Source organism: Helicobacter sp. 11S02596-1, from assembly GCF_002272825.1.
In the GTDB taxonomy this organism is placed as follows: Bacteria; Campylobacterota; Campylobacteria; order Campylobacterales; family Helicobacteraceae; genus Helicobacter_J.
This window is the reverse complement of sequence record NZ_MLAM01000004.1, coordinates 57,672-115,342: the sequence shown is the minus strand read 5'-3', so window position 1 is coordinate 115,342 and position 57,671 is coordinate 57,672. Positions and strand designations below refer to the sequence as shown.

Below are 57,671 nucleotides of genomic sequence, written 5' to 3'. Positions count from 1 at the left end.
TGCGTATGGCGATGGCAAAGCCTGCGATTTTGGGAATAATCGAGATATAGCCTGCAAGCACTGGATTGCTACCCTCATAAACATCGGGCATCCACGTATGGAATGGGACGAGCGAGATTTTAAAACCAATCGCCCCAATCATAAACACAAGCCCTGTAATGAGTAACAATGTGGGTTCAAAATCATTTTGATAAATGCTTGTGGCAATTTGGTGGATCTCCACGCTACCGGTAGCTAGATAAAATATCATCGCCCCCATCGCATAAAATGCACTGGCTAAAACACTCATAACAAAGTATTTGATAGCGGCTTCAATGCCGGTATTTTCGTCGTTGAATGCGATGAGCACACACAAAGAAAGCGAGGCAATCTCAAGTCCTAGCAAGATCAAAATCAGATTATCACTAGAAACCATAAACTGAAAGCCCGCTGTCATCAATAGGTAGAGCGGGTAAAATTCGGGCGTTTGAAATTCGGCGTAACGTTCTTTTGAGATGGCTAAAAAGATAAAAAATAAACTCCCAACAAGGATGATGATTTGGGTGAGGATTGAGATCCCATCAAGGTAAATTGTCCCAAAAAATCCCACATCAAACCCCCGCAAACCCAGCACAAAAGCCAAGTCAATCACGATAAAAAGCATACAGAGGGCGACATTGAGGCTACGGGAAAATTTGAGTGTGAATGCGTTGGCACTGAGGATACAAATAGCCCCAAATATCACGATAAACATAGGCAAAATCGTGTGGAGTTTTAAATCATCTAAAGGAATATAAAAATTTTCTAGCATATCACACCTCATTACTTGGTTTGTTATTTGCGATTGGCACTTCTATAGACTGGTTTTTGCGTATGGTGTTTTGCAACTGATTTTGTAGATGATTTTTTGTATCCTCTCTGACTGCGCGATCATTCATTATCTCGATGAGTGCTTGGGTGCTGTTTTGGATGGGTATCAAAAGGGGCTTAGGATAGATACCTAAAAAGATAATAACGACAACGAGTGGGATCATCACGCTCATTTCACGCGGGCAAAGGTCTTTTAAGGCAAGATTTTTTGGGTTTTGAATCGAGCCAAAAAATACTTTTTTGTAGAGATGGAGCATATAGATCGCCGATATGATGATACTTGTGCCTGCGAGTAGGGTGATGATAGGGTGGGTTTTGAAAAATCCCAAGAGACTGAAAAATTCCCCCACAAATCCGACGGTGAGGGGTAACCCAACATTTGCCATCATCACGATACCAAATAATGTAGCAAAATTTGGCATTACGCCAGCAAGCCCGCCAAATTCTGCAATTTGCCTTGTTTTTCTGCGGTGATAGAGCATCCCTACAAGCATAAACAACGCCCCACTGACAATGCCGTGCCCTACCATCGCAAATACCGACCCGCCAATCCCAAGAACATTGAGCGCAAAAATACCGATGACAGCCACGCCCATATGGGATATGGAGCTGTAGGCAATCACTTGTTTCATATCGGTTTGAGCAAAGGCAAGCAACCCGCCATAAATTACCATAAAAAGTGCCAAAATTGCCACAGGGATTACCAGTGCAAAGCTCGCATCAGGGAAAAGCGGGAGAGAAAAACGCACCAAAGCGTAAGTTCCCATTTTGAGTAGCACCGCAGCTAGGACCACAGAACCTAGTGTTGGGGCGTCCCCATAAGCGTGGGGTAACCACGTATGAAAAGGAAAGATAGGGATTTTGACAGCCACACTGATGAAAAATGCCAAAAATAGCCATATTTGGATATCAAAAGGCAAAGCGAGGCGATACCAATCTAAGATATCAAAACTCCATTCTCCTGAAGCGATAAAATACAGATACCCAAAATAAAGTATTCCAACAAACATAATCAATGAAGCAAAAAATGTGTATAAAAAGAATTTTAACGCCGCATAGATTTTTTCTCCAGTTCCCCAAGCCCCGATCATATAGAGAATAGGTATGAGTGATATTTCCCAAAAGATATAAAACAAAACCACATTCAAAGATGAAAACACGCCCATTAAAATACTCTCTAATAACAGCAAGCAGACGACGAGGTGGTTTTTGTCATTGGGCTGGTTGAGATAAATCGTCGCCAAAAAAATGATAAAAGCGTTCAAAACGAGCAAAAAAAGTGAAATCCCATCAATACCGACGTGATAGTTGATACCATAAGTGGGGATAAGTGCAAACGCATTTTGAAACTGCATACCCTCATTGGTATAATCAAATCCCATCCAAAGGGCGACAACCAAAATCAATTCGATCAATCCGATGGTGATACCATAGGGCTTGGCGACATTGTTGTCCATAATAAAAACAAACACAGAGGCAAGCGCAGGGAAAAAAATAACGATACTGAGTAGATAGTCCATAAGTTACCTCCAAAATCCAATGATGGCAAAAACAAGCATAACTAAAATCCCCAAAGTCATCAGGCGGAGCGAACGTGTGAGATTGCCATTTTGGATAAATTGGAGGATTTTGCTTAGAGATACCAAGACCTTACCAATGCTATCGACACTCGCATCAATGATTTTGATTTCGATTTTTTTCCATAAGAAAGTGGCGATTTTTCCATACGGGGCGATAAAGATTTTTTGATAAATCTGGGGGATATAGTATTGATTGGCTAAAAGCTTGTAGAAAAAGCCGTTTTCTATTTTTTTGTTTTGAGATGCCTCATAGCCATTTTTGTATCGATAGATAGCATAAAGGATCGAGATAATCACAACCGCGCTCGTGATGGCGATAAGCAGTGTAACGGGGGCGTGAAAAACTTGCCTTAACGGAATGGTCTGGAAAATAAAATGAGAAAAATTTTCTTCAAAAAAACCTGAAATAATAGCCAAAACGCCCAGCGGGGACATTATATACAACATATAGGGTTTGGCTTCGTGGGGGTGAGGGATGGAATGTTTTTTGGGACCAAAAAACACGAGCATAATAAGCCTAAAGCTATAAAATGCTGTCATCATCGCGCCTATTAAAAGTAATAACCACAAAAAATAATGCCCGCTCCCAAAACTGACTTCTAAAATCTTGTCTTTTGAGAAAAATCCTGCAAAAGGATAGACCCCAGAAAGCGCACACGAAGCGATAATCATCAAAATACACGTGGCTTTTAAGGGCGCAAAAAGTTTTCCCATTTTGCTAATGTCGAGTTTATCTTCCATTGCGTGCATAACATTGCCCGCACCCAAAAACAAAAGGGATTTGAAAAAAGCGTGTGTCATTAGATGGAACAATGCGATCCAATAAGCCCCAATACCCGCTGCTACAAACATATAACCAAGCTGGGAGAGTGTCGAATAAGCAATGATTCTTTTGAGGTCTTTATTTACCACTGCCATACTCGCCCCAAATACCGCTACAAATGCCCCCAGACAGGCGATAAAATAACCTATATGGGGGATGGCTTCATAGAGCGGGTATGCACGGATCACCAGATACACCCCTGCGGTTACCATTGTGGCTGCGTGGATGAGTGCAGAAACAGGTGTCGGGCCTTCCATCGCATTGGCAAGCCAGGTATGTAGCGGGAATTGGGCGGATTTTCCCATCGCCCCGATAAATAGCAAAATGCCGATGATACTCAAATCAAAACTCGAAACCTCAGGGTTTGAGATAAGCGCAAATACTTCTGTGTATTTGAGCGACCCAAACACCCAATAAATCATCAATATCCCTAAAAGCATCCCTAGATCAGCAATGCGATTCATCACAAATGCTTCTATAGAAGCAGTGTTGGCACTTGTTTTTTGATACCAAAAGCCAATCAAGAGATACGAGCAAACGCCCACGCCCTCCCAGCCGATAAATAAGCCCAAGAAATTATCACTTAGCACCAAAACCATCATCGAAAATACAAAGCCTGAAAGGTAGCTAAAATAACGATTGAATCCCAAATCTTTTTCCATATAGCCGATCGAATAGATATGCACCACGAGTGAAACCAAACTCACGATAAAAATCATTGCCGCACTCACAGAATCAACAACAAAAGAAAACCCCGTTTGAAAGTCCCCTAATGCCATCCAGTCCATCAAAGTAAAATCAAAGCGCACGCCATTGGTTGTGGCGATAAACAAAAAGACTGCAGCGATGAATGCAATAAAAATCAATAAGGAATTAAAAACTCCAATATGCAAAAATTTTTGTTTGCTTCCAAAAAACCCCGCATATATCGCCCCAACAAGCGGTGCAAATAGAACTAAACACAAAAGAAAAATATAATGGTTATCTGATAAAAAATTCATTTTTCAACCTTTCATTGTGTTGAGATTGTCAATATCAAGGGTTTTGTGTTTTTTAAACCACATAATCACAAGCCCTAGCCCCACAGCAACCTCGCTCGCTGCGATAGCGATGATAAAAAGTGCAAACATTTGCCCAGTCATATCGCCGATAAAATGCCCGATGGCGACAAATCCGATATTGATAGCATTAAGCATTATCTCGGTGGAAAAAAACAACATCAAGATATTTTTTCGCCTCAAAACACCTGCTAATCCGACACAAAATAGCAATCCTGAAAGGATTAAATAATGCCCGAGTGTTATCATAATTTTTCCTTTGTAGGCGTAGGTATTCTCTCGCTTAGTTCTTGTTTTGTTGGGGTCTGATTGGTTGGGGTTTGATTTATAGGTATCTCTTCGGTTGGGAAACAAACCTTGCGCATACCGGTAGCAATCCCGGCAATCATTGCTGTCAAAAGCATAATCGCAGCGACTTCAAAAGGGATGAGATATTTGGTAAAAAGCACATAACCGACTTGCTCAATATTGCTCATTTGCTTTGTGATAGCTAGGTTTGTATCCGTTTGGATATTGGAGAGATTAGCAGAAATAATCGGCGCTCCAAAGATAAGTGTCAAGATAAGTGCGATCCCAAAGACAAGCACACAGAGGGTTTTGGGGGAGAGTGAGGCTTCGATAACATCGCTTGAGCTATCAAAAAACATCATCCCAAACGCATACATCACGATGACAGCCCCAGCATAAACAGCGATTTGCACCACGCCCATAAACTCGGCATCAAGCAAAAAGAAAAACACCGATATGAAAATCATCCCGCTTGCAAGGGCAGTCATCGCATATAAGATGTTTTTAGTCGTTACAACAACAAGAAACATCGCCAAGCTCAAAGAGGCAAAAAGATAAAAAGCAATCACTGCAAACATTCGTATCTCCTAATAATCCAAAGGGGTTTTTTTGATTTTTGTATCCGCATCATAGCTTGGAGCGCCAAAACCTTGAAATTCTTGTTGGGAGTGGTTTTTTGCCTCAATGGGGTTTTTTAAGAAATCTTCTTTGATACCAAAATGCGCCCGTTGTTCGCTGGCATTTTCAAATCGCGCCCCCATCACAATCGCAAGCTCTGGGCAAACCTCTGCACACAACCCACAATAAATACAGCGCCCCAAATTGATCGTGTAGCTGTCGATTTTTTTCCTCCCATCATCGCCTTTGTGCGTGATGATACGGATACAATTGCTCGTGCAGATTTTTTCACACAAACCACAGCCAATGCACCTTTCTTCACCAGATTCAAGCAGTCTTTGGAGATTATGCACGGCTCGGTATCTTGGGCTTAAAGGGAGGGTTTCTAAAGGGTATTGCACGGTTACATTTTTGCTAAAAAATTCCTTGAGCGTGAGGGCAAGCCCTTTGAAAAGATCCATTCCAAGGGTGGTTTTAAGTGTCCCAAAGAATTTTTGAGGCGGGGTGGTTGGTGATTTTTGTAGCTGTATCCATCTGTAATGTTGTTTTGCCATTTGATTCTCCTAAAGCAAGATCGCAATGCTTGTAAGCAAAATATTGAGTAATGCCAGGGGCATCATAATCTTCCAGCACATCTGCATTAGTTGATCGGGGCGGATATGCGGGAATGTCGCCCTTGCCCACATCGCCAAAAACACAAAAAAGCAGACTTTTAAGATAATAGCTAAGCCCCCAGGGATGAACCACAAAGGATTGTAGCCACCAAAAAAGATAATCGAAATCACAAAGCAGAATGCAAACATATGGGCGTATTCTGCTAAGAAAAACATCCCCCATTTTAGCCCGCTGTATTCAGTAGCATAGCCAGCGATGATTTCGGCTTCGTGTTCGAGGAGGTCAAAAGGTGTGCGATTGAGCTCAGCATAGCTAGCAACCAAAAACAGCACAAATGCTAAGGGTTGCTTGAATACGAGCCAATTGAGCACGCTACCGGATTGATAATCATTGATAGCAACCAAAGAAAGCGAACCCACAATCATTAGCGGGGCCAAGATGGTTAGCGTGCTGACTACTTCAAAGCTCAAAAGCTGGATGGCTGCCCTTGCAGCCCCGATGAGGGAGTATTTGCTCCCAGAAGAAAGCCCAGCTAATATCGGGGCATAAATCCCTACAGAACCGACTGCCAAGAAAAATAAAAGCCCGACATTAATATCTGAAATGATAGGTTTGATGGGGTAGCCAAACAACGTAAAATCGCCAAAAAATGGGATCGGTGCCATCGATATAAACGCACTCATCATCGCTATGATAGGCGCGAGGGTGAAAATCAATTTGTTGGCATTCATCGGCAAGATGTCTTCTTTGCTAAAGAGCTTGATACCATCAGCAAGCACTTGAAAAAGTCCCCAAGGTCCGACATAGACAGGTCCTAATCGGCGTTGAAAAAATGCCAAAACTTTTCTTTCAAGATACGTCGCAAATGCCCCTAAAAACGAAAATACCAAAACGACCACCAAGATTTTGATCAAGGTTTCGATGATATAGGCACTCATAAGCATTCCTTTCGGGTGAGGTGTTGGAAAATATTATCTTTGAATATGTTTTGCTCATCCAGACAAGGCGAGATGACAAAAATATCTTGTTGCATATCCTCATCAATATAAATGGGGGATTTGATTTCACGATTGTCCTTTGTTAGACAAATAATGTCGCCTTGCTTGAGACCGAGGGTTTCGAGGTGATTTTTGGATGTGTAAATGCCGATTTTTGTTTGGAGATTTTGGCTTGTTATCGTGGTTTCAAATTGATTTTGGGGGTATTTCAGATAGGCATTGATAGCATTGGGCGTGTTAGATACAATCGGTGAAATGGGCGTTATGGGGCAAATCGCTCCCGCAATGTCTTCGAGGTCTTTGATATGTTGGGGGGGAATGTGATTGTCTTGATGGTTTTGTGTCCCCTCGGGAATGGTTTGTTCAAAAAAGCTTTGTTTGTGCGATAAAAGATAACCCCTTTTGTCTTCCCCACTGCGTGCGTAGAAGTTTTTGAGCGTATCAAAATGGGTAGGTTGGTAGCCTGCTTTTGTAGGCAATAAATGCGTGTAATCAATAAGGCTTTCCCCACTGAAGCCAAAACCTTGTGCAATATCGCTCAAATCGTATCCTTCAAAGGGGAGAGCGTTTTTGAGTGGCAAAAGCCGGTGCTCAAAATTGGTCAGAGTGCCTTCAATTTGATTGAGTGCTGGGAGGATAAAATCTACTTCTTTGGAGGGCTTACCTTTGGCATTACTTTGGTCTGAATCCATCGTGAAATCGCCTTTTGTGCGGATACCAACGATATATTCTTGGCTCTTTTCTTTATCGCAGGTAGTGTTTTGATTATCAAGCGCACAAATGAGCGAAATGCCTACAGAGTTGGTTTGTGGCGGGATGAGGATGATTTTAATAGGCGTGTTTTGTTGCAGATAAGCCAGCAGGGCGGCGATGTTTTTGGCTTTTGGGTGGGTATAAATATCTTGTCCGATGATTAAAACCGGTGCGTTAGGAGAGACGAGGGCAGAATTGAGAAGAGCGGAGAATTTTTCATAGGTTTCTTGGGGTAGCCCGATTTCTTCAAACATCGCATAATAAGGGATTTCTATAGTTTCATCGACTTTTTCGCTTATCTCTTTAGCCGGCTGGTCGCCCTCTGGTGGGAGGGTTTTTTTGATCGTTTTTGCGATGGTTTTGTGTAGGGTTTTTTGGGTCTGTAATAGAGGCTTTAGACAATCGTTTGGATTGAGATTTAGGCTCAAAAATATCGCTCCTAAGATAATCTCATCGGCTTGTGGGGCATAATAGATAGGCAAGACATTTCTACCAAGTCGTTCTATCAAGGCGTCTTTGATGGGGTGGGCGTAGATGAGGGAAGAAGATTTGTTGAGCTTGAGGGTGTTATTGATCGCATATCGGATACGGGGGTTTTCCGTCTTGATAGCTGAACCTAGCGTGATGATGAGATCGGTATTTTTGATGGCTGAAAGATTTTGGGGTGTGTCTTGTGAAAGGATATGGGAAAATTCTTGGAATTTTCTGCTTTCTTCACAATAGAGCTTAAAGCCGAGCTTTTGGCGCAAACCCTCGATGAGATAGGCTTCTTCGTTGGTGATATTCCCACCGATACGAACAGCTGTGGCTTTTTGCAGGGCAATCCTGGCTTCAAGTAGGTTTTGGCTACCTTGCGTGCTTGAACTTGTATCAAATGCAAATCTCCCTGCCCCACAGATGGGATTGTGATTGAAATTATTGCTGACCCGAAAGATTTTGGGTTGTTCGCCTAATATGTCTTGGTGTCTGACTTCATAATTAATAAAACAGCCTGCAGCGCAATGTTGGCAAGTCGAGCTGATTTTTTGGAGTTCCCACGCATTGGCTGTGTAGCTAAAATCCTTATAGCCCAATGCCCCCACTGGGCATACAGAAATGCACTCACCGCAGTCAAAACACGGGGTCTCGCCGACAAAATCAATCAAAGCTTTTTGCTTGCGACTCCAGACGCTAAATGGGTCTTTTGGCATACTATCTTTGAAACTATCTGGAGAATGCAATTCGGTTTTGACGGCTTTGAGATTGCTTTCGCCGAGATTGTCTTTGCAGGTAGTAACGCAACGTTCGCACATAATGCAGAGATTGGGGTCATAGATGGTTTGCGCCCAGTGTTTGGACTCTTTTGGGTCATCTTGCACGCTAAAATGTTGGCTTTCTACACGCATCCTTAGGGTCAAGTCTTGGAGTTCACATTCCCCGCTTTTGTCGCATACCCCGCATTCTAGGGGGTGATTGACATCATAGGTTTGCATAATCGCTTTTTTTTCGGCGAGTAACTCGGGGGTTTGGGTGAAAATCTCTGCATTGTCTTTGACTTTTGCATTGCAGGTATAAACACGCTTCCCATCCATTTCTGCCATACACATTTTGCACGCCACCGTAGGCGAACAGCCTGTCAAATAACAAATCGCAGGGATATAAATATTATGGCTTCTGGCTGCTTCAAGGATGGTTTGCCCCTCAAGGCATTCGATGGGGTGATTATCTATGGTTATCTTTATCATCTTCATTCCATTGCTTGATGGTGATTTTTGCATACGGGTATTTTTGGCTTGAAATAGGGTATTTTGAGCTTTCAAAAATCGCAATCATCCCTTTGAGATAGTCTTTTTCGACAAATTCACATCGAAATTCTTTGCCGGCGATATTAAAAGAAACCTTTTGGTTTGAAGCGATTTTATTGGTGATACCAAATTGCTTGGAGCCTAAAATCTTCGGCGAAAGAAATCCCAAAAAATTCCCCGAATGTTGCGGGGTGTAGCAAATCGACCCGTTGGTTTCAGGCAAAAAATCAATCGGCTCTAAAGTGCTGGGTTTAAGCGTGTCAAATGGCTTTAAAACCAGCGGGTATCCCCGAATCTCCTCGCCATTTTTATCAATTTGATTTTGCAAATCATCATAAGCGATATTCTGGAAGCCCTTTTCTTTGGGGAGTTGGTGCGTGAGCTCTACCAGAAAGCTTTCTTTGAATCCAAAATGCTGGGCAATATCGCAAATATCATAGCCCTCATAAGGCAATGCGGGAGCAAGGGGGAATAAATGATAATCCGTGCTTACAAAGGTCGCTTCTAGCTGGGTGAGGGCAGGGATGGCACAATCGCTTTTGGGTGCAAAATCGGGATTTTCATCATAACTGATATTTTCAAGAACTGGATTGAGGCAAAATTCCCCATCACTGCGGTAGCCAATGACATTTTTATTTTCGCCATCATCGCTATCAAGTGAGCAGATCAGCGAAATCCCCACGACATTGCCCGCAGGGGAGAGGACGATGATTTTTAAACGGGTGTGTTTCTCGATAAGCCCGAGCATATAGGCGATCTCAGTAGCACGTGGGTGGTAGAAAAGTTCGTGCCCGATAAACAAAACAGGATTTTGCGATGTTTCTAGCAATGTAGCGAGGTTTTCGATTTCTTCTTCACCCACGTTGGATTCAGAACTCAGATAGCCAATATCGAGGTTTGCGATAAAATCAGCCACTTCGTTTTCAGGTGTGCTATTTTTGAGAAATTTTGCCAACATCAAAGCGATGACACCGAGTTCTGTGCCGACTTCATATTGGATATATTGGTGTTTTTTGAGGCGCTCATCAGGGATGGGGTGCAAGCAGACATATGGGATTTTTTGCGTGGTGATAGCCCGTGCTATTTGGCTTTTTAGCACAGGCATTTCATCAAAAATAAAACTCGCCATACTCATACACAAATCCGCATTTTTCAGAACGTCTTTTATCGCATAGATGGGGGCGTTGGATGTGGATTTTAGCCTATGAATAAAATCTTTATAAACCCTTGCATCCTCACAATAAAGTTTCACGCCTAGTTTATCTTTTAGGCGAGTGAGGATCAAGGCCTCTTCGTTGGTGGTTTGATTACCCATACGAATCGCACTTGCATTTTCAAAGGCTGTTATGGCATTTTGGAGGGCGGAATCGTCTTTTTGCAAGATGGGAGCATTGATAAAATGATGCCTGCCGGAATGGCAGAGTTGGGCAAATTCCATTTGTGTGCTACTCCTATAGATTTTTTTGTTTTTTGATATATGGGTGGTTTGGTTGGTGTTTTTGACTTCATAAACGATATAACACCCCAGCGCACAATGGGTGCAAGAACTTGGCATTTTTTCTAACTCCCACGCATTGGAGTTGTATTGGAATCTTTGTGAGATCATCGCCCCGGTTGGGCATACGCTCACGCATTCATCGCAGTCTTCGCAATGATTTTGCTCATTTAAGCCGATTTTTGAGGCATATCCCCCCGTGATGACACGTAGATAATTGTTCCCCACGATTTGATTGCAAGCCCGCGCACAGCGTTCGCACATAATGCAGAGACTTTCATCATAGATTTTATTTTTGAATAATAAAAAATCATCTTGTTTTTGTTTGGCACTAAATGTTTGAAAAGGGATTTTGGTTTCAAGGACTTTGTTTTGGAGTTCGCATTCCCCGCTTTTATCGCATACGCCACATTCTAACGGGTGATTGATACATAGAAATTTCATAATCTCTTGGCGGTGGCGTTCGAGCCTCTTTGTATGCGTGTAAATCCTCGCACCCTCTATGGCAGGGCTTTTGCAAGAAGCGATGATATTGCCGTTTGCTTCCTCCACGATACACATCCGACAAGCCCCCACAGGAGCGAGTTTGGGGAGATGGCAGAGGGTAGGGATATAGATATCATTTCTTCTAGCGACATCCAAGATACTTTCATTTGGCTTGAAAGCGAATTTTTTATCATTGATAATAATTTCCATCACACCACCGCCATTGCGATGTAATAACATCGCATACATCGTTGGGCTTCTTCTAAGGCATCTTGTCTTAAAAGCCCTTGATTGACTTCTAGGAAGCTGTGTTTTCTTTGCTCAGCTGGGGTGATTTGACTATGTGCTCTTGGCACGCCTTTTATCCAGCCAGAAACGGATTCGTCCTTGTTGAATACCCCGATTTTATGGAGATAATCTTCCATTTTTTCTTCATCACTTAGGCTAACTTCCCTGTTTGCGATGTAGCGTTTCACGACACTCGCTACTCGTTTGCCTTGCCCTACAGCATTGACAATCGTAAGCGGTCCGCTCACGCAATCCCCGCAACCAAATACGCCTTTTTTGCTGGTTTGAAACGTGCCAAGGTCGGTTTGGAGCGTGCCCCATTTGGTGGTTTGGATTTCCCATTGTTCGGGGAGATAAGAAAAATCAGGGATTTGTGAAACTGCGGGGATAAGGATATCACAAGGGAGCGTGATAGGGGGTTGATCGATTTTGATGAGTTCGCCTTTGGGCGAATCAGGCGTTTTTTTGAGTTCAAATTTGGCGATTTTGACCGCAGTGATTTGGTTATCTTGGGATTCTATGGATTCGACTGCACAGAGAAATTCAAATCGGACACCCTCTTCTACGCTTTCGTGATATTCTTCTTTGGAGGTGTTTTTGATGATGATATTTTCATCACGTCGATACAGCATTGTTACGGACTTTGCCCCCAGTCTCACCGCACATCTCACGACATCCATCGAGGTAAATCCCCCGCCTACACACACGACATTTTTGCCCGTGATATTTGGGAGCGTGCCGATATGAAATTTTTGTGCGAGATTGACAGCGTCCATAAATTTTATCGCTGGGATATAACCACCAAGATGGGGGTTTTCGCTAGCAATGCCGAGCATTTTTGAGATCCTTGCTCCTGTGGCTAAAATGATGGCTTGATGGGAATGCTCGAGGGCTTCCATCGAGGCTGTATCCATCGGGCTAGAGGTATAAAATCGCACACCCATTTTTTTTAGCATATCAATATCGTGGTTGTAATGAGAAATAGGCATCCGATAATCAGGCACGCCCACAGCTACTTCCCCGCCTAGCACGGGCAGGGCTTCATATACATCCGCATAGATCCCTTCTAGTGCGAGGTAATACGCCGCACTTAGCCCTGCTGGACCTGCCCCAATGATAGCAACTTTTGCCTCCAAATCCGCTTTTTTAGGCGATGTTGGGTGTTGGTAAGGTAGGTGCATATCGTATTCATAGTCTGCACCGACACGCTTGAGCTCCATAATACTGATAGGCTCATCAAGCACCAAACGCCGACAAGCGCTCTCGCAAGGGTGGGGGCATACCCTGCCACAGACTTGGGCTAAGGGCATCGAACTTCTTGTCGCACTCAAGGAGTCTGCAAACAGCATATCCCGCACCCCCTCGATGTAAGCGGGGATATTCACGTGTGATGGGCAAGCATCGGTGCAAGGAGCGGTGATTTTGGCGATGTAGCGCTGGGGTTTTGCGGGGTTTTCTTGTTTATTCTGGAGGAAAATTTCTTTTTTGGTTTCTAACATCTGTAAAATCGGTTTTGGCGTTGTCTTGCCAATCTCGCATTTGCTCGTTGCTACCATCAGATGGCACGCTTCTTCTAAACGCAATATATCATCAGCTTCTGGCTGGATTTGGATCTTGCTAAGGAGTTCATAAAGCACCCTCCCGCCGTATTTGCCCGGCGTGCAACGCCCGCAGGCTTGGGCGTAGCATTGGTATTGAAAGGCGTAATTTTTGAGCATATCTAAAATATCGGTGTTTTCATCAAAAATCACCGCCCCATCCCAGCCGACAAATGCCTTGATATTATCGTTTTCAAGGCGATTTGGAAAATCTTTTTTTGGTATGGCATAGGGCGTGAAGCTTAGCATATTCAATTCCTTTTTTTCACCACAAGTGTCCAATCGACTTGATTGAAACGGATAGAATTTAACAGCTCATCCCCGCGTTCTTTGATAAATGTAGCACTTTTGGGGACATTGGAGAAATCGCCGACTTCAAAGATAAATATCCCCACCTCGCCATTTTGGAGTTCTGAATCGATAAGTTCTCCCAAACGGGTGATAAAATCGTTTTTGAGATGTCTGAGATCAAATCGTTTCATCTATCCACCTCCCCAAAAACGGCGTTAGAAGAGCCGATGATCGTAACGGCATCGGCAAGATAATGCCCGATAAGGAGGTCTTGGAGTGCGCCGATATGAAAAAAGCTTGGTGCTTTGATTTTGACACGATGGGGGTAGGGATTGCCCTCTGAATGGATAAAAAATCCTAATTCACCCTTGGGGGATTCTGTGGGGGCATAGACTTCGCCTTTGGGGGGTCTCATCCCTTGAGTAACCAAGACAAAATGTTGCATTAACGCATAGTTTTGCGTCATAATATCTTCTTTTGGCGAAGAAATATAGTCAGGGGCTTTTGCCATCAAGATGGTGTCAGTTTCTGGGTAGATTTTGATGAGTTGTTTTAAAATCTTGATGGATTCTCGGATTTCTTCCATATATAGGCGGTATCTGCCATAGCAATCCCCACTATCTGTGATAGGCACATCAAAATCAAGTTCGCCATAAAGCTCGTAAGGCTCTTCTTTGCGGATATCATAACAAATCCCTGTTGCCCGTAGCATTATCCCGCTCATTCCCCAGCTTTTTGCCATTGCAGGAGAAATGGTCCCGACATTTTCAAGGCGGGCTTTCCAGATACGATTGTTATCAAGCAACCCCTCAATGAGGGCAATCGTTTCGTAGGTTTCTTGGATGAATTTTTCAAGATGATCACACCAATTTGGGGGCAAATCTAGTGGCACTCCCCCGATACGCACGGCATTGTGCGTGAGTCTTGCCCCGCAATAATCTTCCATCAAATCCAAGGCGTATTCACGTGTTTTAAAACAATACAAAAACATCGAGAGCGCCCCAACATCCATTCCGTGAACCCCGATGAAAAAAATATGCGAAATGATACGATTGAGTTCTAAAAGCATTGTGCGGATGACTTGAGCACGACGGGGTATCTCAATACCCAAAAGCATCTCAACAGCGTGGGCAAATGCGTAGTTATTGCTTGTCGCAGCGGTATAATCGAGCCTGTCAGTTGTAGGCATAAATTCATTATAAATCATATTTTCTGCTAGCTTTTCAATACCCCGGTGCAAATAGCCAATATCGGGCGTAGCTTTGATGATTTTTTCGCCATCAAGTTCGAGAATCAATCGGAGTTGGCCGTGTGAAGATGGGTGCTGGGGACCGAAATTTACAATCATTTTGTCATTGTCTTGCTCAAAAATGATGTTTTCAAATTGGGGCTTTAATCGGGTGTAGGTTTGTGCCATCTTAACGCCTCTCTTTTAGTAATTTAGGGTTTTTGGGATGGAGATTTTTTACAAAGAGAGCTTTGTCTGATTTGGGCGAATCAGATTGGCTAGGCTGGGGATTTTCAAGATAGTTTGAGTTAGCACTAATGGGCGTGCCTTTTTCTTGCTCATAGCCAATTCTGGCAAAATTGAATGTGTCTTTTTCATCGATTCGTGCGCTATCTCGTTGCTCTGGTCCGATGATATTGCGGTATTCTTTGCCAAAAATCTTATCCACCTCATACCACGACGCACTTTCATCACCTTTGAGGGGGTAGGATTTTAGAAGTGGGTGTCCTACCCAGTCTTGGGGCATTAAAATACGATTGAGATGGGGGTGATTTTCAAAAATAATCCCAAACATATCATACGCTTCTCTCTCGCTCCAGAGCGCACATCGAAATAGCTCGCTTACTGAATCAATTGTCTCATTGGGAGATAAAAAACATTTGAGACGGATACGCCTTTTGTCGGCGTTATTTTCCCAATGGGAGTGGAGCTGGTAAAACATCTCAAAGCGATTATGTATCGCTAGCATATCGATCGCACTCATTTCGCTAAGGGTCTCATAGCCTAGTGATTTGAGTTTTTTGATGATGGGAACTAAATCGGATTTGTCAATCCAAAACACCCCTGTAGCTAGCTCAATATAGGCTTGCGAGATTTTGTGTTCATAAGATAGATGATTATAAATGACCTCATAGGCTGTGCCAAAAATCGCTAGTTTTTTGGTTTGTGCGGGTTGGTAAAATTTGTCGGTGTGATAGACTTTTTTTTGGATATCCAAGCTTGTTTTTTGTTGTCTTACCATCTATCATCCTTTATATGAGACGCTTGGGAGGTGTTTTGTTAAAAGCTTTTTGCTTGCGGATCTTTTTTTGCAACACCATCAGGGCGTATTGGAGTGTTTCAGGGCGTGGGGCGCAACCAGGCAAATAAATATCAACGGGGATAATCCTATCGACACCTTGCACGGTGGCATAGGTGTTAAACATCCCGCCTGTATTTGCACAGCTCCCCATCGAAATCACCCATTTGGGTTCGGGCATTTGATCATAAAGTCTGCGAGTAAATTCGGCGTGTTTTTTTGTTACGGTCCCAGCGATAATCATCACATCTGATTGCCTAGGAGAAGCACGGAATATCGTCCCAAAGCGATCAAAGTCAAATCGCGACCCCCCCGTTGCCATCATCTCAATCGCACAGCAAGCCAGCCCATAGGTCAGTGGCCATAAAGAATTGCTTCTCCCCCAGTTGAGGAGATTGTCAATAGTGGTAAGGGCGATGGGTAAGCCAGAGTTTTTGAGATAATTTACTTGATGTTGTGCCATGATAGGGCTCCTCGTTTCCAAGCATAGATAAAACCGATGGTCAAAAATGCGATGAAACTTAACATCTCTACAAAGCCAAAAACACCGAGTCTCTTGAAATCCACCGCCCAAGGGAACATAAAAATCACTTCGACATCAAACAAAATAAAAAGCATTGCGATGATATAGAAATGATGAGAAATCCTATTGGGTTGTTTGATAGGAAGTGGCCCGCATTCATAAGCGGCAAGTTTGAGTTTTTCATTTCTTTTGATGGCAAGTTTTCGGCTGATAAAACGTTGGATTCTTAATGTGGTATTGAATGCTAGGAAAGTAAAGATAAAGAGTATAAAGACACCAAAATAAGGGTGTTCTAACATTGGGTCGCTCATTGTTTATTCCTATAAGTTGATAAGTGTAATTCGTTGGTTTAATTGTATTCTTAAAATGGTTAAAAGTAGTCAAAAAAAAACGTATGCCTTAGAAAAAGTGAATTTTGTTACCATTCTAAACATTACAAAGTTATTTAAAATATTTAACTTTAATGCCAGTTTGCGAAATCTCGGCGACTTTAGAAAGATGTCCGATGAGGTATTTTATTCCTAAAAAATATCGCTTCATTATAACCGGCAATTTTAGCGATTTTGGCGCAATCTTCATACCCAAAACCGACGTGAGAAACGTCGTGAGCGTCGCTACCAAATGTGATGGGGATACCGATTTTTTTGGCGTATTTTAAAATCTCAAGACTAGGGTATTGCTCCTTGATGGGTTTTCTCAAGCCCGCTGCATTGATCTCAAGCACCATTTGAGCGTCCTTGATAGCTTGGAGTGTTTTTTGGAGATGGGGCGAGATGGTTTTGGTGGGCTTGTGGCCAAAAACTTTTAGCAAATCCAAATGCCCTACGATTTGAAAAAGCTTGCTTTTAGCCATTTCTTCGATGGCGTTGAGGTAATTTATCCAGCAAGCCTCTAAGTCTCTTTTGGCATATTCGCCCATAAATTCGGGGTTATCAAAACCCCAATCATCGAGGAAATGGACCGAACCAATCAGATAATCGCTTGGGCATTCTAAAACGCTTGCTTCGATCAAATCTCTTTTGCCATTGATAAAATCGACTTCAAGCCCTAAGAGAATCTCGATTTTATCTTTGTATTTTTCTTTTGCACAAGTGATCATTTCACAATATTTTCCCAAGTCTGCTAAACCCATCCGGTATTTTGGGTCAAAATCCATCGGGGCGTGGCAGGAGAAACCATAAATGTCAATGCCAAGTTCGATGGCTTTTTCTATGTAGGCACCAATCGAACCTGTGGCGTGGTTGCATAAAAAGGTGTGATTGTGTAGATCGATTCGCATTTTTATATGGACTTTTGTTTTTGGATTTGGGTCAAAAATTCTTCGAGGTTAAATTTTTTTCGATGATTTTCGGTAAAAATATGGATCATTATGTCGCCCAAATCAGCTATGAGCCAATCCTCGCTTTCTTCATCGGTGCTATAAAAGACCTCGCCTAATGGCTTGAGTTCCGTTTTTAGCATATCGAGCAAAGAATAGGAATGTTTGCCCGCTAATGATGTGGCAATCATCACGTAATCAACGATATAATCTCTGCCTCTTAGGTCGAATGTTTCGATGTCTTGTGCCTTTTTTTCATCAAGCAGACTTGCAATTTTTTGAATCCTGTTTTCAATGTGATTGGGTGTCAATGGAACTCCTTGTGTGGTTTTTGTGATTTGATAATACGATTGGATGACTTCGGTTTTGATTTTTTCGGGCAAGTCATCTGGAAACAAGCAAGTAGAGAGGTGTTTTCTTATCTGGCTTGAAGAAATCTCGTGTTTGATGCTTGGGAGTGCGATTTTTTGAAAATCTTGATTTTGCACCTCATAGCCTTCACGTTCGATGATGACAAATGTAACTAATTCTTTGAGTTCATCATAACGATGCCATTTGTGTAGGCTGGAGAGATTATCTGCGCCGATGATGAAAAATATTTTTTCTGGGTGGAATGTTTTTTTGACATCAAGCACGCTTTGAATGCTAGCAATGGGTTTTTTTTGGACAATCTCCATATCGCTGACTTCGACATTAGGGAAGTTTTTGCCTAGCTGTTTCATCCATTCGTAGCGTTCTTTGGCGCTAAACAAGCAGGGCTTTTTGAAAGGGTTTTGATAGGCGACAATCACGATGAGTTTGTCAATATGCAATGTTGCTAATATCGTCTGGATAATCTGAAAATGGGCAATGTGGGGGGGATCGAAACTTCCCCCATAGATGGCAATATTCATTGTTTATTTGTCTTTGTCAAAACTCAATGCTTTGGTAAGTTTGGAAAATTTCACACCTTTGAGTCCGCCGATCTCTAGGCTTAGTTTTTGGATTTCTAGTGGCGAGCCTTTGAGAATGATGGTTTCTAAGCAATTGCAATTATCGATATGCACGTGTGTGTTGCATAAAATGGCGGTTGTGCTATGGTGTTGGACATCAATCATTCTTTGGTTGAGCTCTCGTTGGTGGTGGTCATAGACAATGGTAAGCACAGCGATGGCAGAATCGAGGCTTTGATTTTCCCAGTTGTCTTCGACAAGCTTTTCACGAATCATATCTCTAACAAGCTCCGATCGGGAGGCATAGCCATTTTTGATGATACGATTATCGAGTTCATCAAGGAGATTTTGTTGCAAGGATACGGAAAATCTAATGATATTGTCTTGTTCTTTTGGGTGCATTTTTTGTGTCTTTTTATGATAAACTAAAATCAAACGCTAGATTCTATCAAAGTTTGTTTAAAAATCAAATTACAAGAATCTGCAACAAATTAAGATGATTTTAAAATATTCTAAAGGATAATTTTTATTATTTGTTAATATTGACAATTATTATTAAAGTGATACAATAGGACACTAAAAAAACGGGGAAATTCACAAAAATAAAGGAATGGTAATCGATGGAATTTCTTAAATTGCATATTGATCATATTATATTCGGCATTTTAGGATTGATGAGTTTTTTGGCTGTTTGGCTGACTATTGAACGGCTTTTGTTTTATTGGAAGGTTGATGTCAGTCGATACGAAGATTTTGACTTGCTTGATGTAGATTTGACCAAAAATCTCACAACGCTTTATATTATTTATTCCAATGCTCCTTATATCGGTCTTCTTGGGACCGTTATTGGGATTATGATTACATTCTATGATATGGGCTTGAGTGGGGGGATGGATGCCAAAACCATTATGATCGGGCTTTCTTTGGCTTTGAAAGCAACGGCGATGGGCTTGGTGGTGGCTATCCCGACGTTGATGGCTTATAATGCGTTATTGAGGAAAGCTGATGTGCTTGCAAATCGTTACAAGGCTTTGAAAAAATGAGAATCAAAAAAGGCGAGGGACTCAATATCGTTCCTTTTATTGATATTATGTTGGTGCTCTTAGCGATTGTTTTGAGTGTTTCGACGTTTATCGCACAGGGAAAAATCGCTATTGATTTGCCAGAAGCTGATTCGGCACAAAAACAAAATGACGACAAAAAGGTTACGATTGTCGTGGATGCGAACAATACCATCTATGTCGATGACAAGCCCAACACATTGGAAGAACTCAAAGATGTGATTGACAATACCGATCCAAAGACGCTTGTTGAGTTGAAAAGCGATAAAGATTCTAAGTTTGAGACATTTGTAAAGATTATTGATTTGCTCAAAGAGAAAAATCATGAAAATTTTGCGATTTCTACAAAAACAAATTGAATCCCCCAGTAGGACAGGTTTTATCATTGCTTTTTTCCTTTATGCCGGTTCGATTGGCTGGGCTTTTACTTCGTTTAAAAGCACCGAACTCAAACAAGATGGCCCCAGTGTGGTAACGATGAGTTTGGCAAGTATCGATACCTCAGCGATGCACAAAGCCCACTCGACTGCTGCCCCAAAGCCTAAACCTAAACCAAAGCCCAAGCCAAAACCAAAGCCGAACAAGAAAAATCCCAAACCTATCAAAAAAGAACCTGAAGTCAAGCCTCAAGAAGATGTTAAGCAGACTTCAAAGCAAGATGTTAAAGATGATGAGAAACAAGAGTCTTCCAACACGACTTCAGAGGGTGCTGAAGCCGAAGCTTTGGCGTATAATGAGGGGGTGAGTGATGAGTTTTTATCAAAAATCCAAATGGCTATCAACAAAAAGAACAAATACCCTAGGGTAGCCAGAATCAGAGGGCTTGAAGGGGAGGTTTTAATAGAGTTTATATTGAATGTTGATGGCACAATGCAAGGGCTCAAAATCATTCAGAGCACGGCGGGAGATATATTAAATAATAACGCTCTCAAGGCGGTTTTGAGCGCTTCTAAAGATTTTCCCTTACCTAAACAAAAAGTTCGTATCAAAATACCCATCGCCTATACATTGAAGTCTTGATATTAATGATGGCTTCTAAAATATAAAACTAAAAGGAAATAATATATGAAGATAAAAAGAAATATTTTAGTATTAGGGATAGGTTTTTTGCTATTTTTGCTATTTTTGTTTGAACTTTTTTCCGTTATGCGGGAGGCCCCTTGGGTGGTTGCATTTGATACATTTTGGATTGAAAATATCCGAGCAGACATAGACCCTGCTTGGGGAAATATTTTGGCATTTTTGACACATCTAGGTTCGATGGAATTTGTGGTTTTGATGACGCTTTTGATTGTGGCGATCTTGTTGTATAGGAAAAAATTTGTTTTGGGGCTGTGGTTTTTAGGAACGATTGGTCTCGGGGCGATTTTGCTAAAACTCCTAAAAAGCTCTGTGGCTCGAGTGCGTCCTGGTGCTGATGACTGGCTCATTAGCGCTTCTGGATTTAGCTACCCAAGCGGGCATTCTTTTGCTTCAAGTATTTTTTATGGTTTGCTTGGATTATGTTTTATTATGATCTCAAAAAACCTGCCACTTAGGGTATTTGTGGGGATTTTGTGTCTTTTGATTGTTTTATTGATGATGTATGCTCGGGTTTATTTGGGTGTGCATTTTCCTTCCGATGTTTTGGGAGGTTTTTTGTTGGGTAATTCTTTGGCTTTTCTTTCGGTCGGATTTTATTTTTTATTTTTTAAAAAAATCTAATCTATTTGAGTATTTATATCCATTTTTATTCATCATATAAATTTTTTTGTTGCATACATCTTAAATGGAATTTGGGTTTTATATCAAATCAATAGCTTTTAAAGCTATAAATATTTTAAATTTTATGTGATTTTGGATACAATCTAAGCTAAAAAGATTTTTATTTTAAGAAGGCTTGAATGAATTTTAATCAGGAATTGGCTGGGCTGGCTGTTTATGAGGCGGGCAAGCCTATTGAGCTTGTCGTGAGGGAATTTGGAATCCAGCCTTGTGATATTATCAAATTAGGCAGTAATGAAAATCCCTATGGGTGTTCGCCAAAAGTCAGCGTTGCTATCTCTGAAAACTCCAGATTAGCGAGTTTCTACCCTGATGATTCGATGATTGAACTCAAAGAAAAATTGGCTAAAAAATATGGTCTGGAACAAAATCAAGTCATCATCGGTTCGGGAAGTGATCAGATTATTGAGTTTTGCATTCGAGCCAAATGCACCAAAAACAGCAAGGTCTTGATGGCAAAAACCACCTTTGCGATGTATGAGATTTATGCCAAACAGGTTGGGGCGCATATCATCAAAACCCCCAGCCATAGCCACGAAATTTTAGAATTTAAACAAATGTATGCCCAGCATAAGCCTGATATGGTGTTTTTGTGTGTTCCAAACAACCCATTGGGAGAGTGCTTGGATAAAAGCGATGTGTTTGAATTCATCTCTCAAGCCGATCCGGATACGCTGGTTGTGATTGATGGGGCTTATCAAGAATTTGCCAAAGCCAAAGACAAGGCTAAAGCCATTGAACCCAAAGAAGTTTTGGAAAGATTTGATAATGTGATTTATCTGGGGACATTTTCAAAGGCTTATGGGCTTGGTGGGATGCGTGTGGGCTATGGGCTGGCATCACGTGAGATAATCGAGGCATTGCACAAGATTCGCCCGCCTTTTAATATCGGGGTTTTGAGCTTGTTAGCAGCTAAAAAGGCACTTGAAGATGAGGCATTTGTCCAAACCTATATCAAGCACAATTTTGAAGAAATGATCCGTTATGAAAGCTTTGCTAGAGCGAATCAGATTGTATTTATCCCCTCTTGGACGAATTTCATCACCTATATTTTAGATGATAAAAAAAGTAGCACAGAGGTAGCGCTTTGGCTTTTACAAAAAGGCGTGATTGTCAGGAATCTTGCTTCTTATGGGGTTAATGCGATCCGCATTACGATCGGCACTCCCCAACAAAATGATCGGGTGCTGGAATTATTCAGCGAGCTTCTGTGATAATTTAATGATGAAAATGCAAAAACAATATACAGACTTTTTAAATTGCTTGGGTCAAAGCAAATAACGTTTAGAGGATAACATTTGGACATCAAGGCGCTATTTCAACAGGTTGCGACACTTTTTGCTAAGTTCAACAAAAAACAAAAGATTGTCATCGCTTCTGCTGTTGTTTTGACTGTGGCATTTATTGTGCTTTTGTTGGTTTTCCCAACAGGGGACAAAAAATACGGCGATAAAGGCTATGGCGTTTTATTCGAGGGAATGAATCCGAGCGATAATGCGTTGGTTTTGCAGTATTTGCAACAAAATCAGATCCCTTACAAAGTCCCCAAGGATGATACGATTTTGATTCCCAAAGACAAGGTTTATGAAGAAAGGATCGCCCTAGCTTCTCAAGGCATCCCCAAAACCAGCAAAGTCGGTTTTGAGATTTTTGATGTCAAAGATTTTGGGGCGACAGATTTTGACCAAAATATCAAGTTTATTCGTGCGATAGAAGGTGAGCTTTCCCGAACGATTGAAAGTCTCAATCCCATTGAAAAAGCCACGGTGCATATTGCCATCCCCAAAGATAGCGTTTTTGTCAGTAGAGAAGTCCCCCCAACCGCTTCGGTAATGCTGAAAATCAAGCCAAATATGCGTTTGTTGCCTGCCCAGATTGTTGGGATCAAAAACCTTGTCGCCGCTTCGGTGAGCAAGCTTGTTCCCGAAAATGTCAAACTCGTGAATGAAGATGGCGAACCGCTCGGAGAAGGCGATGATTTTAGCACATCCAAAGAGCTTGCTGCTACCCAGCTCAAATACAAGCAAAATTTTGAAAATATCTTGGAGAACAAAATCATCAATATCCTTTCGCCTATCGTCGGGGGCAGTGATAAGGTTGTGGCACGGGTGAATGCTGATTTTGATTTTAGCCAGAAAAAAAGCACAAAAGAGACCTATGACCCCAACAATGTCGTGCGTAGCGAGCAAAATTTTGAAGAAAAGCGCGAGGGCGCTCAACCCAAACAAATCGGGGGTGTTCCCGGTGCTGTGAGCAATATAGGTCCTGTGCAAGGGCTTGAAGATGATAAGCTCAAAGAAAAATATGAAAAATCTCAAAATACTACCAATTATGAAGTTGGCAAAACGATTAGTGAGATCAAGGGTGAATTTGGGATTTTGGCGCGTTTGAGTGCAGCAGTCGTGGTCGATGGCAGATATAAAAAAGTTACTCAAGATGGTGAGGAAAGGATTGAATATACGCCTTTGAGCGAAGATGAAATGCAAAAAATCGATTCTTTGGTCAAGCAAGCTATTGGCTACAACCAAACCCGTGGCGATGATGTTACCGTGAGTAATTTTGAGTTTGATGCCAAAGCAGATAATTATGTGCCAATGAGCGCATTTGAAAAAGTCTCCTCAAATATCGAAAAATATTTAGGACCTTTTATGCCACTTTTGAAATATCTGCTGGTGGTGGTGGTGATATTTATTTTTTACAAAAAAGTCATCTCTCCATTTGCCGAGCGGATGCTTGAGATCCAAGAGAATGAAGAAGAAAAAGTCGAATCTTTGTTTGAAATCAATGATGAGGACGACAGCGATCTCAATAAGTTTAGCGAGATGAGAAAACGGGTAGAAGACCAGCTTGGTCTTAGCAGTAACTTTAGCGAAGATGAAGTAAAATATGATGTCTTACTGGAGAAAATCAAAAATAGCATTGAGGAAAAACCTGAAGAAATTGCTGCCTTGTTTAGGACATTGATTAAAGATGAGATAGGACCTGATGGTAGCAGGGTATAGGAGTAGATAATGGCGACAAAACTTACCTCAAAACAAAGGGCGCAATACGATGAGCTTTCAATGGCTGAAAAAATTGCAATTTTGCTCATTCAGGTTGGCGAGGAGACCACGAGCGATATTTTTAGGTTTTTAGATATTGATAGTATCACTGAGATCAGCAAGCAGATTATGAATCTCAGTGGCACAGACAAGGCGATTGGCGGGGCTGTGCTTGAGGAATTTTATGCGATTTTCCAATCCAATCAATATATCAATAACGGCGGTTTGGATTATGCTAGGGAGCTTCTCATTAAGACATTGGGTCCAGAAGAAGCCAAAAAGGTTTTAGACAAGCTTGCCAAAAGTATGCAATCAGCTAAAAACTTTTCTTATTTGATGAAAGTCAGACCCCAGCAATTAGCGGATTTTATTGTCAATGAACACCCCCAAACCATTGCGCTTATTTTGGCACATATGGATTCTTCAAGTGCGGCAGAAACCTTGGGGTATTTCCAAGATGATATGCGTGCAGAGATCTCTATTAGGATGGCAAATCTTGGGGATATTTCGCCCAATGTTGTCAAGCGGGTATCAACGGTCTTGGAAAACAAACTCGAATCCCTCACCAGCTACAAGGTCGAAGTTGGCGGGCCTCGTGCTGTGGCTGAAATGTTCAATCGTTTGGGACAAAAAGCCGCACGGGCAACGATTGCTTATATTGAACAAATTGATGAGCAACTTGCTAATGAGATCAAAGAGATGATGTTTACCTTTGAAGATATTTCAAAACTCGACAAAAATGCTATCAGGGAAATCCTCAAAATCGCTGATAAGAAGGATTTGATTTTGGCGCTCAAATCATCTCCAGATGACTTGAAACAGAAATTTTTGGATAATATGAGCACCCGTGCTAGCGAGCAGTTTGTTGAAGAAATGCAATTTTTAGGAGCTGTGAAGGTCAAAGATGTTGAGGGCGCACAGAGAAAAATTGTCGAAGTCGTCCAGTCGCTTTCTGAGCAGGGCTTGATACAAATTGGAGAGGAGGAAGATGTTGTTGAGTAGTTTTGAAGAAGAAAATCTGATTGCAAAATCAGAATTACCCAAGCACAACGTGCAAAAATACGAATTTAAATCGATTGCTAAAAACCCTTATCAGGATTTGGAAGAAGCCCATCCTGTTGAAAATATTCCCTCCCCATCGGTGCAAGAATCTGCTTCTTTGGTCCAAGAGGTCAAAAAGCCTGGAGGCACTTCGCTCGAAAAAGATTTGATTGAACGTTTGCTACAAAAAACCGATGAACTTTCAGGCAATCTTGCCAAGCTACAAATCCAGTTTGAAAAACAACAGCTTGAGATCGAAGAACGCGTAAATACTGCCAGAAACGATGCTTATAAAGATGGACTCAAAGAGGGTGAGGAAAAAGCAAAAAAAGAAATGCTCCAAGATGTCGAAAAAGAAAAAACCGCGTTGATCCAGTCGGTTATTACTTTGGATAAAGAAATGCAAAAATCCCAAAAACATCTTGAAAAGCTTGAGAAAGAATTGAGTTCTATAGCGGTGGATATTGCTAGGGAAGTCATTGTCAAAGAAGTAGAAAATAGTAGCCAAAAAGTTGCCTTAGCCCTAGCCAAAGAACTCCTTTCTAGCATTGTTGATGCTACGGATATTCATATCAGGGTCAATACGATCGATTACCCGTATTTGAGTGAAAATCTCAAAGATGCGCCCAAAATCAAGATCGATGCCGATGACGCCATAGCCAAAGGGGGTGTGGTCATCACCTGTAGCAATGGCAATATCGATGGGAATCTAATGGCACGATACAGAACCCTCAAACAAAGCGTCCTAGATAACTTAAAGGCTTAAAATGGAACTTCTTGCTCCTGTGAATTGCCCGATTCTTGCCGATAAGGATATCCCTAGTTTAAAAAAACTTTGTCAAGACATCCGTGGCAGGATATTAGAGGTTGTTAGCACCAACGGCGGGCATTTGAGTTCGACGTTGGGGGCTGTGGAGCTTATTGTGGGGATGCATTCAGTCTTTGATTGCCTACAAAATCCTTTTATTTATGATGTCAGCCACCAAGCCTATGCGCACAAGCTCATCACAGGCAGGTGGGAAGAATTTGCGACATTACGGCAATTTGATGGCACCAGCGGTTTTATCAAGCCATCAGAATCGATTTATGATTATTTTATTGCTGGGCATAGTTCGACGTCTATTTCTGTGGGTGTGGGTGTTGCCAAAGCCTATGCCTTGGCAAATAAGCCCGGTATCCCGATTGCCTTGATTGGCGATGGGAGTATGAGTGCGGGCTTGGTATATGAGGCGCTCAATGAGCTAGGCGATAGAAAATACCCGATGATTATTCTTCTCAATGATAATGAAATGAGTATCGCCAAGCCCATCGGGGCGATCAGCAAATACCTTTCGCAATTGATCGCTGGCCCGATGTATCAATCGCTCAAAGAAAGGGTCAAAAAAATCCTTAGGAGAATGCCTGATAGCGCTTCTTATATCGCCAGGCGTTTTGAAGAATCTTTCAAGCTCATCACCCCGGGGATTTTGTTTGAGGAAATGGGCATCAACTATATTGGACCTATCAATGGGCACGATCTTGAGGAGATTATTTATTCGCTTAAGCTGGCTAAAGAAATGAAAGAGCCCGTGATTATCCACGCCCAAACCATCAAGGGCAAGGGCTATGAGATCGCTGAGGGGAGATATGAAAAATGGCACGGGGTAGGTCCTTTTGAGATAGAGACGGGCAAACCTAAAAAGACATCGGCTGTCAAAAGCCCTACAGAGGTGTATTCTGAGGCTTTATTGGAATTAGCCCAAGATGATGTAAAGATCGTTGGTGTTACGGCGGCAATGCCCGGAGGGACGGGCTTAGGTGCTTTGATTGATAAATATCCGGAGCGTTTTTGGGATGTGGCGATTGCTGAGCAACACGCCGTTACATCGATGGCAGCGATGGCAAAAGAGGGTTTCAAGCCTTTTGTAACGATTTATTCTACTTTTTTGCAACGTGCTTATGACCAGATTATCCACGATGTCGGCATTATGTCCTTGCCAGTGCGCTTTGCTATCGATCGGGCCGGCATTGTTGGGGAAGATGGTGAGACCCATCAAGGCTTGTTGGATTTGTCTTATTTGCGCTCCATCCCTAATATGGTGCTTTTTGCCCCAAGAGATAATGCTTCCTTGCAAAAAGCCGTTGCATTTGCGGCAGATTTTGACAAATCTGCGTGTGCATTCCGCTACCCTAGGGGGAGATTTCTCTTAGAAGATGGCGTATTTGGGAATGAAGATTTTTGTCTTGGCAAATCTGAGCTTTTGATTGAAGATGGGGAGATTCTTTTGATAGGCTATGGTAATGGTGTGGGTAGGGCTTATGGGGTTTCAGAGATTTTGAAACAAAAAGGCGTCTCCTGTGCGTTGCTTGATTTGAGGTTTTTGAAGCCTTTGGATAAAAATCTCAAAAATATTTTACCCCGCTACAGCGCGCATTTTGTTTTTAGCGATAGTTATCAGATAAATGGTGTCGGATCGGCATTGCTTGAATATGCGATGCAAGAAAAAATGTTAGAAGATTTGAACCTTAAAATCCATACATTTGAAATCCCTGATGCTTACATCACGCAGGGAAATACCACGCTGGTGGAAAAATCTCTTGGGCTAGACGCTCCAACGTTGAGCGCAAAGGTTTTAGAGATATTTCAGAGAAAGCCAAAAGGCTAACATCACATCGGGATGAGCGCATAGCCTTTTTCTTGGAATAGCACACTGGTTATGAGTGCTGATAGTGCCATCTTCACATTGGGATTGAGCGATTGGGTATCAAAATGATGTTCGTGCCAGGCTTGCCCGCAGACAATGACTTGCACACCCACTGCTTTGAGCTTGGAAATGAGGGCTTCATTGGGATTTTCTACGCCAAATTTTTGTTTGTAATATGAGCTTTTGAGTGCCAAAGGGGTCGCATCGCCACTGGCTACGGCGACAATCTTAAGATGGCTTGGTGGGATACCTGCTGAGGCATAGAGGTTGATGATTTTTGCCACGTGTTCCAAAGAGGGATTGATCTTATCTGGCGAATCAGATGCTTGGGTTAGTGTAAAAATAATCTTATATTCAGACTTCGATTTATCGGGTTGGAATGCCGCATTGGGGAGTGGGAAGATCTTGCCTTCTGGGGAGATGATGGGATTGGTTGGAGAATCTTTTGCCAAAAGCTGGGAAGAAAAAGCTTGCAATATAGCAAGAATGAAAAAGGGTATAGTAAAATAACGCATTGTTTTTCCTTTTGTGTTTTGATTTGATTATATCTTTTTGATTAAACAAATCAGAAAACAACCGTTTTGTTGCCGTGGATAAAAATCCTATCATTTAATGCCAAGCCAATCGCCTTAGAAAAAACCACTTTTTCGACATCTTTGCCCGCTTGTTGCATATCTTGCCAGGTATAGCTATGGTCGATTTTGATGATATCTTGGGCGATGATAGGGCCTTCATCAAGATGGTTATTGACAAAATGCGCGGTTGCCCCGATGATCTTGACACCCCGCTCATAGGCTTGTTTGTAAGGATTTGCACCGATAAAAGCCGGCAAGAAGCTATGATGGATATTGATGATTTTGTTTTGATATTTTTCCACAAATGCGGGGGAAAGTATCCGCATATATTTTGCTAGTGCCAAAAAATCTACCGCATATTGATCGCAAATTTGGGCGATGAGTTTTTCGTGTTCTTGGCGGGAAATGTTTTCAGCAGGGATATGAAAAAAATCAATATCAAATTTTTTTACCAGCCCCTCCAAAATCGAATGATTGCTAATGACTGCTTTGATACTAGCGTCGAGCTCGCCACTATCATATCGGAGCAATAAATCCCCCAAGCAGTGATTTTCCTTTGTGCATAAAATAATAATTGACTTTTTCTTCTGCTCGATGACTTTGATTTGGGCTTCTTGGGGTAGGCACGCACATAGCTCTGTTTGCAGTTTTTTGGTATCGCTTTCGCCATTGACAAGTGTGCGCATAAAAAACTGCCCGCTAGATTTATCGACAAATTCATCATTGCGTTCAATATTAAGATGGTGCTGGAGCAAAACGGAGGAGATTTTAAACACTAGCCCGGGCATATCCGGGGAGGTGATAAGGATGGCGTGTTTCATAGTTTTACCATAAGATATTCTTATTGCAATTGTTGGCTAAAGGCTTGCAACACGATTTGCGTGCTACCTTTGATGACCTTATCCATCAAGGCTTCAAATTTGTCTTTTTTCAGCCAGATGGCTTCTTTTACTTGGGTGAGGTCTTTGAGTGCTTTGATAGCTTCATTTTGTGAGGCGATTTTGTCTATTAGTCCGAGTTTGAGCGCATTTGAGGCGCTAAATATTTTTCCTTCTGCGTATTTTTGAGAATCTTTTGGGTCTAGCCCCCGCACACTGGCGACATCGCTTATAAACATTTGGTATTCTTCTTGGATCAAATCTTGCAAAAATCCTTTTTCTAACGGCGTCCATTCCCGCATAAATGTGCCGATTTCTTTGTATTTTCCCGCCGCGATACTTTGAGATTTGATACCGATTTTATTGGCAAGATTTTGTATATTCATCCCGTTAAAAATAACCCCAATCGAGCCAATCAGCGCCCCACGATTGGCATAGATTTTGTCTGCAACCATCCCAGCATAATAACTCCCGCTAGCCATCGTTCCCTCTACATACGCGATTACGGGCATTTTTGTTTTGAGCTCACGGATCATATCGCTGATTTCTATGCTCGCACCCAATCCACCACCAGGCGAATTGATGAGCAAAAGAACGCCTTTGATACTGGGGTTTTTGAGGATGGTTTCAATTTGTGTGCGGGTGTCTTCGCTTTCAAATATCGGCCCATAAAGGTAGATTTTAGCTAGATTTGGCGTGCTATTTTCGGAATCTTTTGGCGTTAGTGATAGTAACAAGACAATCACGATCAGCAAAAACACAAGTGCCTTGAAATATTTTGTGATGAAATCCAGAGGCAGGACCAAGAGGTGAAAAAATTTTTGAATCATTTAGATTCCTTTTTGTATTTTTTGGAAATTTTTTAGAGTGGGCTAAAATTTTTTACGATTATATTGAATGCTTCCTTAGTTTTGTTTGATAAATTGGTTTTTCAAAGCATTTAGGCTATGATATTTGCCAACTATTTTAAAAATACAGGATTGAAATGGCTTGTAAATTTTGCCCTAAAATCAAAAAATTTGACTTTATTTTTATTATCATCGTGTGCGTGGCGTTTTATTTGGTCGATAAATACCAAAGCAATCAAAAAGAAAAACAACGGATAGAAGCCTTTGAACAGCTTCAAAAAGACTGCTTGTATGGCGATGAAGAAGCCTGTAAAAAGGTATATGCAAAATAAGGTGATTATTCCAATTCAAGCTTGTTTTTGATAAGGAATCTTGTCAAAAAATAAAAAATAATAAACTCAATTACATTCACGCCTATATTGAAAGTAAAAAATTGCACTAATGGGTAAAGCGTAATTTGACTAAGATAATCTACATAAAAATTTGGCAACAACCCCCAAATAATGCTTTTGCATACCCCGATGATGATTTCTAATCCCAAGAAGATAAAAATCCCTGCGATGAAGCGGTGCTTTTTGATTTTGCCAATATTAAGCAGGCTCAAGATGAATAAAAATTCGATCAAAACCAGCGCAATGCTCACCAGCGTGCTTAAATGGCTCAAGAAAGCATTCAGCGGGTTTGAAAAGACGTATTCATAGATCGAGCTTATAATATTTTGAACGTTTGGATTGATGTTTGCACCGATGTATAGGGCTAAGTAAAATAAAACTAAGCTGATGGCTATCCAAAATAAATTGATAAGGATTTTTGCAATCAAGATGGTATCAATGCTAAGAGGTAGGGAAAATGTTAAGTAACCTTGGGGGCAAAAGAGTTTTTTATTGATAGAATTTAAAATCGCTAGCACAAGGACAACAAACCAAAGCCCTAAACAAATGAATAAAATAATATAAAAAATAACCACAAAGATGCCTAAAAAGCGATTTTCATAGAAACTAAGTTTTGAAAAAAAACTCGCCCCAATGATGGAGAAAAATACCAACACATTGATGAGGAGAATGCTCGTGTAGTTATCTAAAAAATCGTATTTGAGTAATTTTTTCATCGAAAAATCTCCTTAAATGCTTCCTCAAGATTATTAAAACCCTCTTTTACCTCTGCGACATTTCCAAAGCGAATGATTTTGCCATTTTTGATAAAAATGCACAAATCAAGGTATTTTTCTACATCAGCAACCAAATGCGTTGAGATGATAACGCTGGATTCTAGCGCACGATTTTGCAAAATCAGATCAAAAATTTCTTGGCGTGCCAAAGGATCGACACCTGCGATAGGCTCATCAAACAAATAAAGTTTCGCAGCACGTGAAAGCGTAAGGATAAGCTGGAGTTTTTCTTTCGTGCCTTTGGAGAGGGTTTTGAATCGATTTTGGAGTGGGATTTGGAATTTTTCTAGCAAAGCGAGGGCTTTTTGCCTCTGGAAATCTTGATAAAAATCTTCATAAAAATCAATCGTTTTTAAGGCATCCCAATCATCATCCAAAAAACCCACATCAGGCAGATAAGCAGTGATTTTTTTGCTTGCAATCCCGGGGCGTTGCCCATCAATAAGCACCTTGCCGTGATATTGATTCAAAAGACTGGCTAGGATTTTGATGAGTGTGGTTTTTCCTGCACCATTTGGTCCTAAAAGCCCGATAATCTTTTTGTCTGCAATAGCAAGATTGACATTGTCTAAAACCAATGCATTGCCATAACTTTTGCTCAAGCCATCGATATAGATCAATGGGTTTTTGGGGATTTGCGGGGCTTGGTCGGCTTGATGAGTCTGATGATTTTGCTGGATTTGCAAAGATTCCATTTATATTCCTCGTGTGTGGGATTTTGCTAGACTAGGGGGTATTTTATCCAAAGATACTATTAATTTGGTATTTTGGCAATTTGGTGTTTAAAGCCCGCCAAATCTCCTTTTGCGGGATTTGAAGTCCTCAATAATGTTTGCAAGGTCATCAGCACGAAAATCCGGCCAGAGAATGGGGCTAAAAAAAAGTTCTGCATAGCTTGCTTGCCAAAGCAAAAAATTTGAAAGGCGCATTTCCCCGCCTGTGCGGATGAGCAAATCCACATCAGGAATACCTTTTGTGTCTAAATGCGCCTCGATAAGCTGGGGCATATCGGGGTTTTTGGCATAGGCATTGGTTGTGATGATTTTTTCACACGCCCGTGCGATTTCATCTTTTGAGCCGTAGTTGAGAGCGAGAATTTGCGTGAGGGCGGTATTGCTCGCAGTTTCTGTTTCTAGTGACTCAATGGTGCGCCTAAGGGGCTGGTTGAAGATTTCGATATTGCCGATGGTCTTGAATCGGATATTATTTTGCAAATATGTTTTTTTTTCGTCAATGAGGTATTTTTCTAGCAGTTTCATCAAAAAATCAACCTCGCTTTTGGGGCGATTCCAATTTTCAGTCGAAAAGGCATAGAGCGTCAGGTAGGCAATGTTGTTTTTTGCACACCAGGTGGTGATTTCTTTGATGGTTTTTGCACCTTTTTTATGCCCTTGTGTGCGTATTTTGCCTTTTTGTTTCGCCCATCTGCCATTCCCATCCATAATAATAGCGAGGTGCTTGAGGGCATTCACAATACATCCTTAGCGGTGGTGCAAGCATCGATGAGATAAGCGATGTGTTGCCAGGGAAATCCTGTTTTATCGCTCAAGCCGATCTCACAAGTGCTTGAACTCCCAAATCCTTTTTTGACATTTTTATCCGAGTAGAATTTTGAAAAATCTTCCAAAGCACTCGCATTGAGTTCGGGGGTAAAAAACCCTTTATTACCGGCAAACCCACAGCAACCGGTGTCTTTGTGAATGAAAATTTCGCCTTTTGTGCAGTGTTTGGCTAAAGATAGCATTATATTTTCTTGTCCGGCTTTTTTCCCCGCACACATTGTATAAAGCCCGATATTTTCAGATATTGGCTCGATTTGCAAAACTGGCAGGAGGAATCTATCGATATAAACGCCAAGGTCATAGATTTGGAGTTGGGTGTTTTTGAGTTTTTCGATCAAATGCGTGCTGCAGGCGGTGTGATCAAGCACAATCGGGATTTCTCCGTTTAAAGAGAGTTCTTTTAGTAGGGCGTAATTTTTGTTGGCATTTTCTTTTGAGAGCTTTTCATAATCCACAAAGGCTTTCCCGCAACACATCGAATGGATTTTTTTGGGATAGCGCACGCTAATGTTTGCCTTTGCACATAGGGATTCAAAGACTTCTTGGATACTTCGTTGGTCGGGCATATGCTTTGATGGGGCAAATGTGCGATTGATACACGTGCTAAAATAAATCACTACACCAGAATTTTTGGACACCCTCAAAGCCTGTAAATTTTGTTTTTGAGCGGGCTTATCGGAAAGTGTATGGGTATTTTTTTGAGGGAGATTTTTGGGGATTTGAGGCAAGCTGGGGGCAAATTTTGTGATTTTGCCACTGAGATTTTGCAGATTTTTTTCACCGATGAGTTTTGCTGTGATGGCACTAGCTTCTAAGCCAAATTTTGCCAATGCGCTCACGCCCTGGAGATGAGCGAGTATTTCTTTGGCGATGATTTGTTTTTTTCTTGTGGCATTTTGCTTTCTGGAATCTGCAGCGATTGCGCCTGTAGGGATCTCTAGCGGGCATAATGTCGCACACATATTGCAGACCGCACAGGTTGCATCGCTAAAATATGCATAACCTTTTTGCAGTTCTTTAAGCAATGCCATATCATCTGCATTGCCTGCAAGTGCGTTGTTTTGAAGGCGTTTGATTTCTCTATGCAACGCGATCCGTTGTCTTGGGGTGAGGGTGAGATTTTTGCTTGGGCAGATTTTTTCGCAAAATCCACACTCCATACAGGTATCAAGCTCATCTTCGATTTGGGTGGCAGTTTTGAGATTTTTGGTGTGGATTTGGGGGTCATTAGAGATGATAACATCGGGATTGAGGAGATTTTTTGGATCAAAAAGCTGTTTGATTTTTTTGTTGATCTCATAGGCTTTTTTGCCCCATTCGATTTCTACAAAAGGCGCTACCATCCTGCCTGTTCCGTGTTCAGCCTTGATAGAACCACCAAAACCAGCGACATTTTTTGCCATTTCTTCGATGAGATTTTCAAAATTTTTGCGCTCGGAGCTATCATCTAAAATCGGCGTGATGATAAAATGGATATTCCCGCTGAGGGCGTGGCCAAAAATAATGCTATTATCCTTGAAGCCGTATTTTTCAAACAACGCTTGAATCATCCCCACACCCGCGCCAAAATCATCAATAGCAAAACAAACATCTTCGGTGATGACACAGCTTCCCTTTCTGCGCGTGCTTGCTGCGATGGGGAGTAGCCCTTTGCGGATCTTCCACCACGAGGCATAGACAGCTTCATCACTGCTTTTTTGGATAGGCAAAATGGTAGGGATATGCGCGATCGCTTGGGTGATGGTATCGAGATTATTTTGAAGAATGTCTTGATGGGTGCTTTCGGCTTGAATCAAAATACAAGCATTATTTGGCTGGATTTCTTGGATGATTGTTGGCACGCCTTTGGCATTTTGCACGCTTTTTAACGACGCATAATCCATCACTTCAGCTGCTGCAATGATCGAATCTAGGCTCGCTAATATCTTGATGACTTCAGCGGCGATAGACATATTTTCATAAAACAACAACGCACAGGTTTTATAAGGCAAATCCGGCACGCATTCGTATTCGCACGCCGATATAAAGCCCAAAGTCCCCTCAGAGCCGATAAACAGATGGCTGAGTATATCGATGGGATCAGAAAAATCCACCAAAGCATTGAGGCTATAACCGGTGGTATTTTTGATTTTGTATTTTTTCTTGATGAGACTCGTTAGCTCCTCATCTGCTAGGATTTCTTCACGCAGGTTCAAGAGGGCGTCTGTGATGTGGGTGTGGGTTGTTAAAAATTGCTTGATGTTTTGTTTGTCTGCGGTATCTAGGAGTGTGCCATCTGATAGGATGACACGCAAGGAAGCGAGCGTGTTGTAGCTATTTTGCTTGACCCCACAGCACATCCCGCTGGAGTTGTTTGATAAGATACCTCCGATCATCGCCGTTGTGAGCGTAGCAGGATCAGGGCCTATTTTTTTGCCATAGGGCTTGAGGGCGTCATTTGCCTTTGCACCAATAACCCCACAAGAGAGCCTGATAAAATCGGCATTTTCTGAAATGCTGATATTTTCCCAGCAATGCGAGGCGATCACCAGCACGCTGTCTGAACACGCCTGCCCTGAAAGCGAACTCCCTGCAGCTCGAAATGTCAGCGGGATATTATATTTTTGGGCGAGGGCATAAATTTTTATGATTTCATCTTCGCTATGGGCTTTGATGACAAGCTCGGGGATATAACGATAACACGAAGCATCGGTGCCATAAACAAATCGCCTCAAATAATCATCATAAATCCTATCTCCTAAAAATTCAATTGCTGCGCGTTTGAATGATTCGTAATCTTGCATTATAAAAATACCTTGCGTTTGGAAATTTTATAATTTTACCTCATCTTGCCCCTAGAACTTATCAAAACATTATAAAATAGTCCAAAAATTTTTAGAGAAGGATCACGTATGAATGAAGAAAAGACAAGGAATAGAAAACTTTTAGGCAAGCATAATCTGAGCTATGCCAATCCGGTGTATCTGGAGGGATTTGAGCCAAGCGATTATGTCATTATTGATGTCAGACACCCTTATGACTACGCACAAGGGCATATGCAGGGGGCTTTGAATGTTACAGAGCTTGATAAAATCGCTAAGATTGCCCAAGAAAATAGCGATAAAAAAGTCCTTTTGCATTGCTATAGCGGGCATACCGTTTCTATCTATGGGAGCGAGCTTGTGCTGGCAGGATTGGAAAATATTTATTATCTTGATGAAAGTATTTTGGAATTTGAAGATTATGGTATCCAAATGGTTACAGAAAAAAACTAAAAATATAAAATATTGCTAAATTTAGTGTATATTTTGTTATTAAGGTTAATTTTTTTGCGATAGACTCGTTTCCAAAAAATTGAGTGGAGACAAATCGTGGTATCATCAAGAAAATCGCTGTGTTTTTTAGATTTGTTTGTTGCAATAAGCTTTGATTTTCTCCTCAGACAGCCAAGTTTCTTTGGTTGTTGCACCCTCTTTTTTTCTCAAAAATTCCTTTTTTTCTATCTTGCCCCCCCCCCCCTTAGATGAAAATTACTTATAAAGCTTTAGATTGATATTTTGAAATAATTTAGGATTTCAAAACCACCGAAATGGAAACCTATAAAATGGGGTTGATGATGGGAGAAGCGTTAAGTCAAAGCCAACTGCTTGGCTTGAACAAGCTCCGCACGGCGATTGTTTTATGCGACAAAAGGAGCATAACAATACGCCTAAAGCGGGGCTTTGCTCGCCAAAGTGGTCTTGCGATTCAATTTATCGAATTGAGTAGGAAACCTATAAAAATGGGTTGATGATGAAGCGTAGCTTCAGAATAACCCTATGCTTTAGGAATGGAGCAAGATTTCACATCTTGCGGAATGGTCTTCATATTCGGGCTTTAACCCGAATCGAGTAAAAAACAATATAAAGGATATTTATGAATTCATATCTAAAAGGGATATTATGTTGCCTTATCGCAACCCTATCTTGGGGTGGGATGTTTCCCGTGATGACAGCGGCACTCATCCATCTTGATCCATTCAACTTCACTACATTGCGTTATGGTATCGCTGGGGTTGCATTTGCGTTGCTATTGTTTTGGCGTGAAGGGGTTGGAGCGTTTTCTTTGAAAGCCCAACGCTATGTCTTGGCGTGGTTGTTTGGCACATTGGGGTTTGCTGGTTTTGGGTTTTTGGTGTTCTGGGGGCAACAGCTCGCTGGACCTAGCGGGGCTTTGAGTGCCTCGATTATGATGGCGACAATGCCAATGCTGGGATTGCTTAGTGTTTGGGTGCTCAAACATATCCGACCACGCAAAAGCACATTCGGATTTATCCTGCTGTCTTTTTTGGGTGTTTTGCTCGTGATTACCAAAGGTGATTTGATTGCTGTGTTGGATTCTCCTGGGGATCTCATCGCAGATTTGCTTATCATAATTGGAGCGTTGTGTTGGGTGCTCTATACGATTGGGGGCAGTTATTTCCCGCATTGGAGTGCGGTCCGCTATACGACCATCACGACATTGCTAGGGATGCTAAGCATAGTGGGTGTGGATGGGGTATTGATAGCAACGGGTGTGGTTGCCTCACCAAACATCGCTCAAGTGAGTGCTGTCATCCCGCATTTGCTTTATATGGCGTTGGTGGCGGGTATGGTGGCAGTGCTATGCTGGAATGTGGGTAACAAAATCATCATAGCGACTAATGGTGTGTTGTTTATGGATGTCGTGCCTATCACGGCATTTGTGGTTTCTGCACTCAGTGGGGTGGTGCCATCGTGGGCGCAAATCATAGGTGCGGGTATTACAGCAAGTGCGTTGGTGTTAAATAATCTCAATCAACGTCGCTTTGCACGCTGATGGTTTTATGCGACTTTTAAGGATCAGACGCCCATACTTTAGGACGAGAAGCGTTAAGTCAAAGCCAACTGCTTGGCTTTGATAGCTCCACAGACCGCTTGCCTTATGCACCGCCAGGTGTATGGCAAGACGGGCATAGGGAATGTGGTAGTGCGAGCGGTCTTCAGATTCAGTTTGTGAGTGGAAACCTCTAAAACTGGGTTGATGACCAGCGATAGCTGGGAATAACCTCGGGTGGGCGGGTCAAAATGCTTTAGGAATGAAGCAAGATTTCACATCTTGTGGAATGGTCTTCAGATTCAGTTTTTTAAAACTGAATCGAGTAAAAAACAATAGAAACTGGGTTGATGACCAGCGATAGCTGGGAATAACCCTATGCTTTAGGAATGAAGCAAGATTTCACATCTTGTGGAATGGTCTTCAGGTTTGCCTTAGCAAACCGAGTAAGAATAATGTAATCCTCAATCTCTTTTGAAAAGACTTGAAAGCCCTTTGATTTTGAGATTCCAGATATTTTCGATGATTCTTTTGAGGACATAGGCTTTGAATCCAAAAATATTTTTCTTGCCCACCACGCCGATAGCGTAGTTTTTGCCCAAAGAACAAACGCTATTGCCAGAAGCAAAGCTAAAAGGTTGATGAAAATCTTTTCCGACGAGCTTGGCTTTGATGACTTTGGCAAGATAGCTCCCTTCTCGTGTAGCCAGTTGCCCCGTTGGGGGATAAAATCGATTGGTTTTTGGGTCTAAAAGCGCCCCGCAATCCCCGACTACAAAGATTTTGTCTCTGTTGGGGAGGTCTTGTGTGGGGTGCAAAAACGCATCGATTTTTATCTTGCTACGTTCGCTTTGAAAATAGGGGGAATTTTCAATCACGCCCGCACCTTTCACCCCCGCACTCCAGATGATTGTATTGCCTGATATTTTTTGATTTTTTTCTTGATTTTGCATCAAAATCCCATCGTTATAGCATTCTAAAATCTTGGAGTTTTCCCACACCTTTACGCCTAGACTTTCGAGCCTTTTGCGTGCGATGAGGCTAGCATTTTTATCAAACATCGGCAGGATATGGGGCATCGCTTCGATACAAGAAATCTCTATGTCCTTGGGGTCAATCCCGAGATTCTGCGCTTTTTTTGGCAGTTCTTGTGCCAATGAGGCAGCAAATTCAACACCTGTGAAACCACCCCCACAGATAATAAACTGCAATTCATTTTTATCCTTGCTAGCAAGATAGGCTTCGAGTTTGCCATCAATATGGGCTTTGATATGCCTGGCACTTTTAAAATCTGTAATCTTTAGGCTATATTCTTCAATCCCTTTGATACCAAAAGAATCTGAGGCAAAGCCCAAGCCGATAATGAGGTAGTCATAATCGTAAGTTGCATTTTTGGTGATGACTTGGGATGCTTCGATACGCACGACCTCATCGACAACCAAAACGACTTCTTTGGGGAGAATCTCGCTGAGCATATAACAGACGCTTTGATTTTTTGCCCCAGAGGCGACCTCGTGGAGCAAAACCGTGTGGTAATGATAAGGGTTGTTGTTAATAAGTGTGAATTTTGCTTGTTTGAAAGCCTCTTTTTCAAGATTTTTTAACACACTCAAGCACCCATAGCCTGCACCGAGCAGGAGAATTTTTGTTTGCTTCATTGTTGTTCCTTGAAAGGGTTTTTTAATATTTAAAAGTATTTTATATCAATTTGTATAATAGTTTTGTTTTTATGCAAAGCTTCGTTGCCAAATGCCATCAGAAGCTATAGGTGATATGCACCATTGCGTGGCTTCTGTCTGAAATGTTATTGCTTGAGAGGATTGGTCCATTCCCGATGTGGTAGCCCTTGTGCGTAACATCGCGAAGGTATTCGATTTTTATCCCCGCATCGATGTGTTTGTTGAATGTGTAATCAAGATAAAGTGCCAAGCTTTGCTCATCTGCCCTTGGGCTTGAAGTCAGCCTGCCAAGGACCTGCCAGTTGATACCAAAGATTTCAGAACCAACATACAAAAATCCACTCAAGGCGTCTTTGCCTATCATATTAGAAAGCGAAGGTCCGGAGTCATAAACGCTCCCTGTCCAGACATTATAGGTGATGGGGTCGCCATAAATGCCTATTTTTCCGTTGGCATTGCCAAAATTTTTATACAAGATTGCCCCGAAGCGATAATCATTGATGTAAAAATCTTGGCGGATGAATAGTGTTTGGGCGTTTTTTCCGAGTAATTCTCCAAATACAATCGTATCCCTTGAGGTGGGATTTGTGCCTTCATACATAGGGAAAAGGGCGACAATGGTGGTTTTTGAGCGGAAACCCTCGTGGCTAAAATGCGGGCTGGTATCATAGGTGATATTAAAACCCGGGGCGTTCATATTGCGTGGAATATAATAGATATAAGGGGTGATACTCAAACCATCTTTTGCGTATGCCACCCCGCCTGCAAACAGCGGTGCGCCACTGGTGTAATACCTCCCATAATCCCAAAACCAATCATTATAAGCAGAAGCGCGAGCATCAGAATACAGCGCCCAGACTTTGAAATTATCGTATTGGGCGTAGGCTTCTATACCTTGATTGAACGCACTAAACCAATCATAACCTTGCGTTTCATATCTGCCGGCTTTGAAGCCAAAAATCCCGTGATAATCATAGTGTATATAAGCATTATGAATCATTGCAAATCGTGGGGATTGGAGTGTCTGCCCGCTATGCCCTGCGTAGTAGCCAATATAATTGCTCCCAAGCGGGCCATCGCCTTGATAAATCGTAGAATCATACACGATACCATTGAGCATACCGCCTACGACCATATCAAGCCCAGAGGCGAGATTCATTTCTAAATTGAGTTCGCCCATCATCGTTGCATAGCTTTCAGTCGGGTAAATGCCTTTGTTTGGATCGTATTTTCTGCCATCAAAGCCTATTTTTGAAAATGTGCTTGCTTGCCCGCTGACTTTTATATCAAAACCAAAGAGTGGCAACAGACCTACCGATAGCAAAAGCAGGGTTTTGTTAAAAACATTATTCATTCTAAGTTCCTCATCACGGATTTTTGAGTCAATATGCCATTAAAATGTGCGTTTGATGTAGGTAGAAATATAGCTTCTATCTTCTTTGATATTGTGTTCTAAATATGTTTGATAAATCTGATAACCTTTTTTAGTCGTGTCATCAAAATACGTAAAATTGACCCCAAAGCTGAGTTTATCAGCAAAAAGATAGTCCATATTTAGAGAGAAACTCTCCTCATCGCTTCTTGAGCTAGCAGTATAGCGGTTGATGAGATTCATATCAAATTTTTGATAGCGCAATCCATAAAACACAATATTATTGAATGCGTTGCTAGCAAAAATCGCATTATTGGCTGTTCCTCGGTCATAAATACTGCTGTCGTTGAGATCGATACCCAAAGGATTGCCATAACCGCCGACAAATTCGTTTGGATTGCCAAAATTTTCATAGATTTGAAATCCAAAATGGTGTTTGAGATCATCTTGAGAGATTTTAAAAACCTGCTTGATCAAGAAATTTTCCCCACCAATTCCCACAAGTCTTCCTTTGTAGTGATGGAGTGTGGGGAGAGTGGTTTGCCCAAACACGGGAGTATTGCCATCATCATAAACCGAAATGCGATTTTGGGCTTTTTTTGTATGGTGGATATAAAAGCTTAAAAAATTTGTTTCAGAAACGATGGGAATCTCCCAGATATTAAATGTTGTCTTATACGTGAGGCGCAAGCCTGCCATCATATAGAGATCTGGCTGGGACTGGATATAGGGGCTAAAAAGAAAATTTGAAAAATTCATTTTAATCCCTGTGGCAAATGTGGGGATCTTTGAGGAGTTGAGGTATTTAAAGTCTTTGAGCCATTTGCCCCCCAAAGAAGCCTTTTTGTGCGTCATCACGCCCCAAGTATCGGTCCGACTGGTCTTGAAGTGGATTTCTGCTCCCTCTTGATTGCCGGTGAGCCAATCGGTATTTTTGAACAAAAAACGCCCGATCTTGAAACTAAAAAAATCATTTTCATACCCAACATATAGATTTGAAAGATAATAATTTTTTGTATCGTGTGCATTCGCTTTTTGCCTGCCATCAAACCCTTGATAATAGCCCAAGTATTTGTAAGCCAAGCCAGCTGGGTTGATGAGCTTGCCCTCTGTGTTGCGATCGTATTTTGTCGAATCATAGATAATGCCCCCAAAAGCAAAGCCAACCCCCATATTAAAATGGTTTTTGGTTGTTGCATCGAGATTGGCAATGGCGTATAAAACCGAAAAACTATCCGTAGGGTATTGCCCGGTTGCTTCATTGACAACCGAATGATTCAGCCCAAATTTGGAATAATTAGCAATATCCCCAGAAATATCATAATCAAGCCCAAATAAAGCCTCGCAAATAAAGAAAAATAAAAAAAATTTATTTTTTATAAACATTAATTATCCCTTATATCTTCGCTATTTATTGATGTTTGATTATAGCACAAATCTCATCAGCAGGGCTTTTGCCCCGCTTTTTTTAGAAGTTATGCTGGATATAAGTCGATACAAAGCTCCTGTCTTGGGTAACTTTATGATCAAGAGGTTTTGGCTTGTTGCTACTATAGCCAAGTGTATAGCCTTTGAATGTGGTGTTATTGTAGTATTCTAGCTTGAATCCTGCGGTGATATTGAGCGGGAATTTATAATCCACGCTCACCGATACGGCTTCCTCGACTGCTCTGGGGGTGTGGGTATAGCGGGCTACAAATAACCAGCCAAGCTGGGTGTATTTGCCCCCAGCAAACAAAAATCCATTGATGGCATCCCGGCGGAATACATTGTTCCACGCAGCGCTATCATAAACGCTGTTGTCATAGTTGTCAAACCCAATGGGGTCGCCATAAGGGGTAACAAATTCGTTGGGATTGCGAAAATTTTTATAAAGTATCGCACCAAAATTGTAATGATTGATTTCAAACGTTTGTCGGATCAGCAAGCTTTCCCCGCCTTTTCCTGCTGTGGCACCGCCGGGATAGAGATAGGCATCAAAGTTATTATAAGATGTGCTTTTGCTCAAAGCAGGTCCGACGTGGCGCATATACAAAAATATCACCTCTGTTTTTGAACGGAAGCCATCAAATTTGAAGTCTGGGGTGGTATCATAAGTGAGATGAAATCCCGGGGCGATAAATCGGGAATCTTGGGCGTAGATATAGGGATGGATATTAAAATGTTTGTATTTCACATCCGCCCCGCCGGCATATACATAAAAACCTTTGCCATTATCGACAGGTATGTTTTGATTCATATATTTAAAGTCTTTGAGCCATTTGCCTCCCAAGCTCGCCCGACGATTGGTCGAAAAAGCCCAAAGACGGGTGTAAGGAATCGCTTGAGATTCAATCTGTAAGCCTTGGATATAGCCACTAAGCCAGTCGCCTGGCACGGAGAATCTCCCGCCTTTTATCTGGATATAACGATCGTATTGATAGGAGATAAAAGCATTTTGAATTATATAATCTTTCGCTGTTCGTGCCGTTGCTGGTGAGAGATAATCATAACCGGGCCAAAAACCAAAATAATTCCAAGACAACCCATCAGGATTGAGTATTTGCCCTTCGGTGGTTTTTTGGAATTTGGTGTTATCAAACACCATCCCACCGACCGTTCCGGCTAATCCGACACTAAAGCCAGCACCCAAATCCATATTGATACCCAAAGACGCCGTGAGGACAGAAAACGAATCGGTTGGGTATTTTCCTGCTTTTGGGTCGATCCTATCATTATTGAAACCAAATTTTGATGTATTTTGGACTTGACCATTGACTTGATAATCAAATCCATAGCCACAAGAAGCCATTGTTCCGATGATTAGTAAGTTTTTCATTAATTTTTTCATTACCACTCCTAAGTATTAAATGATTTTTATTTTAATGGTAAAAGTGATTAAAAACAGATTAAAGAGAAAAAGTAGGATTGATTTGTAGAATGATGATTCATTTTTGTAACATTTTTAAAATGTTACAAAAATTTTTTTGCTTAAAAAGTATAGCTGATATGTGTCATTATGTGGCTTCTGTCTTGTGTGATGTTTTTTGCGATACCAAAGCTTCCTGCATTCCCATCAGCTACGCCTGTGAGAGGATTGATGACATTCCCGCCTTTGTCGAGATAGCCCGCTCCTGGGTTGTAGCCGGCTTTTGTGGTGGAGTCAAACCATTCGAGTTTGATACCAGCTTGTATATGGTGGGTGAATTGGTAATTAAGATAGAGGGCTAAGCTCTGTTCGTTCGCCCTTGGTGCAGTCGTTACCCTACCGACAATATCCCAGCTAAATTGCCCATAGCTTGCCCCGCCTCGCAAATACGCAGTAACGGCGTCTGCAGCGGTGATGTTATTGATACCTGCATAGCCGATGTTATAAATACTATCTGTCCATTGTTCAATACCGATGGGATTGCCGTATGTGCCTATATTGGGATTGGGATTGCCGATGTTGATATAAAGTCCGCCACCAACGTTGTAGTTATTGATGTCAAATTGTTGTTTGATGAGGATAGTTCCCCCGCCTGGTCCTTGCAAGCCTTTCCATTTGCCACCATCAAGATAAGGGTCCCACGTGTTGTATCTTGCAGGGGCATATCTGCCGTATGTGGCATTTTGGGCTTGATAGACATACATCCCGATAAATGTGGTCTTGGATCGGAAGCCTTTTCCTTCAAAGCTGGGATTGGTATCATAGATGAGCTTGACACCAGGAGCTGTGAAAGTCTGTGGGGAAAACCATACAAAAGGTTCAGCAGTAACGCCTTTGTGATTGTAGGTAACACCTAAGGCGTGCACGCCATTAGCCTTGAGGCGATAAAAATTATACAGCCATTGCCCATCGGCTATGCCTCTGCCCCAAGAAGTGAAAGCATAAAACGTGAAATCAGACAATTTCAGTGTGGCTTGCGCGCCTTCTGTGTATTGGTAAAACCAGTCCATATTTGATTTGTATCGCCCTACGATGATATGGAATATATCGCTGTATTTGTAGTCGAGATAGGCATTGTAGATGATGTAGTTTTTTGCGTTGCGATCAGTGGCGGCGGGATAATAGTCAGGATACCAGCCGTTCCATTCCCCCATATATTCATAGCCTAGACCATAGGGGCTTGCGAGATTGCCATTGACATTTTTTGCATATTTTGTCGAGTCAAACACCTGACCGCCGATAGCCCCGCCAAGCCCTGCACTCAAGCCCTCTGCAAGCTCGGCATCAACTTGGAGCGTGCCGGTGAGATTGACAAAACTTTCTGTGGGGTATTGCCCTTTGGTTGGGTCGATTTTGCTGTTATTGAAGCCAAATTTTGAAAAATTAATAGCGCTCCCGCTGACTTTATAATCAAAGCCATACATACTTGTCATTACCAGCATTGAAGCGACCAAATGCTTGATATTGCCTTTTAACATTATGTTTCTCCTTGAATTTTTGCATTTTTGTAGGGTTTCATTCTATTCTAAAATGATAAATATTGATAATTTATTCACAAATTCTTGATAATTATGCAAAAAATATTATTGGTAACAAAAATATGTTTAATGATGGTTGGATTTAGGATTTAGGTTATGGAAAAAAAATATGAGGGGTTTAGAGGTTGATACACCCTACAAAAGGGGTGTATCAATGGGATTAAAAAAGATTAAAATTTTGTTCGGATAAAAGTCATCACGTGGCTTCTGTCTGAAATATCTTTAGAAGTAGCTAGACCTCTTGCGTTATCGCCGACTTTGTATCCGGCTTTGGTGATGTCATTGAAATATTCTAGCTTGAGGCCTGCAGAAATGTTGTTGGAAAAATCATAAGCCACATTGACTGCCAAGCTTTGCTCATCACTCCGCTTGCTCGTGGTAAGCCTGCCTAAGACACCCCAGCTAAAATTCCCGTGCACGCCACCACCATAGAGAAATCCTGTGAAAGCATCTTCGCCCATCATATCGCTGATAGAAGCACCCAAGTCATAAGCACTCGCTGTCCAAAAGTCGATACCTACAGGGTTGCCATAGGTGCCGACGTGGGCATTGGCATTCCCAAAGTTTTTGTAAATCCCCCCGCCGATGTTGTAGTTATTGATATCAAATCGTTGTTTAATCATTAGGGTTTGCCCATTGCTACCTGTTGGGTTGCCGTATCGATATATATTTTGAACTCGAGGGTCAAACATCGCAAAAAGACCCAGCACGATTGTTTGGGATCGAAAGCCGATACCATCAAAATCGGGGTTGGTATCATAGCCTACCTGGAGCATTGGAGCGGTGTAGGTTTTTGGAGAGAAATAAACAAAGGGCGATACACTAAAGCCATTGTGGCTATAGGTGGCTTTGAAAGCGTGGATACCCAGATTGATCGTTTTTCCATCTTTGGTGGTGTAGGTCTTGGGAGCATAGAAATCATATAGCCATTCATCATAAGCAAACGCCCTGCCATAGGAGCTGAACCACCAAAGTTTGAGGTCTTTTAGTTTGGCATAAAGCTCAAAGCCTTGCGTAAAGCCACTCATAAAATCCGCACTGGATTCATAGCGACCTGCCTTGATACCAAAAACCCCGTTATAATCATAATCTAAATAAGCATTATAAATCACATAGCGTCTTGTATTTTCGCTCATCCCTAAATTGGTGCTAGCCCACGGGGCATTCCCATCGTAGCGCGCCCAATAACCTGTGTAGTTATAGACAACTGAGCCAAATCGATTTCCCTTTTCATCGGTGAGGTTGCGTGTGGAATCATAAGCCAATCCGCCTATCATCCCGCCAATCCCTCCAGTGAGTCTCTGAGAAGTAATAGATTTTGGAAGCAAATTCATATCAATTTGGAGTGCGCCTACCATTGTAACAAAACTTTCAGTAGGGTATTTACCTTTTGTTGTGTCTATGGGCGTATTATTGAAACCGAATTTTGAAAAAGATTCAGCTTTCCCGCTGACGGTGTAGTCAAAAGCATTAAGCAATGAAGTGCCCATTAAAGCGAATAGAACAAAACCAAAATATGATTTTTTCATATATTATCCTCCTAAGAAACATCGTTCGAGGCAAGATTAGTAGTCTAAAACCTGCCTCTGTGTATCCATTCTAGCACAAATTGATTCTGTTTTGATGAAACCAAGCGGGCGAGTTTATCCTTTGTGAATTTTTTACACAATCATTTTATATTTTTAACAAAAAGTGTTCCATCACTGCCATCCTCACTGCCACGCCATTTGTAACCTGTTCTAATACCTTGCAACGGGGGTCTTTGAGGACATCATCTTCAATATCAATATTGCGATGGACTGGTCCGGGATGCAAGATAATCATATCTTTGTCTTTGATAAGCTCTTTGGTGATACAAAAATCGTGTGCATAGTCTTTGAGTGAGCCATATGCTTGGGTGTTGTGCCTTTCTGTCTGGGTGCGTAGGCTCATTAGCATATCGACATCATTGATGATAGAAGCGAGATTGGAAGTGGTTTGCAGATCGGTCTGGGGCAAAAAATGCGGTGGGGCAACCAAAATAATCTCTAGTCCATAGCGGGTGAGCAACTCAATATTGCTGTTAGCAACCCGTGAATTTTTTATATCCCCAATAATGGCGATTTTTTTGCCTTTGATCTGGTCTTTGAAATGGTTTTTTATCGTGAGCAAATCCAGCAGGGCTTGGGTAGGGTGGGCGTGGGCGCCATCCCCGCCGTTGATGATAGGACAGGTTACGTATTTTGCGAGATGATCGCCTGCTCCAGCGTTTTTGTGGCGGATAATGATAGCGTGGGGTTTCATTGCATTGAGATTAGCAGCCGTATCAGATATGGACTCTCCTTTGGTAGTCGAGCTTTTGGAGACATCGAGCCTCACGACACTCGCCCCGAGCCTTTTGAGGGCGATCTCAAAACTGCTTAGCGTTCGTGTGGAGTTTTCAAAAAATATCGTTACTGCCATTTTGTCTTTGAGTGTTGGGGTGGGTTCTTCTTTGAGATAACGATTAGCTTGCTTCAAGATTTCATTGATTTCATCGGTGCTTAGATCGGTGGTTTGTATCAGATGCCGCATAGTTACTCCCATCTTTTTGTAATAAAATTTTCGATATGATTTTATCGCAAGTAAATGTATATAAATAATGGTTAAAAAACATTTTCATAAAATCAAATAGGGCTTTTCTGACAAAATCTATGCAACAACTCATCGTATTTTTTTTAAGTATTGTTTTATTATCGGGTTGCACGAGTTATTATGCAGATGGCTACCGACCTGATGTTATCGCTGAGAGAAAAATCCAAGCTAGCCGTAAAGGTGAAATCATCAAAAATCACCAGCCGGTCTTGGTCGCTGTAGCGACCCATCTCAATGAAGTCGATGATGTGGTATATGGCAATCGAGAGTATTTTTTTGTTGAGATTTTTAGCGAGAGGCAGGATGTTTTTTATCGTGGTGTGATCCATTTTAGCCTTTTTGGCAAACCGCCGATCTGGGTGCGAGAGATCGCCCCTGATGAGTATGATACGATTTTGCAGTCTTCAAACCGATGGAGCAGGACGTTTTTGATAGCTTTTGAAAAGCTTGCCCCCTTGGCTTCAAGAAAGGCAAAATTGGTGATGGATGTTTATGATTTTGGTGAAATTACGTTTGATTTTACCTATCAGGCTATCCCAATGCAGTTTTAGGGAAATCAATGCGATTGGATTATTATCTGGTAAAAAATGGGTATTGCAAAAGCAGAGAAAAAGCCAAAAGCCTCATCACACAAGGCAAAATCAGCGTGAATGGGACACGAATTTTTAAGCCCTCTTTTGAGGTTGGCACTAGCGATGGGCTTGATTTGGAATCTAATGCTTGTAATATCACCATCGCAAGGGATTCAAGCACACTTTTAGTCAGCAGGGCTGGGGCAAAGCTTTTGGACTATATGCAAAAAAACGGCATTGATTGTGCGCTCAAGCGGGTTTTGGACGTGGGATCAAGCACGGGCGGGTTTGCGCAGGTGCTTTTAGAACGTGGGGCGATGGAAGTAACTTGCGTGGATGTCGGGAGCAACCAGCTTGATAAGCAGTTGCGAGAAAACCCCAAAATCAGGCTTTTTGAGCAGTGCGATATTAGGAAATTTTCTTCCCCTGTGCGTTTTGATTTGCTGGTGTGCGATGTGAGTTTTATTTCCTTGAGTAAAATTCTCGATGTTTTGATACCTTTGAGCGATACGTATATCTTGCTTTTTAAGCCACAATTTGAAGTCGGCAGGGGCGTGAAACGCAATAAAAAAGGCGTTATCCAAGATAAAGTAGCGATTCAAGAAAGGCTAGAGGCATTTTGCTTGGAGCTAGAGAGTAGGGGGCTAGTGATTCTTAATATCCAAAAATCAATTCTGAAAGGAAAGGAAGGGAATGAGGAGTTTTTTTTCCATATCAAAAAATCCTGAAATTACCAGCCTAGCGATGGGGAAGTTTGATGGGGTGCATATAGCACACCAAAAGCTTTTTGAATTTTTGGATCACAACGGCTGTGTGCTCGTGATTGACAAGCCAAATACTACCTGTATCACGCCATTATCACTGCGCCAAAAACTCATCGCACACCCGGCTTATCTTTTGGAATTTCAAAAAATCCATTCGTGGGATGGCAAGGATTTTGTAGCGTTTTTGTGTGAGAAATTGCCCCGTTTGCAAAAAATCGTCGTGGGCTATGATTTTCGTTTTGGCAAAAACAAAAACTACGGGGCTGATGACCTCAAAAGCCTTTTTGATGGGGAAGTCTTGATTGTCCCTGAAATCAAAATGAATGCTATCCCTTTGCACTCTACGATTATTAGGGAATTGATTGGGTTTGGAGATATTGCTTTGGCAAACCAGCTTTTGGGGCGGCATTATGAGATTTTTGGCGAGGTGGTGAGCGGGCAAAACCTTGGGGCAAAGGAACTCTACCCGACTATCAATATCAAAACACACCAGTTTGTCTTGCCCGGAAATGGCGTATATGCGAGTTTGACACATATCGATTCTGGGGTGTTTGCTTCGGTTTGTTTTGTGGGGAATCGCTTGAGCACGGATAGAAATTTTTCGATTGAAACGCATTTGTTAGATAAAAAAATCACCCTAAAAGCCAAGCATATTGGGATTGAGTTTGTCCAAAAGATCCGTGATAATCGGCATTTTGATTCTCTATCAGCGCTCAAAACCCAGATTGGTGAGGATATTGCTAAGGCCCGTTCATTATGCTTACTCGATTCACTGGCGTGAATCTGAAGACCATTCCAGCAGGCAGAGCCTGCTTCCATTCCTAAAGTTATCATTTCACGCCCAAGCGGAGCTTGTGCGTTGGAAATAAGTTTTAAAGGTTTTCATTATGTTTTACTCGGTTTAATTTTTTCTCTGAAAAATTAAACCTGAAGACCATTCCAAGAGGCAAAGCCTCTTTTCATTCCTAAAGCATTTTGACCCGCCCACCCGAGGTTATTCTGAAGCTACGCTTCATCATCAACCCCGTTTTATAGGTTTCTACTCGATTCAGTTTTCAAACCGAATCGAGTAGCCATAATGAACGCCATCTAAAAACCACAAATGCTAAAATGGCGAGTATGAAACAAATCCCAAATAAATATCCCCAGCCCAAAACGATGATATATCCCCCAATCACGGATAAAATCGTCGCAAACAACTCAGAACACGCAATCATCACAGAGAAATTCACCCCGCTTTGGTCGCCTTTGGCATATCCCATCGCAAGCGTGCAGAGCGTAACGAATTTGAAATTTATCAAAAACGATGAGAAGCAAAAGACAATCATCACGCTTGTATGGCTCACCGCACCATCACTCACAAAAAATAACAACACACTCAAACAAGCCTCAATCAGCAATACAAGCCTAAAAATCTTACTTGCATCAAAACTCGCACAAAGTCTGCTTGCCAAAACGCCCCCACTCACCGAGGCGATGACACCATAAACCCCAAATGTCGCTCCAATCTCTTCAGGGCTTAGCCCCATAGCGCTCAAAAATGCCCCGCCAAAAAATATCCACAATGATGTGGGGCTTTGGGCAAATAGGAGAAGAAAAAACGTGTTGCGTAGATTTTTGTTAGCAAAAAAGTTTTTTAGCGATGGCTTGTGATGGGCGTTGTGTGTGCCATATTTTGCCCCAAATTTTGCTTTGAAGAGAAAAAAAGCTGGCAAAGCAAACAAAATCGCCAAGACAAAAACGACAAAAAACGCATTGGAAGCATTGGAAGCACTCAAAATCTTGAAAAACATCCAGCCTGAAATCACCGGGGCAAGTGCAGAAAAAATCACCCGAGAGCCATTGGCATAGGGTTTGAGGCTGTCTTTGAGTTCATCGATGACAACACCACTTAGGGCAATATCCCCACAACACAATGCAGCATTGCCAACAAACACCACTACAAACAGCACAAAAAGATGGCTGATAGGGTCAAAAAACACCATCACAAGGAGGCTAAGGGTGGCTAAAGTAACGCTACTTGCCAGAATGACTTGCAATTTTAGAACGCTTTGTTTGCGCCAGCCCTCCACAAACGAAGCGTATAAAAATCGCACACCCCAGGGCACGCTGATACAATAAACAAACCAGCCAATCACATCGCTCCCCACCCCGCCCATCGCCATTAGCGAGGATATGGACTGATAAGCGATCATTGTTACTATGCCTACTAAACAATAAAACCCCACACACACAGCAAGGATGACAAAATTTTTCATCTTAGAGCCTATAGCTTAGTGAGAGCCCGATATTGAGCAAATCCCCGATGAGATAGTTTGTAGGTCCGAGATCCCTGAAAGCATAGTTGGCGTATTTTTGATTGAGGAGATTTTGGGCATAGGCATTGAGGATGATACCATTTCTAAACTCCGCACGAAAGGAAAGATCGAATGTGGCATAGGGGGCTTGCTTGGTCTCATTGGTTTCATCAAAATACGTTGTGGAGTAAAAGTTGGCATTGAGATTGCCAAATAGATTGACCCCTGCGATCTTTGCAAACAAATAATCAATATTGGCATTCAAGCTCACATCGGGTGCAAAGCTTAGAGTATTGTTTTTGGTATCTACATTCATATATGTTTTTTTGCTTGCAGCCGTCCCCTTGATGAAGCGGGAATGCCCGATAGCCCCACCAAATAGGATTTTGAGCCTTTCAATCGGGATAAGGCTTAATTGAGCTTCTATGCCTATGGAATCGGTTGTGCCGACATTTCTTAGCTTGGCATCAAATCCAGACCCAGAATAGACTTGCTTATCGGTAGTGTAGATATAATAAAAATCCCCATCAAAGCTGATTTTGCCCCCTAAAAAATCGCTATGCAGACCGATTTCTGCATTTTGGGAGTTCTCGGGTTTGAGCTTATTGCCTGAGTAAAAGTCAAAGCCTCCTGGCTTATAGCCTAGCTGGTAGAGGGCATAGATATGGGCAGTCTCACCGATATTGTAGGCGAGGGCGACTTTGGGGGTGATGGTGTGTTTATTCGCTGATTCTTTTTTAAATTTGGAGAAATCATAGCTATAGCGCGCCCCTAAGGTAAATTCCCAATTGCCAAAGGGTAGCTTTCCCTCGCCAAAAACTGAGGCATTGTTTTTGTTGATGGTGATAGATCCAAGATTGTTAAGATTATTAAGATTTTGAAAATACGCCCCCAGCACCAAATAACCCCCATTATCAAATTGTGTATTGAGTCGGAGTTCATTGGTGGTGGTTTTGGTCTGGTTGCCTGGACCATTTAAGGGGAGATAAGGGAGAAAATTTTTAACATAAACCTTTTGGAATGAGGTAACATTACTGAGGGTGGAATGCCCAAAGTCATAGCTAAGCTTGAGGGCATAGGTTTGGGAATCTAAAATGTTTGTGGGGAAGAAATTTTCATCTGGTGGTGGGGTTGTGGGCATCCCATTGTTATCAAATGCTATCCTTTTTATTTTTTCTGGGTCGATTTTTAGGCTGTCATAGACATCTTTTTCTACATTAAAACCCGTGTGGTGATCGACAAGCTGGCTACCGGAGAATTTAAACAATGCTTCAAAGCCTGAATTTTTGGGGGCGTAAGCGAGGCTAGCAGTGCCTGAGAGGGAATTGGAAGTATCGAGTTTTTCGCCCGTGCGGCTGCTTTTGATTTGCCCGTGATAGACATCCCTTGCAATCGAAGCACCAAAGTAAAGATAATCAGCAATGATGGGAGTTGCCCCAGAAAGTGTAATATTTGATGAAAGACTCCCTACAGAGGCATTCGCATTTAGCCGTGGGGTGTTGCTTGTGATGGGATTACTAATGATGTTTAGCACACCTGCTTGGGCGTTTTGCCCCCAGATAGTCCCTTGCGGACCACGCAAAAGTTCGACACGCTTGACATCTAGGAGCTCTTGGGTGAGGAGTGAAAAACTCTGAGGAATCCCATCGACATAAAGGACAATCGAGGGATTATAAACATCTGCAGTGCTAATACCTCGAATGCTTGGGACCGTGGAGTTGGGTCCTGTTTGGGTTTTGAGGATAAATCCGGGGATAACCTTGGCTAAGTCTTTGGTGTTATAAATCTGGAGTTCTTGGAGTTTTTCCCCACTCACCACAGCGACAGAGCCATCGATTTCACGGAGATTTTGGTCGAATTTATTGGCTGAAACCATTTGGGTTTGGAGTTTGTAGCTTTTAATAGGGCTTTGGGTTTTTCTAGCCACCCCCCCCCCCATTTGCTTCATTGCTATAAGCATTTGTGATTAAAAGAGAAAAGATAAGACTGCTGGATAAAATATTTTTTGTCATAAGAATCCTTTTGATAAATTTAAAAATGATTATTATTTTATTTGATAAAAAATTTTATTTCTACTCCAAAAAAGTTTTTTACTCCAAAAGCGGATGGAAGTTCGGATAAGTTGCCAATTATTTTAAAAACTACAAAATTTAATCTAGTGCTAAATCTTTACAAGGCAAAATTACGGCATAAATTTTGTTTTTAAAGGCTATGTGATGCGTGCGATACCGATACAACCTAATGATTTTCCTATGCTTGAAAAAATGGCAAATACGATCCGATTTCTTTGTGCTGATATGGTCCAGAGTGCTAATAGTGGGCATCCGGGTGCGCCGATGGGTTTGGCAGATATTGCGGTGGTGTTGGGTTTTTATCTGCGGGTAAATCCAAAAAATCCCAAATGGCTCAACCGGGATCGTTTGGTTTTTAGCGGGGGACACGCTAGTGCTTTGGTGTATAGCCTACTGCATTTATGGGGCTTTGATGTGAGTTTGGAGGATCTCAAGCAGTTTAGAAAGCTAGGCTCAAAAACCCCCGGACATCCTGAATTTGGTCATACTGAGGGTGTAGAAATCACTACAGGTCCGCTCGGGCAGGGCTTTGGCAATGCGGTGGGCTTTGGCTTGGCACAAAAATACGCCCAGCATACCCTTGGGGCTGAGATCATCGATCACAAGGTGTATTGCCTGTGTGGTGATGGGGATTTGCAAGAGGGGGTGAGCTATGAGAGTGCGTCTTTGGCAGGGCATCATTGTTTAGATGATTTGATCGTGATTTATGATAGCAATGCCATCACGATTGAGGGGCAGACGGATTTGGCGATGAGCGAAGATATTGCCTTGCGTTTCCAGGCGCAAAATTGGCGTGTTCTTAACTGCGATGGGCACGATTTTGTCTCCATCAATGAGGCTTTCAAAGAGGCCCATATCAAAACCTCCAAACCTACGCTTATCATTGCCAAAACCACGATCGGCAAGAATGCCATCGGGCTAGAAGGTAGCCATAAAACCCACGGCGCACCTTTGGGGGCAGAGACCATCGCAACGTCTAAAAAAACCTTTGGCTGGGACGAAAAAGAGAGTTTTTTTATTCCCCCTGATGTGGCATTGCGTTTTGCAAACACAAAAGAGCGGGGCGAGATGTTTGCAAAGCTTTGGGAGGATTCTTTGGCGGGCAGACCTGAACTCAAAGAGAAGATTTTTAGAATGCAAAATCCTGATGTTGCTAGTATTGCCTATCCTGTTTTTGAAAGCAGCTCAAAGGTGGCTACGCGCGTGAGTAATGGCAAGATTTTGAATGCGATTTCTAAGCACTTAGAGGGCTTTATCGGCGGGAGTGCTGATCTTGCCCCATCGAATAATACGCATTTAGAGGGTGCAGGGGATTTCCCAACGGGCAAAAATCTGCATTTTGGTATTAGGGAACACGCGATGGGGGCAATCACCAATGGTATGGCAAATTATGGGCTATTTTTGCCATTTTGTGCGACGTTTTTTGTGTTTAGCGATTATATGAGCGGGAGCATTCGGGTGAGTGCGATTATGAAAGCAAAGGTATTTTATATTTTTACCCACGATAGTATCGGGGTGGGTGAAGATGGGGCGACACACCAGCCCATCGAGCAACTCAGCCATTTTCGAGCGATGCCAAATCTCTGTGTCTTTCGCCCCGCAGATGCCAACGAAAATATCGCCTGCTGGCAGGTGGCTTTGGGGCTAGAGGGTCCTTGTATGTTCGTGCTTTCACGGCAAAATCTCCCCGTGCTTGATGGTGTGAGCTTGGAGGGGGTAAAGAAAGGGGGCTATATCCTCAAATCCGCTCAAAATGCTTCGATTACACTTGTAGCAAGTGGCAGCGAGGTGGCTTTGGCACTAGAGAGTGCGAAGTTGCTAGAGTCTGGCGGGATTGCTACAGCGGTGGTGAGTGCGCCGAGTTTTGATTTACTTATCAGGCAAGATGAGGCGTATATCCAATCGTTATTTGGCGAAAGCAAGGTGCTTGCCATCGAGGCAGCGAGGGGGATGGAGTGGTGCCGTTTTGCTGATGATGTTATTGGTATGGATAGCTTTGGGATTTCGGGCGTGGGGGCGGCATTGTTTGAACATTTTGGCTTTACCCCGCAAAATGTTGCCAAAAGAGCTAGGGAATTGCTGGGGAAGTAAAATAAATTGATTGATAAAAAATACCAGATTGGGAGGCATATTGTGTGGAAAAAATAGATCGTTTAGGGCGATTTGATAATGTCAAATATTATGGTTATTTTTAAAAGAAAGGCAAACATTTGATAAATAAACAAAATTTTGAAGATTTTTTGGTGAATCTAAAACCTACGCTTATAAAACTAGGAGATTTTTCTGATTTTAATAAATGCTTTCAAAATACAAAACAAATTTCTATGCATTTATATGCTTTAAATTATTTACTAGGTAAAGAAAAATTAAAAGAGGCAATTAGTTCTTTATTTGAAGCAAATAAAGCTTGCTTTAGCTTCGGTATTTTAAATTTGCTTATAGCTGTTAGGGATAATAAGCCGTTTATGGGTATAGATGAACGGTGCCATTATCTAAATGAATATTTTAACGATCCGGAATCTATTTATAATTTTTTTGTTGAAACAGGGTTGGATAAAATTTTTCAATCTAAGATAATCACGAATTTAAATGACTATGTTTTTGGCATAGAGGTTGGTATGGATACAAATGCGAGAAAAAATCGGGGAGGTAGGACAATGGAAAAAATGATTGCAGATAAGTTTAAAGAAAGTGGAGTTGTGTTTAAAGAACAGGTCCATCATAGTAATTTTGATGATCTTAATTTGGGACTGGATAAAAAAGTGTTTGATTTTGTGATAGAGACGCAGATAAAAATATATTTAATTGAATGCAATTTTTATTCGTCGGGTGGTTCAAAATTAAACGAAACTGCTAGGTCTTACAGGGAAATTTCAAGTGTGATATCGCAAAATCCACGTTATGAGTTTGTGTGGATTACAGATGGCAAGGGTTGGCTTGGAGCCAAAAATAAGTTAGCAGAGGCATATGAAAGTGTAAGGATTTATAATTTAGCAAATTTATTTGAATTTATTAGTGAGCTAAAATGAAAGAGAATTTTATAAGCAATGATGGCGGATTTAGACTATATCACGGCAATACATTCGAGATTTTGCGAAAAATTAAAGAAAAATTTGATTTTATCTTCGCTGATCCGCCGTATTTTTTATCAAACGATGGTTTAAGCATTCAAAGTGGCAAGATTGTCAGCGTCAATAAGGGCGAATGGGATAGGGGTATCGGCGATAATGAGATGGATGTTTTTAATTGCCATTGGCTTTCTCTTGTGAAAAATAGCTTAAGTGAGAACGGCAGTGTGGCGATAAGCGGGACATATCATAATATTTTTTCTATAGGCAGGGCATTGCAGAAGCTAGATTATAAAATCCTCAATATCATCACGTGGCAAAAAACCAATCCGCCACCAAATTTTTCCTGCAGGTATCTCACGCATTCTACAGAACAGATCATTTGGGCGAGAAAAAGCCAAAAACATAAACATATTTTTAACTATGAGCTGATGAAAAAAATCAACGACAACAAACAGATGAAAGATGTTTGGGCGTTTAATGCCATTGGGGCGTGGGAAAAAACCTTTGGCAAACACCCCACGCAAAAGCCTTTGGCATTGTTAGTCAGGCTAATTTTGATGGCGACAAATAAAGACTCGCTTGTCCTTGATCCATTTAGTGGTGCGGCTACAACGGGCATTGGGGCGAATCTGCTCGGACGCAAGTTTGTAGGCATTGAAAAGGAGAAAGAATTTATCAACATATCTATAAATCGTAAATTAGAGCTTGAGGGCAAAAAAGCAGAATTTATAAAGAAACTAGCGGATTT

Annotated in this window: 53 protein-coding genes (2 of these 53 cut by a window edge); 19 read left to right on the top strand and 34 right to left on the bottom strand. The window is 41.8% G+C overall.

Annotation, left to right across the window (positions count from 1 at the left end; all coding sequences use genetic code 11):
- The 18 genes from nuoN to nikR all read right to left on the bottom strand — a co-directional run.
- Positions 1-790: the 5' portion of an NADH-quinone oxidoreductase subunit NuoN gene (nuoN, locus tag BJI48_RS03740; RefSeq protein ID WP_095332060.1), read on the bottom strand. Its footprint begins 704 nt before the window's first position; the window shows 790 of its 1,494 coding nt (coding positions 1-790); it begins with the start codon at positions 788-790; its stop codon lies off the left edge, out of view.
- A gap of 1 nt (position 791) precedes the next feature.
- Complete coding sequence (locus tag BJI48_RS03735) at positions 792-2,369, bottom strand: NADH-quinone oxidoreductase subunit M (RefSeq protein ID WP_095332058.1); 1,578 nt, start codon at positions 2,367-2,369, stop codon at positions 792-794.
- Positions 2,370-2,372: 3 nt separating this feature from the next.
- A complete protein-coding gene (gene nuoL / locus BJI48_RS03730) occupies positions 2,373-4,253 on the bottom strand; it encodes an NADH-quinone oxidoreductase subunit L (RefSeq protein WP_095332056.1) in 1,881 nt (626 codons plus the stop codon).
- A 3-nt stretch (positions 4,254-4,256) separates the two neighbouring features.
- Positions 4,257-4,559 carry an NADH-quinone oxidoreductase subunit NuoK gene (gene nuoK, locus BJI48_RS03725; protein WP_095332054.1) on the bottom strand — a complete coding sequence of 101 codons (303 nt, stop codon included), beginning with the start codon at positions 4,557-4,559 and terminating at the stop codon, positions 4,257-4,259.
- Positions 4,556-5,176 (bottom strand): NADH-quinone oxidoreductase subunit J, encoded by a 621-nt coding sequence (locus BJI48_RS03720; RefSeq protein WP_095332052.1) that lies wholly within the window; start codon positions 5,174-5,176, stop codon positions 4,556-4,558. Before BJI48_RS03720 ends, nuoK begins: the two co-directional genes overlap by 4 nt.
- Before the next feature lie 9 nt (positions 5,177-5,185).
- Positions 5,186-5,770, bottom strand: coding sequence for an NADH-quinone oxidoreductase subunit NuoI (nuoI, locus tag BJI48_RS03715; RefSeq protein WP_095332050.1), 585 nt, complete (start codon positions 5,768-5,770; stop codon positions 5,186-5,188).
- 9 nt (positions 5,771-5,779) lie between these two features.
- Positions 5,780-6,769 carry an NADH-quinone oxidoreductase subunit NuoH gene (gene nuoH / locus BJI48_RS03710; RefSeq protein ID WP_095332048.1) on the bottom strand — a complete coding sequence of 330 codons (990 nt, stop codon included), beginning with the start codon at positions 6,767-6,769 and terminating at the stop codon, positions 5,780-5,782.
- A complete protein-coding gene (locus BJI48_RS03705) occupies positions 6,766-9,306 on the bottom strand; it encodes an NADH-quinone oxidoreductase subunit G (protein WP_095332046.1) in 2,541 nt (846 codons plus the stop codon). The genes nuoH and BJI48_RS03705 overlap by 4 nt, the downstream gene beginning before the upstream one ends.
- Positions 9,284-11,596, bottom strand: coding sequence for a 2Fe-2S iron-sulfur cluster-binding protein (locus BJI48_RS03700; RefSeq protein WP_095332044.1), 2,313 nt, complete (start codon positions 11,594-11,596; stop codon positions 9,284-9,286). The genes BJI48_RS03705 and BJI48_RS03700 overlap by 23 nt, the downstream gene beginning before the upstream one ends.
- A complete protein-coding gene (locus tag BJI48_RS03695) occupies positions 11,557-13,482 on the bottom strand; it encodes an FAD-dependent oxidoreductase (RefSeq protein WP_095332042.1) in 1,926 nt (641 codons plus the stop codon). Before BJI48_RS03695 ends, BJI48_RS03700 begins: the two co-directional genes overlap by 40 nt.
- 2 nt (positions 13,483-13,484) lie before the next feature.
- Entirely contained in the window at positions 13,485-13,715 is a 231-nt protein-coding gene (locus tag BJI48_RS03690) for an NADH-ubiquinone oxidoreductase subunit E family protein (protein ID WP_095332040.1), read from the bottom strand.
- Positions 13,712-14,941, bottom strand: a complete 1,230-nt coding sequence (gene nuoD, locus BJI48_RS03685) for an NADH dehydrogenase (quinone) subunit D (protein ID WP_095332038.1) — start codon at positions 14,939-14,941, stop codon at positions 13,712-13,714. Before nuoD ends, BJI48_RS03690 begins: the two co-directional genes overlap by 4 nt.
- 1 nt (position 14,942) lies before the next feature.
- Positions 14,943-15,773, bottom strand: a complete 831-nt coding sequence (locus tag BJI48_RS03680; protein WP_095332036.1) for an NADH-quinone oxidoreductase subunit C — start codon at positions 15,771-15,773, stop codon at positions 14,943-14,945.
- Positions 15,774-15,783: 10 nt separating this feature from the next.
- Positions 15,784-16,293, bottom strand: coding sequence for an NADH-quinone oxidoreductase subunit B (locus BJI48_RS03675; protein WP_095332034.1), 510 nt, complete (start codon positions 16,291-16,293; stop codon positions 15,784-15,786).
- The gene (locus BJI48_RS03670) at positions 16,275-16,664 is read right to left on the bottom strand and encodes an NAD(P)H-quinone oxidoreductase subunit 3 (RefSeq protein WP_095332032.1); all 390 of its coding nucleotides are present in this window, start codon (positions 16,662-16,664) and stop codon (positions 16,275-16,277) included. The genes BJI48_RS03675 and BJI48_RS03670 overlap by 19 nt, the downstream gene beginning before the upstream one ends.
- Positions 16,665-16,843: 179 nt before the next feature.
- Complete coding sequence (locus BJI48_RS03665; RefSeq protein ID WP_095332030.1) at positions 16,844-17,632, bottom strand: histidinol-phosphatase; 789 nt, start codon at positions 17,630-17,632, stop codon at positions 16,844-16,846.
- A gap of 2 nt (positions 17,633-17,634) precedes the next feature.
- A complete protein-coding gene (nadD, locus tag BJI48_RS03660; RefSeq protein ID WP_095332028.1) occupies positions 17,635-18,564 on the bottom strand; it encodes a nicotinate (nicotinamide) nucleotide adenylyltransferase in 930 nt (309 codons plus the stop codon).
- A 3-nt stretch (positions 18,565-18,567) separates the two neighbouring features.
- On the bottom strand, positions 18,568-19,005 hold the full coding sequence (gene nikR, locus BJI48_RS03655) for a nickel-responsive transcriptional regulator NikR (RefSeq protein WP_095332026.1): 438 nt from the start codon (positions 19,003-19,005) through the stop codon (positions 18,568-18,570).
- Between the two features lie 218 nt (positions 19,006-19,223).
- On the opposite strand from nikR, the gene exbB reads away from it, so the two are divergent.
- The 9 genes from exbB (at position 19,224) to dxs (ending at position 28,155) form a co-directional block, all read left to right on the top strand.
- A complete protein-coding gene (exbB, locus tag BJI48_RS03650; RefSeq protein WP_095332024.1) occupies positions 19,224-19,646 on the top strand; it encodes a TonB-system energizer ExbB in 423 nt (140 codons plus the stop codon).
- Positions 19,643-20,023, top strand: coding sequence for a TonB system transport protein ExbD (exbD, locus tag BJI48_RS03645; protein WP_095332022.1), 381 nt, complete (start codon positions 19,643-19,645; stop codon positions 20,021-20,023). Before exbB ends, exbD begins: the two co-directional genes overlap by 4 nt.
- Entirely contained in the window at positions 19,989-20,684 is a 696-nt protein-coding gene (locus tag BJI48_RS03640; RefSeq protein WP_095332020.1) for an energy transducer TonB, read from the top strand. The genes exbD and BJI48_RS03640 overlap by 35 nt, the downstream gene beginning before the upstream one ends.
- A gap of 45 nt (positions 20,685-20,729) precedes the next feature.
- A complete protein-coding gene (locus BJI48_RS03635; RefSeq protein WP_095332018.1) occupies positions 20,730-21,368 on the top strand; it encodes a phosphatase PAP2 family protein in 639 nt (212 codons plus the stop codon).
- A gap of 179 nt (positions 21,369-21,547) precedes the next feature.
- Entirely contained in the window at positions 21,548-22,642 is a 1,095-nt protein-coding gene (gene hisC / locus BJI48_RS03630) for a histidinol-phosphate transaminase (protein WP_095332016.1), read from the top strand.
- Between the two features lie 84 nt (positions 22,643-22,726).
- Positions 22,727-24,430, top strand: coding sequence for a flagellar basal-body MS-ring/collar protein FliF (gene fliF / locus BJI48_RS03625; RefSeq protein WP_095332014.1), 1,704 nt, complete (start codon positions 22,727-22,729; stop codon positions 24,428-24,430).
- A gap of 9 nt (positions 24,431-24,439) precedes the next feature.
- Entirely contained in the window at positions 24,440-25,471 is a 1,032-nt protein-coding gene (gene fliG, locus BJI48_RS03620) for a flagellar motor switch protein FliG (RefSeq protein ID WP_095332012.1), read from the top strand.
- The gene (gene fliH, locus BJI48_RS03615; RefSeq protein ID WP_095332010.1) at positions 25,458-26,276 is read left to right on the top strand and encodes a flagellar assembly protein FliH; all 819 of its coding nucleotides are present in this window, start codon (positions 25,458-25,460) and stop codon (positions 26,274-26,276) included. Before fliG ends, fliH begins: the two co-directional genes overlap by 14 nt.
- A gap of 1 nt (position 26,277) precedes the next feature.
- Complete coding sequence (dxs, locus tag BJI48_RS03610; protein ID WP_095332008.1) at positions 26,278-28,155, top strand: 1-deoxy-D-xylulose-5-phosphate synthase; 1,878 nt, start codon at positions 26,278-26,280, stop codon at positions 28,153-28,155.
- Positions 28,156-28,157: 2 nt separating this feature from the next.
- On the opposite strand, the gene BJI48_RS03605 is transcribed toward dxs, so the two are convergent.
- From BJI48_RS03605 to sppA, 3 genes are read right to left on the bottom strand one after another with little or no spacing between them, the layout of a single operon-like run.
- Complete coding sequence (locus BJI48_RS03605; protein WP_095332006.1) at positions 28,158-28,709, bottom strand: DsrE family protein; 552 nt, start codon at positions 28,707-28,709, stop codon at positions 28,158-28,160.
- 50 nt (positions 28,710-28,759) lie between these two features.
- Positions 28,760-29,590: a formyltetrahydrofolate deformylase gene (gene purU, locus BJI48_RS03600; protein ID WP_095332004.1), complete on the bottom strand. Its 831-nt coding sequence runs from the start codon at positions 29,588-29,590 to the stop codon at positions 28,760-28,762.
- A gap of 20 nt (positions 29,591-29,610) precedes the next feature.
- The gene (gene sppA / locus BJI48_RS03595; RefSeq protein WP_095332002.1) at positions 29,611-30,477 is read right to left on the bottom strand and encodes a signal peptide peptidase SppA; all 867 of its coding nucleotides are present in this window, start codon (positions 30,475-30,477) and stop codon (positions 29,611-29,613) included.
- A gap of 155 nt (positions 30,478-30,632) precedes the next feature.
- Here sppA and BJI48_RS03590 point away from each other — a divergent pair, with 155 nt between their 5' ends.
- Positions 30,633-30,827, top strand: coding sequence for a hypothetical protein (locus BJI48_RS03590; protein ID WP_095332000.1), 195 nt, complete (start codon positions 30,633-30,635; stop codon positions 30,825-30,827).
- A 5-nt stretch (positions 30,828-30,832) separates the two neighbouring features.
- Here BJI48_RS03590 and BJI48_RS03585 read toward each other — a convergent pair whose 3' ends face one another.
- The 4 genes from BJI48_RS03585 to BJI48_RS03570 all read right to left on the bottom strand — a co-directional run bounded on the left by BJI48_RS03585 (position 30,833) and on the right by BJI48_RS03570 (position 36,011).
- Positions 30,833-31,603, bottom strand: coding sequence for a hypothetical protein (locus BJI48_RS03585; protein ID WP_095331998.1), 771 nt, complete (start codon positions 31,601-31,603; stop codon positions 30,833-30,835).
- Complete coding sequence (locus BJI48_RS03580; RefSeq protein WP_095331996.1) at positions 31,600-32,358, bottom strand: ABC transporter ATP-binding protein; 759 nt, start codon at positions 32,356-32,358, stop codon at positions 31,600-31,602. Before BJI48_RS03580 ends, BJI48_RS03585 begins: the two co-directional genes overlap by 4 nt.
- 87 nt (positions 32,359-32,445) lie before the next feature.
- Positions 32,446-33,138, bottom strand: coding sequence for a di-trans,poly-cis-decaprenylcistransferase (locus BJI48_RS03575; RefSeq protein ID WP_095331994.1), 693 nt, complete (start codon positions 33,136-33,138; stop codon positions 32,446-32,448).
- Positions 33,132-36,011 carry an FAD-binding and (Fe-S)-binding domain-containing protein gene (locus tag BJI48_RS03570; protein ID WP_095331991.1) on the bottom strand — a complete coding sequence of 960 codons (2,880 nt, stop codon included), beginning with the start codon at positions 36,009-36,011 and terminating at the stop codon, positions 33,132-33,134. Before BJI48_RS03570 ends, BJI48_RS03575 begins: the two co-directional genes overlap by 7 nt.
- Before the next feature lie 105 nt (positions 36,012-36,116).
- Here BJI48_RS03570 and BJI48_RS03565 point away from each other — a divergent pair, with 105 nt between their 5' ends.
- The 3 genes from BJI48_RS03565 to BJI48_RS03555 all read left to right on the top strand — a co-directional run bounded on the left by BJI48_RS03565 (position 36,117) and on the right by BJI48_RS03555 (position 38,040).
- Positions 36,117-36,479 carry a rhodanese-like domain-containing protein gene (locus BJI48_RS03565; RefSeq protein ID WP_095331989.1) on the top strand — a complete coding sequence of 121 codons (363 nt, stop codon included), beginning with the start codon at positions 36,117-36,119 and terminating at the stop codon, positions 36,477-36,479.
- Between the two features lie 314 nt (positions 36,480-36,793).
- The gene (locus BJI48_RS03560; RefSeq protein WP_095331987.1) at positions 36,794-36,994 is read left to right on the top strand and encodes a hypothetical protein; all 201 of its coding nucleotides are present in this window, start codon (positions 36,794-36,796) and stop codon (positions 36,992-36,994) included.
- Positions 36,995-37,119: 125 nt separating this feature from the next.
- Positions 37,120-38,040 carry a DMT family transporter gene (locus BJI48_RS03555; RefSeq protein ID WP_095331985.1) on the top strand — a complete coding sequence of 307 codons (921 nt, stop codon included), beginning with the start codon at positions 37,120-37,122 and terminating at the stop codon, positions 38,038-38,040.
- Between the two features lie 461 nt (positions 38,041-38,501).
- On the opposite strand, the gene BJI48_RS03550 is transcribed toward BJI48_RS03555, so the two are convergent.
- The 7 genes from BJI48_RS03550 to BJI48_RS03520 all read right to left on the bottom strand — a co-directional run bounded on the left by BJI48_RS03550 (position 38,502) and on the right by BJI48_RS03520 (position 48,087).
- Positions 38,502-39,695 carry an FAD-dependent oxidoreductase gene (locus BJI48_RS03550; RefSeq protein WP_095331983.1) on the bottom strand — a complete coding sequence of 398 codons (1,194 nt, stop codon included), beginning with the start codon at positions 39,693-39,695 and terminating at the stop codon, positions 38,502-38,504.
- A gap of 97 nt (positions 39,696-39,792) precedes the next feature.
- Positions 39,793-41,070 (bottom strand): outer membrane family protein, encoded by a 1,278-nt coding sequence (locus BJI48_RS03545; protein WP_095331981.1) that lies wholly within the window; start codon positions 41,068-41,070, stop codon positions 39,793-39,795.
- 39 nt (positions 41,071-41,109) lie between these two features.
- A complete protein-coding gene (locus BJI48_RS03540; RefSeq protein ID WP_095331979.1) occupies positions 41,110-42,474 on the bottom strand; it encodes an outer membrane family protein in 1,365 nt (454 codons plus the stop codon).
- Between the two features lie 82 nt (positions 42,475-42,556).
- Entirely contained in the window at positions 42,557-43,918 is a 1,362-nt protein-coding gene (locus BJI48_RS03535) for an outer membrane family protein (protein WP_095331977.1), read from the bottom strand.
- A 140-nt stretch (positions 43,919-44,058) separates the two neighbouring features.
- A complete protein-coding gene (locus BJI48_RS03530; RefSeq protein WP_257874370.1) occupies positions 44,059-45,474 on the bottom strand; it encodes an outer membrane family protein in 1,416 nt (471 codons plus the stop codon).
- A 230-nt stretch (positions 45,475-45,704) separates the two neighbouring features.
- Positions 45,705-47,063, bottom strand: coding sequence for an outer membrane family protein (locus tag BJI48_RS03525; protein WP_095331975.1), 1,359 nt, complete (start codon positions 47,061-47,063; stop codon positions 45,705-45,707).
- A 145-nt stretch (positions 47,064-47,208) separates the two neighbouring features.
- Positions 47,209-48,087: an aspartate carbamoyltransferase catalytic subunit gene (locus BJI48_RS03520; protein ID WP_095331973.1), complete on the bottom strand. Its 879-nt coding sequence runs from the start codon at positions 48,085-48,087 to the stop codon at positions 47,209-47,211.
- Between the two features lie 119 nt (positions 48,088-48,206).
- Between BJI48_RS03520 and BJI48_RS03515 the strand changes: the two genes are divergently transcribed.
- From BJI48_RS03515 to BJI48_RS03505, 3 genes are read left to right on the top strand one after another with little or no spacing between them, the layout of a single operon-like run.
- The gene (locus BJI48_RS03515) at positions 48,207-48,698 is read left to right on the top strand and encodes a hypothetical protein (protein ID WP_095331970.1); all 492 of its coding nucleotides are present in this window, start codon (positions 48,207-48,209) and stop codon (positions 48,696-48,698) included.
- A gap of 8 nt (positions 48,699-48,706) precedes the next feature.
- Positions 48,707-49,447, top strand: coding sequence for a TlyA family RNA methyltransferase (locus tag BJI48_RS03510; protein ID WP_095331966.1), 741 nt, complete (start codon positions 48,707-48,709; stop codon positions 49,445-49,447).
- A complete protein-coding gene (locus BJI48_RS03505; RefSeq protein WP_095331963.1) occupies positions 49,413-50,264 on the top strand; it encodes a bifunctional riboflavin kinase/FAD synthetase in 852 nt (283 codons plus the stop codon). Before BJI48_RS03510 ends, BJI48_RS03505 begins: the two co-directional genes overlap by 35 nt.
- A 274-nt stretch (positions 50,265-50,538) precedes the next feature.
- Here the strand turns inward: BJI48_RS03505 and BJI48_RS03500 are convergent, their stop codons facing one another.
- Positions 50,539-51,741, bottom strand: coding sequence for a hypothetical protein (locus tag BJI48_RS03500; RefSeq protein WP_095331961.1), 1,203 nt, complete (start codon positions 51,739-51,741; stop codon positions 50,539-50,541).
- A 1-nt stretch (position 51,742) separates the two neighbouring features.
- On the bottom strand, positions 51,743-53,728 hold the full coding sequence (locus BJI48_RS03495; protein WP_180763034.1) for a TonB-dependent receptor: 1,986 nt from the start codon (positions 53,726-53,728) through the stop codon (positions 51,743-51,745).
- Between the two features lie 268 nt (positions 53,729-53,996).
- Here BJI48_RS03495 and tkt point away from each other — a divergent pair, with 268 nt between their 5' ends.
- From tkt to BJI48_RS03480, 3 genes are all read left to right on the top strand, one after another.
- The gene (gene tkt / locus BJI48_RS03490; protein WP_095331955.1) at positions 53,997-55,943 is read left to right on the top strand and encodes a transketolase; all 1,947 of its coding nucleotides are present in this window, start codon (positions 53,997-53,999) and stop codon (positions 55,941-55,943) included.
- A 119-nt stretch (positions 55,944-56,062) separates the two neighbouring features.
- Positions 56,063-56,881, top strand: a complete 819-nt coding sequence (locus tag BJI48_RS03485) for a type II restriction endonuclease (RefSeq protein WP_095331953.1) — start codon at positions 56,063-56,065, stop codon at positions 56,879-56,881.
- Positions 56,878-57,671 carry the 5' portion of a site-specific DNA-methyltransferase gene (locus tag BJI48_RS03480; RefSeq protein WP_095331951.1) on the top strand. It continues 22 nt past the right edge of the window, so 794 of the gene's 816 nt are visible here — the first part of the coding sequence; it begins with the start codon at positions 56,878-56,880; the stop codon falls past the right edge of the window. The genes BJI48_RS03485 and BJI48_RS03480 overlap by 4 nt, the downstream gene beginning before the upstream one ends.

Bases quoted from the DNA above. Each gene is read 5' to 3' on its own strand.
- BJI48_RS03735 (WP_095332058.1), bottom strand. From the start codon at position 2,369: ATGGACTATCTACTCAGTATCGTTATTTTTTTCCCTGCGCTTGCCTCT.
- nuoL (WP_095332056.1), bottom strand. From the start codon at position 4,253: ATGAATTTTTTATCAGATAACCATTATATTTTTCTTTTGTGTTTAGTT.
- nuoK (WP_095332054.1), bottom strand. From the start codon at position 4,559: ATGATAACACTCGGGCATTATTTAATCCTTTCAGGATTGCTATTTTGT.
- BJI48_RS03720 (WP_095332052.1), bottom strand. From the start codon at position 5,176: ATGTTTGCAGTGATTGCTTTTTATCTTTTTGCCTCTTTGAGCTTGGCG.
- nuoI (WP_095332050.1), bottom strand. From the start codon at position 5,770: ATGGCAAAACAACATTACAGATGGATACAGCTACAAAAATCACCAACC.
- nuoH (WP_095332048.1), bottom strand. From the start codon at position 6,769: ATGAGTGCCTATATCATCGAAACCTTGATCAAAATCTTGGTGGTCGTT.
- BJI48_RS03705 (WP_095332046.1), bottom strand. From the start codon at position 9,306: ATGATAAAGATAACCATAGATAATCACCCCATCGAATGCCTTGAGGGG.
- BJI48_RS03700 (WP_095332044.1), bottom strand. From the start codon at position 11,596: ATGTATGCGATGTTATTACATCGCAATGGCGGTGGTGTGATGGAAATT.
- BJI48_RS03695 (WP_095332042.1), bottom strand. From the start codon at position 13,482: ATGCTAAGCTTCACGCCCTATGCCATACCAAAAAAAGATTTTCCAAAT.
- BJI48_RS03690 (WP_095332040.1), bottom strand. From the start codon at position 13,715: ATGAAACGATTTGATCTCAGACATCTCAAAAACGATTTTATCACCCGT.
- nuoD (WP_095332038.1), bottom strand. From the start codon at position 14,941: ATGGCACAAACCTACACCCGATTAAAGCCCCAATTTGAAAACATCATT.
- BJI48_RS03680 (WP_095332036.1), bottom strand. From the start codon at position 15,773: ATGGTAAGACAACAAAAAACAAGCTTGGATATCCAAAAAAAAGTCTAT.
- BJI48_RS03675 (WP_095332034.1), bottom strand. From the start codon at position 16,293: ATGGCACAACATCAAGTAAATTATCTCAAAAACTCTGGCTTACCCATC.
- BJI48_RS03670 (WP_095332032.1), bottom strand. From the start codon at position 16,664: ATGAGCGACCCAATGTTAGAACACCCTTATTTTGGTGTCTTTATACTC.
- BJI48_RS03665 (WP_095332030.1), bottom strand. From the start codon at position 17,632: ATGCGAATCGATCTACACAATCACACCTTTTTATGCAACCACGCCACA.
- nadD (WP_095332028.1), bottom strand. From the start codon at position 18,564: ATGAATATTGCCATCTATGGGGGAAGTTTCGATCCCCCCCACATTGCC.
- nikR (WP_095332026.1), bottom strand. From the start codon at position 19,005: ATGCACCCAAAAGAACAAGACAATATCATTAGATTTTCCGTATCCTTG.
- exbB (WP_095332024.1), top strand. From the start codon at position 19,224: ATGGAATTTCTTAAATTGCATATTGATCATATTATATTCGGCATTTTA.
- exbD (WP_095332022.1), top strand. From the start codon at position 19,643: ATGAGAATCAAAAAAGGCGAGGGACTCAATATCGTTCCTTTTATTGAT.
- BJI48_RS03640 (WP_095332020.1), top strand. From the start codon at position 19,989: ATGAAAATTTTGCGATTTCTACAAAAACAAATTGAATCCCCCAGTAGG.
- BJI48_RS03635 (WP_095332018.1), top strand. From the start codon at position 20,730: ATGAAGATAAAAAGAAATATTTTAGTATTAGGGATAGGTTTTTTGCTA.
- hisC (WP_095332016.1), top strand. From the start codon at position 21,548: ATGAATTTTAATCAGGAATTGGCTGGGCTGGCTGTTTATGAGGCGGGC.
- fliG (WP_095332012.1), top strand. From the start codon at position 24,440: ATGGCGACAAAACTTACCTCAAAACAAAGGGCGCAATACGATGAGCTT.
- fliH (WP_095332010.1), top strand. From the start codon at position 25,458: ATGTTGTTGAGTAGTTTTGAAGAAGAAAATCTGATTGCAAAATCAGAA.
- dxs (WP_095332008.1), top strand. From the start codon at position 26,278: ATGGAACTTCTTGCTCCTGTGAATTGCCCGATTCTTGCCGATAAGGAT.
- BJI48_RS03605 (WP_095332006.1), bottom strand. From the start codon at position 28,709: ATGCGTTATTTTACTATACCCTTTTTCATTCTTGCTATATTGCAAGCT.
- purU (WP_095332004.1), bottom strand. From the start codon at position 29,590: ATGAAACACGCCATCCTTATCACCTCCCCGGATATGCCCGGGCTAGTG.
- sppA (WP_095332002.1), bottom strand. From the start codon at position 30,477: ATGATTCAAAAATTTTTTCACCTCTTGGTCCTGCCTCTGGATTTCATC.
- BJI48_RS03590 (WP_095332000.1), top strand. From the start codon at position 30,633: ATGGCTTGTAAATTTTGCCCTAAAATCAAAAAATTTGACTTTATTTTT.
- BJI48_RS03585 (WP_095331998.1), bottom strand. From the start codon at position 31,603: ATGAAAAAATTACTCAAATACGATTTTTTAGATAACTACACGAGCATT.
- BJI48_RS03580 (WP_095331996.1), bottom strand. From the start codon at position 32,358: ATGGAATCTTTGCAAATCCAGCAAAATCATCAGACTCATCAAGCCGAC.
- BJI48_RS03565 (WP_095331989.1), top strand. From the start codon at position 36,117: ATGAATGAAGAAAAGACAAGGAATAGAAAACTTTTAGGCAAGCATAAT.
- BJI48_RS03560 (WP_095331987.1), top strand. From the start codon at position 36,794: ATGGAAACCTATAAAATGGGGTTGATGATGGGAGAAGCGTTAAGTCAA.
- BJI48_RS03555 (WP_095331985.1), top strand. From the start codon at position 37,120: ATGAATTCATATCTAAAAGGGATATTATGTTGCCTTATCGCAACCCTA.
- BJI48_RS03550 (WP_095331983.1), bottom strand. From the start codon at position 39,695: ATGAAGCAAACAAAAATTCTCCTGCTCGGTGCAGGCTATGGGTGCTTG.
- BJI48_RS03545 (WP_095331981.1), bottom strand. From the start codon at position 41,070: ATGAATAATGTTTTTAACAAAACCCTGCTTTTGCTATCGGTAGGTCTG.
- BJI48_RS03540 (WP_095331979.1), bottom strand. From the start codon at position 42,474: ATGTTTATAAAAAATAAATTTTTTTTATTTTTCTTTATTTGCGAGGCT.
- BJI48_RS03535 (WP_095331977.1), bottom strand. From the start codon at position 43,918: ATGAAAAAATTAATGAAAAACTTACTAATCATCGGAACAATGGCTTCT.
- BJI48_RS03530 (WP_257874370.1), bottom strand. From the start codon at position 45,474: ATGTTAAAAGGCAATATCAAGCATTTGGTCGCTTCAATGCTGGTAATG.
- BJI48_RS03525 (WP_095331975.1), bottom strand. From the start codon at position 47,063: ATGAAAAAATCATATTTTGGTTTTGTTCTATTCGCTTTAATGGGCACT.
- BJI48_RS03520 (WP_095331973.1), bottom strand. From the start codon at position 48,087: ATGCGGCATCTGATACAAACCACCGATCTAAGCACCGATGAAATCAAT.
- BJI48_RS03515 (WP_095331970.1), top strand. From the start codon at position 48,207: ATGCAACAACTCATCGTATTTTTTTTAAGTATTGTTTTATTATCGGGT.
- BJI48_RS03510 (WP_095331966.1), top strand. From the start codon at position 48,707: ATGCGATTGGATTATTATCTGGTAAAAAATGGGTATTGCAAAAGCAGA.
- BJI48_RS03505 (WP_095331963.1), top strand. From the start codon at position 49,413: ATGAGGAGTTTTTTTTCCATATCAAAAAATCCTGAAATTACCAGCCTA.
- BJI48_RS03500 (WP_095331961.1), bottom strand. From the start codon at position 51,741: ATGAAAAATTTTGTCATCCTTGCTGTGTGTGTGGGGTTTTATTGTTTA.
- BJI48_RS03495 (WP_180763034.1), bottom strand. From the start codon at position 53,728: ATGAAGCAAATGGGGGGGGGGGTGGCTAGAAAAACCCAAAGCCCTATT.
- tkt (WP_095331955.1), top strand. From the start codon at position 53,997: ATGCGTGCGATACCGATACAACCTAATGATTTTCCTATGCTTGAAAAA.